At 74.4% G+C, this 56737-nt stretch carries 56 protein-coding genes and 1 riboswitch (2 of these 57 running past the window's edge); of the genes, 23 read left to right on the top strand and 33 right to left on the bottom strand.

All coding sequences use genetic code 11. The features are described from left to right. Both sucB and lpdA read right to left on the bottom strand, forming a co-directional pair. On the bottom strand, positions 1–323 hold the beginning of the coding sequence (gene sucB / locus G1H19_RS05735; RefSeq protein WP_152728655.1) for a 2-oxoglutarate dehydrogenase, E2 component, dihydrolipoamide succinyltransferase. It extends 1525 nt beyond the left edge of the window; the window shows 323 of its 1848 coding nt (coding positions 1–323); the start codon lies at positions 321–323; the stop codon falls past the left edge of the window. Between the two features lie 42 nt (positions 324–365). Continuing rightward, a complete protein-coding gene (gene lpdA / locus G1H19_RS05730; protein ID WP_162392576.1) occupies positions 366–1742 on the bottom strand; it encodes a dihydrolipoyl dehydrogenase in 1377 nt (458 codons plus the stop codon). Positions 1743–1889: 147 nt separating this feature from the next. On the opposite strand from lpdA, the gene G1H19_RS05725 reads away from it, so the two are divergent. Further along, on the top strand, positions 1890–2255 hold the full coding sequence (locus G1H19_RS05725; RefSeq protein ID WP_202925832.1) for an oxidoreductase: 366 nt from the start codon (positions 1890–1892) through the stop codon (positions 2253–2255). A 67-nt stretch (positions 2256–2322) separates the two neighbouring features. Here the strand turns inward: G1H19_RS05725 and G1H19_RS05720 are convergent, their stop codons facing one another. Beyond that, positions 2323–3840 carry a leucyl aminopeptidase gene (locus G1H19_RS05720; RefSeq protein ID WP_162392575.1) on the bottom strand — a complete coding sequence of 506 codons (1518 nt, stop codon included), beginning with the start codon at positions 3838–3840 and terminating at the stop codon, positions 2323–2325. 114 nt (positions 3841–3954) lie between these two features. Between G1H19_RS05720 and gcvT the strand changes: the two genes are divergently transcribed. Continuing rightward, complete coding sequence (gcvT, locus tag G1H19_RS05715) at positions 3955–5076, top strand: glycine cleavage system aminomethyltransferase GcvT (RefSeq protein ID WP_162392574.1); 1122 nt, start codon at positions 3955–3957, stop codon at positions 5074–5076. Between the two features lie 112 nt (positions 5077–5188). On the opposite strand, the gene G1H19_RS05710 is transcribed toward gcvT, so the two are convergent. The 4 genes from G1H19_RS05710 to G1H19_RS05695 form a co-directional block, all read right to left on the bottom strand. Beyond that, positions 5189–6322: a YihY/virulence factor BrkB family protein gene (locus G1H19_RS05710; protein WP_152728658.1), complete on the bottom strand. Its 1134-nt coding sequence runs from the start codon at positions 6320–6322 to the stop codon at positions 5189–5191. A gap of 93 nt (positions 6323–6415) precedes the next feature. Then, the gene (locus G1H19_RS05705) at positions 6416–6691 is read right to left on the bottom strand and encodes a DUF4235 domain-containing protein (RefSeq protein ID WP_162392573.1); all 276 of its coding nucleotides are present in this window, start codon (positions 6689–6691) and stop codon (positions 6416–6418) included. Continuing rightward, positions 6688–7173: a DUF3618 domain-containing protein gene (locus tag G1H19_RS05700; protein ID WP_152728660.1), complete on the bottom strand. Its 486-nt coding sequence runs from the start codon at positions 7171–7173 to the stop codon at positions 6688–6690. Before G1H19_RS05700 ends, G1H19_RS05705 begins: the two co-directional genes overlap by 4 nt. Continuing rightward, positions 7170–7655, bottom strand: coding sequence for a phage holin family protein (locus G1H19_RS05695; protein ID WP_152728662.1), 486 nt, complete (start codon positions 7653–7655; stop codon positions 7170–7172). The genes G1H19_RS05700 and G1H19_RS05695 overlap by 4 nt, the downstream gene beginning before the upstream one ends. A 149-nt stretch (positions 7656–7804) precedes the next feature. On the opposite strand from G1H19_RS05695, the gene G1H19_RS05690 reads away from it, so the two are divergent. Next, positions 7805–8017: a hypothetical protein gene (locus tag G1H19_RS05690; protein WP_152728664.1), complete on the top strand. Its 213-nt coding sequence runs from the start codon at positions 7805–7807 to the stop codon at positions 8015–8017. Positions 8018–8109: 92 nt separating this feature from the next. On the opposite strand, the gene G1H19_RS05685 is transcribed toward G1H19_RS05690, so the two are convergent. Together G1H19_RS05685 and G1H19_RS05680 are read right to left on the bottom strand one after the other, a co-directional pair. After that, entirely contained in the window at positions 8110–9093 is a 984-nt protein-coding gene (locus G1H19_RS05685; protein WP_162392572.1) for an aldo/keto reductase family protein, read from the bottom strand. A 53-nt stretch (positions 9094–9146) separates the two neighbouring features. Then, the gene (locus G1H19_RS05680) at positions 9147–9749 is read right to left on the bottom strand and encodes a DUF3043 domain-containing protein (protein ID WP_235928010.1); all 603 of its coding nucleotides are present in this window, start codon (positions 9747–9749) and stop codon (positions 9147–9149) included. 203 nt (positions 9750–9952) lie between these two features. Here G1H19_RS05680 and G1H19_RS05675 point away from each other — a divergent pair, with 203 nt between their 5' ends. Next, positions 9953–10309 carry a HesB/IscA family protein gene (locus G1H19_RS05675; RefSeq protein ID WP_152728670.1) on the top strand — a complete coding sequence of 119 codons (357 nt, stop codon included), beginning with the start codon at positions 9953–9955 and terminating at the stop codon, positions 10307–10309. Positions 10310–10423: 114 nt separating this feature from the next. Here the strand turns inward: G1H19_RS05675 and G1H19_RS05670 are convergent, their stop codons facing one another. From G1H19_RS05670 to G1H19_RS05655, 4 genes are read right to left on the bottom strand one after another with little or no spacing between them, the layout of a single operon-like run. After that, complete coding sequence (locus G1H19_RS05670; RefSeq protein WP_152728672.1) at positions 10424–10672, bottom strand: YdgH/BhsA/McbA family protein; 249 nt, start codon at positions 10670–10672, stop codon at positions 10424–10426. Positions 10673–10685: 13 nt separating this feature from the next. Continuing rightward, positions 10686–12617 carry an asparagine synthase (glutamine-hydrolyzing) gene (gene asnB, locus G1H19_RS05665; RefSeq protein WP_152728675.1) on the bottom strand — a complete coding sequence of 644 codons (1932 nt, stop codon included), beginning with the start codon at positions 12615–12617 and terminating at the stop codon, positions 10686–10688. A gap of 49 nt (positions 12618–12666) precedes the next feature. Next, entirely contained in the window at positions 12667–13023 is a 357-nt protein-coding gene (locus tag G1H19_RS05660; RefSeq protein ID WP_235928009.1) for a DUF3817 domain-containing protein, read from the bottom strand. Further along, entirely contained in the window at positions 13013–13381 is a 369-nt protein-coding gene (locus G1H19_RS05655; RefSeq protein ID WP_162392571.1) for a metalloprotease, read from the bottom strand. The genes G1H19_RS05660 and G1H19_RS05655 overlap by 11 nt, the downstream gene beginning before the upstream one ends. A gap of 352 nt (positions 13382–13733) precedes the next feature. On the opposite strand from G1H19_RS05655, the gene ctaC reads away from it, so the two are divergent. Next, on the top strand, positions 13734–14615 hold the full coding sequence (gene ctaC, locus G1H19_RS05650; protein ID WP_162392570.1) for an aa3-type cytochrome oxidase subunit II: 882 nt from the start codon (positions 13734–13736) through the stop codon (positions 14613–14615). Positions 14616–14693: 78 nt separating this feature from the next. Continuing rightward, positions 14694–15095 (top strand): cytochrome c oxidase subunit 4, encoded by a 402-nt coding sequence (locus G1H19_RS05645; protein WP_162392569.1) that lies wholly within the window; start codon positions 14694–14696, stop codon positions 15093–15095. 1010 nt (positions 15096–16105) lie between these two features. Here G1H19_RS05645 and qcrB read toward each other — a convergent pair. Genes qcrB through ctaE form a run of 4 tightly spaced genes read right to left on the bottom strand, consistent with a single transcriptional unit; the run spans position 16106 to position 20457 of the window. Further along, positions 16106–17821 carry a cytochrome bc1 complex cytochrome b subunit gene (gene qcrB, locus G1H19_RS05640; RefSeq protein WP_152728677.1) on the bottom strand — a complete coding sequence of 572 codons (1716 nt, stop codon included), beginning with the start codon at positions 17819–17821 and terminating at the stop codon, positions 16106–16108. Then, positions 17821–18936 carry a cytochrome bc1 complex Rieske iron-sulfur subunit gene (qcrA, locus tag G1H19_RS05635; RefSeq protein WP_235928008.1) on the bottom strand — a complete coding sequence of 372 codons (1116 nt, stop codon included), beginning with the start codon at positions 18934–18936 and terminating at the stop codon, positions 17821–17823. Before qcrA ends, qcrB begins: the two co-directional genes overlap by 1 nt. Beyond that, a complete protein-coding gene (gene qcrC, locus G1H19_RS05630) occupies positions 18933–19835 on the bottom strand; it encodes a cytochrome bc1 complex diheme cytochrome c subunit (protein WP_235928007.1) in 903 nt (300 codons plus the stop codon). Before qcrC ends, qcrA begins: the two co-directional genes overlap by 4 nt. Before the next feature lie 7 nt (positions 19836–19842). Then, positions 19843–20457 carry an aa3-type cytochrome oxidase subunit III gene (gene ctaE / locus G1H19_RS05625; RefSeq protein ID WP_235928006.1) on the bottom strand — a complete coding sequence of 205 codons (615 nt, stop codon included), beginning with the start codon at positions 20455–20457 and terminating at the stop codon, positions 19843–19845. A gap of 146 nt (positions 20458–20603) precedes the next feature. Here ctaE and G1H19_RS05620 point away from each other — a divergent pair, with 146 nt between their 5' ends. Both G1H19_RS05620 and trpD read left to right on the top strand, forming a co-directional pair. After that, positions 20604–21032, top strand: a complete 429-nt coding sequence (locus G1H19_RS05620) for a response regulator (RefSeq protein ID WP_235928005.1) — start codon at positions 20604–20606, stop codon at positions 21030–21032. 13 nt (positions 21033–21045) lie between these two features. Next, a complete protein-coding gene (gene trpD, locus G1H19_RS05615; protein ID WP_152728679.1) occupies positions 21046–22122 on the top strand; it encodes an anthranilate phosphoribosyltransferase in 1077 nt (358 codons plus the stop codon). Positions 22123–22201: 79 nt separating this feature from the next. On the opposite strand, the gene G1H19_RS05610 is transcribed toward trpD, so the two are convergent. Both G1H19_RS05610 and G1H19_RS05605 read right to left on the bottom strand, forming a co-directional pair. Next, a complete protein-coding gene (locus G1H19_RS05610; protein ID WP_162392568.1) occupies positions 22202–22480 on the bottom strand; it encodes an Lrp/AsnC family transcriptional regulator in 279 nt (92 codons plus the stop codon). Then, complete coding sequence (locus tag G1H19_RS05605) at positions 22477–24312, bottom strand: DEDD exonuclease domain-containing protein (RefSeq protein WP_162392567.1); 1836 nt, start codon at positions 24310–24312, stop codon at positions 22477–22479. Before G1H19_RS05605 ends, G1H19_RS05610 begins: the two co-directional genes overlap by 4 nt. Positions 24313–24454: 142 nt before the next feature. On the opposite strand from G1H19_RS05605, the gene G1H19_RS05600 reads away from it, so the two are divergent. The 4 genes from G1H19_RS05600 to G1H19_RS05585 all read left to right on the top strand — a co-directional run bounded on the left by G1H19_RS05600 (position 24455) and on the right by G1H19_RS05585 (position 28777). Then, positions 24455–24829, top strand: a complete 375-nt coding sequence (locus tag G1H19_RS05600) for a hypothetical protein (protein WP_152728681.1) — start codon at positions 24455–24457, stop codon at positions 24827–24829. A gap of 205 nt (positions 24830–25034) precedes the next feature. After that, on the top strand, positions 25035–26222 hold the full coding sequence (locus G1H19_RS05595) for a C40 family peptidase (protein WP_235928004.1): 1188 nt from the start codon (positions 25035–25037) through the stop codon (positions 26220–26222). Positions 26223–26348: 126 nt separating this feature from the next. Next, positions 26349–27641, top strand: a complete 1293-nt coding sequence (locus G1H19_RS05590) for a M48 family metalloprotease (protein WP_162392566.1) — start codon at positions 26349–26351, stop codon at positions 27639–27641. Further along, the gene (locus tag G1H19_RS05585) at positions 27638–28777 is read left to right on the top strand and encodes a glycosyltransferase family 4 protein (protein WP_152728683.1); all 1140 of its coding nucleotides are present in this window, start codon (positions 27638–27640) and stop codon (positions 28775–28777) included. Before G1H19_RS05590 ends, G1H19_RS05585 begins: the two co-directional genes overlap by 4 nt. Positions 28778–28817: 40 nt before the next feature. Here G1H19_RS05585 and G1H19_RS05580 read toward each other — a convergent pair whose 3' ends face one another. Then, entirely contained in the window at positions 28818–30551 is a 1734-nt protein-coding gene (locus G1H19_RS05580; protein ID WP_152728684.1) for an AMP-dependent synthetase/ligase, read from the bottom strand. Positions 30552–30822: 271 nt separating this feature from the next. On the opposite strand from G1H19_RS05580, the gene G1H19_RS05575 reads away from it, so the two are divergent. The 4 genes from G1H19_RS05575 to G1H19_RS05560 are packed head-to-tail and all read left to right on the top strand — an operon-like array spanning position 30823 to position 34040. After that, complete coding sequence (locus G1H19_RS05575; RefSeq protein WP_152728686.1) at positions 30823–31254, top strand: SRPBCC family protein; 432 nt, start codon at positions 30823–30825, stop codon at positions 31252–31254. A gap of 7 nt (positions 31255–31261) precedes the next feature. Then, positions 31262–32413, top strand: coding sequence for an ArsA family ATPase (locus G1H19_RS05570; protein WP_162392565.1), 1152 nt, complete (start codon positions 31262–31264; stop codon positions 32411–32413). After that, entirely contained in the window at positions 32410–32961 is a 552-nt protein-coding gene (locus tag G1H19_RS05565; RefSeq protein WP_152728688.1) for a hypothetical protein, read from the top strand. The genes G1H19_RS05570 and G1H19_RS05565 overlap by 4 nt, the downstream gene beginning before the upstream one ends. After that, complete coding sequence (locus G1H19_RS05560; protein WP_162392564.1) at positions 32958–34040, top strand: ROK family glucokinase; 1083 nt, start codon at positions 32958–32960, stop codon at positions 34038–34040. The genes G1H19_RS05565 and G1H19_RS05560 overlap by 4 nt, the downstream gene beginning before the upstream one ends. A 12-nt stretch (positions 34041–34052) precedes the next feature. Here G1H19_RS05560 and G1H19_RS05555 read toward each other — a convergent pair whose 3' ends face one another. Then, a complete protein-coding gene (locus G1H19_RS05555; protein ID WP_152728690.1) occupies positions 34053–35270 on the bottom strand; it encodes an ornithine cyclodeaminase, nickel-pincer nucleotide-dependent in 1218 nt (405 codons plus the stop codon). A gap of 170 nt (positions 35271–35440) precedes the next feature. Continuing rightward, entirely contained in the window at positions 35441–36220 is a 780-nt protein-coding gene (locus G1H19_RS05550; protein ID WP_162392563.1) for a DUF308 domain-containing protein, read from the bottom strand. A gap of 139 nt (positions 36221–36359) precedes the next feature. Between G1H19_RS05550 and G1H19_RS05545 the strand changes: the two genes are divergently transcribed. Both G1H19_RS05545 and G1H19_RS05540 read left to right on the top strand, forming a co-directional pair. Next, positions 36360–37130, top strand: coding sequence for a lysophospholipid acyltransferase family protein (locus G1H19_RS05545; protein ID WP_235928002.1), 771 nt, complete (start codon positions 36360–36362; stop codon positions 37128–37130). A 70-nt stretch (positions 37131–37200) separates the two neighbouring features. Next, the gene (locus G1H19_RS05540) at positions 37201–37695 is read left to right on the top strand and encodes a polyadenylate-specific 3'-exoribonuclease AS (protein WP_235928001.1); all 495 of its coding nucleotides are present in this window, start codon (positions 37201–37203) and stop codon (positions 37693–37695) included. 60 nt (positions 37696–37755) lie between these two features. Here the strand turns inward: G1H19_RS05540 and G1H19_RS05535 are convergent, their stop codons facing one another. Continuing rightward, complete coding sequence (locus tag G1H19_RS05535) at positions 37756–39873, bottom strand: methyl-accepting chemotaxis protein (RefSeq protein WP_162392562.1); 2118 nt, start codon at positions 39871–39873, stop codon at positions 37756–37758. Between the two features lie 196 nt (positions 39874–40069). Between G1H19_RS05535 and G1H19_RS05530 the strand changes: the two genes are divergently transcribed. Further along, the gene (locus tag G1H19_RS05530; RefSeq protein WP_162392561.1) at positions 40070–41407 is read left to right on the top strand and encodes a class II 3-deoxy-7-phosphoheptulonate synthase; all 1338 of its coding nucleotides are present in this window, start codon (positions 40070–40072) and stop codon (positions 41405–41407) included. 122 nt (positions 41408–41529) lie between these two features. After that, the gene (locus tag G1H19_RS05525; protein ID WP_152728694.1) at positions 41530–42543 is read left to right on the top strand and encodes a threonine aldolase family protein; all 1014 of its coding nucleotides are present in this window, start codon (positions 41530–41532) and stop codon (positions 42541–42543) included. Between the two features lie 74 nt (positions 42544–42617). Here G1H19_RS05525 and G1H19_RS05520 read toward each other — a convergent pair whose 3' ends face one another. The 6 genes from G1H19_RS05520 to G1H19_RS05495 all read right to left on the bottom strand — a co-directional run bounded on the left by G1H19_RS05520 (position 42618) and on the right by G1H19_RS05495 (position 49945). Beyond that, positions 42618–43793 (bottom strand): S8 family peptidase, encoded by a 1176-nt coding sequence (locus G1H19_RS05520; protein WP_202925831.1) that lies wholly within the window; start codon positions 43791–43793, stop codon positions 42618–42620. Positions 43794–44009: 216 nt separating this feature from the next. Then, the gene (gene bfr, locus G1H19_RS05515) at positions 44010–44489 is read right to left on the bottom strand and encodes a bacterioferritin (protein ID WP_152728696.1); all 480 of its coding nucleotides are present in this window, start codon (positions 44487–44489) and stop codon (positions 44010–44012) included. 106 nt (positions 44490–44595) lie between these two features. Next, positions 44596–44793, bottom strand: a complete 198-nt coding sequence (locus G1H19_RS05510; RefSeq protein ID WP_162392560.1) for a (2Fe-2S)-binding protein — start codon at positions 44791–44793, stop codon at positions 44596–44598. Between the two features lie 89 nt (positions 44794–44882). Further along, positions 44883–46946 carry a Stk1 family PASTA domain-containing Ser/Thr kinase gene (locus G1H19_RS05505; protein ID WP_162392559.1) on the bottom strand — a complete coding sequence of 688 codons (2064 nt, stop codon included), beginning with the start codon at positions 46944–46946 and terminating at the stop codon, positions 44883–44885. A 151-nt stretch (positions 46947–47097) separates the two neighbouring features. Beyond that, positions 47098–48606, bottom strand: coding sequence for a glycine hydroxymethyltransferase (locus G1H19_RS05500; RefSeq protein WP_235928000.1), 1509 nt, complete (start codon positions 48604–48606; stop codon positions 47098–47100). A 26-nt stretch (positions 48607–48632) separates the two neighbouring features. Beyond that, a riboswitch (ZMP/ZTP riboswitch) is annotated at positions 48633–48716 on the bottom strand. Positions 48717–48766: 50 nt separating this feature from the next. After that, the gene (locus G1H19_RS05495; protein WP_152728698.1) at positions 48767–49945 is read right to left on the bottom strand and encodes an alpha-hydroxy acid oxidase; all 1179 of its coding nucleotides are present in this window, start codon (positions 49943–49945) and stop codon (positions 48767–48769) included. Positions 49946–49958: 13 nt separating this feature from the next. Here G1H19_RS05495 and G1H19_RS05490 point away from each other — a divergent pair, with 13 nt between their 5' ends. Then, positions 49959–50282: an Rv2175c family DNA-binding protein gene (locus tag G1H19_RS05490; protein ID WP_152728700.1), complete on the top strand. Its 324-nt coding sequence runs from the start codon at positions 49959–49961 to the stop codon at positions 50280–50282. A gap of 12 nt (positions 50283–50294) precedes the next feature. Here the strand turns inward: G1H19_RS05490 and G1H19_RS05485 are convergent, their stop codons facing one another. Genes G1H19_RS05485 through G1H19_RS05475 form a run of 3 tightly spaced genes read right to left on the bottom strand, consistent with a single transcriptional unit; the run spans position 50295 to position 53985 of the window. Beyond that, a complete protein-coding gene (locus G1H19_RS05485; protein WP_152728702.1) occupies positions 50295–51254 on the bottom strand; it encodes a phytoene/squalene synthase family protein in 960 nt (319 codons plus the stop codon). After that, a complete protein-coding gene (crtI, locus tag G1H19_RS05480; protein ID WP_174278012.1) occupies positions 51251–52822 on the bottom strand; it encodes a phytoene desaturase family protein in 1572 nt (523 codons plus the stop codon). The genes G1H19_RS05485 and crtI overlap by 4 nt, the downstream gene beginning before the upstream one ends. 38 nt (positions 52823–52860) lie before the next feature. Next, positions 52861–53985, bottom strand: coding sequence for a polyprenyl synthetase family protein (locus G1H19_RS05475; protein ID WP_202925829.1), 1125 nt, complete (start codon positions 53983–53985; stop codon positions 52861–52863). 147 nt (positions 53986–54132) lie between these two features. Between G1H19_RS05475 and metF the strand changes: the two genes are divergently transcribed. Then, positions 54133–55041: a methylenetetrahydrofolate reductase [NAD(P)H] gene (gene metF, locus G1H19_RS05470; RefSeq protein WP_162392558.1), complete on the top strand. Its 909-nt coding sequence runs from the start codon at positions 54133–54135 to the stop codon at positions 55039–55041. 63 nt (positions 55042–55104) lie between these two features. On the opposite strand, the gene G1H19_RS05465 is transcribed toward metF, so the two are convergent. Continuing rightward, the gene (locus G1H19_RS05465; RefSeq protein ID WP_152728706.1) at positions 55105–55719 is read right to left on the bottom strand and encodes a hypothetical protein; all 615 of its coding nucleotides are present in this window, start codon (positions 55717–55719) and stop codon (positions 55105–55107) included. A gap of 194 nt (positions 55720–55913) precedes the next feature. Between G1H19_RS05465 and G1H19_RS05460 the strand changes: the two genes are divergently transcribed. Continuing rightward, on the top strand, positions 55914–56737 hold the 5' portion of the coding sequence (locus tag G1H19_RS05460; protein ID WP_235927999.1) for a LolA-like protein. 304 nt of this gene lie beyond the right edge of the window; the window shows 824 of its 1128 coding nt (coding positions 1–824); its start codon is at positions 55914–55916; its stop codon lies beyond the right edge, outside the window.

Below are 56737 nucleotides of genomic sequence, written 5' to 3'. Positions count from 1 at the left end.
TCGGGCTCCGCTACCGCGGCGGGCTCGGGCTGGACGGCCTCCGGCTCGGCCTGCTGCGCCGGTGCGGGCTCCGCCGGGGCGTCGGAGTCGCCACCGATGACGGCGAGCTCGGCACCGACCTCGACGGTCTCGTCCTCGGCCACCACGATCTTCGACAGGACCCCGGCTGCGGGAGAGGGGATCTCAGTGTCGACCTTGTCGGTCGAGACCTCGAGGAGGGGCTCGTCGACCTCGACCTGGTCACCCTCCTGCTTGAGCCATCGGGTGACCGTGCCCTCGGTGACGCTCTCGCCCAGGGCGGGCATGGTGACGGACGTCGGCATCGAGTGCAGGTCTCCTCAGGTCGTGGGGTGTGGGGGGTCGGGTCAGCCGTGCGAGTGCAGGGGCTTGCCGGCCAGTGCCAGGTGGGCCTCGCCGACCGCCTCGCTCATGGTCGGGTGCGGGTGGATCAGGGAGGCCACCTCGTCGGGCAGGGCCTCCCAGTTGTAGATGAGCTGGGCCTCGGCGATGAGCTCGCCGACGCGGCTGCCGACCATGTGCACGCCGACCACCGGGCCGTCAGTGGCGCGGACCAGCTTGACCGCACCGGCGGTCTTGAGGATCTGGCTCTTGCCGTTGCCCGCGAGGTCGTAGGTGACCACCTGGACCTCGCCGTACTTCTCCTTGGCCTGCGCCTCGGTCAGGCCGACGGAGGCGACCTCGGGCTCGGAGTAGGTGACCCGCGGGACACCGGCGTAGTCGATCGGCACGACCGGGAGCCCGGCCAGCCGCTCGGCCACGAGGATCCCCTCGCCGAACCCGACGTGGGCCAGCTGCAGCGTCGGGATCAGGTCGCCGACGGCGGAGATCGTGGGCACGTTGGTCTGGCAGTACTCGTCGACGAGCACGAAGCCGCGGTCCATCGCGACCCCGGCCTCCTCGTAGCCCAGGCCCTGGCTGACCGGGCCGCGGCCGACGGCGACGAGCACGATCTCGGCCTCGTAGGACCTGCCGTTCTCCAGGTCGACCTTCACGCCGTCCTCGGTGGTGGCCACCTTCGACACCCGGCTGCCCAGCGAGAAGTCGATCTTGCGCTTGCGGTAGGCCCGCTCGAGCAGCTTGGAGGAGGCCTCGTCCTCGGCCGGCACCAGGTGGGGCAGGCCCTCGACGATCGTGACGTCGGCGCCGAAGGACTTCCACACGCTGGCGAACTCGCAGCCGATGACGCCGCCGCCCAGGATGATCACCGAGGCGGGCACCCGCTCCAGCTCGAGTGCCTGGTCGCTGGTGATGACCCGGGTGCCGTCGATCTCGATGCCCGGCAGGCTGCGCGCGTAGGACCCGGTGGCGAGCAGCACGTGCGCGCCCTCGTAGGTCGTGTCGCCGACCTGCACGGCGGTCGGGGAGACGAGCTTGCCCTCACCCTCGACGTAGGTGATCTTGCGGCTCTTGATCAGGCCCTGCAGGCCCTTGTAGAGCTTCGAGGTGACCCCGGACTTGTAGCTGTTGACCCCGGCCATGTCGATGCCGGCCAGGGAGGTCTTGACCCCGAACTGCTCGCCCTCGCGGGCCAGGTCGGCCACCTCGGCACTGTGCAGCAGCGCCTTCGTGGGGATGCAGCCCCGGTGCAGGCAGGTGCCACCCACCTTGTCCCGCTCGATCAGGACGACGGACAGGCCGAGCTCGGCACCGCGCAGAGCAGCGGCGTACCCGCCGGATCCGCCGCCGAGGATGACCAGGTCTGCGGGAGTCGGTGCGCTCACGGGTGCTCCTCTGTGCTGTGCGGTCGCGTCACCCTGACGGGTGTACCGGCCCCCATCCTGCCACCCCCGGGAACGGTGGCGCCCAGTGCACCGTTCCTGTTCCGGACGTCGTGGCGATCGCCACCTCGGCGGTGACTGGAGGACGACATGGGCCTGTTCGACCGCCTGCGAGGACGACGTGGCGGCACCCGGCAGGCCCGCCCGGTCCGCGGCTCGCGCGACCGCCGCGGCACCCTGGACCGGGCGTCGCAGCGCGCCGACCTGACCCATCTCGAGCAGTTCGTGGCCACCCGGGTGGGCGTCGAGGGCTACGTCGAGCCGCGCACCACCGTCACCGAGACGACGATCCTGCTGGTCGCGGCCGACGGCGAGTGGACGAGGCGGCGCATCGACGGCCCCGACGTCGCCCGCAAGCTGTCGAAGGACCTCACCATCCCGGTGTACGACGCCCAGGTGACCGGCTACCCGCAGCGCATGCGCGACTGGAGCGCCCGGCAGCAGCGCAAGCTCTGAGGAAGGGCCACCCTGCCCCCCGCCACGCGCTCCGCACGCGGCGGGACCCTGCAGGGCGGCCGTTCCATCACCTCGCGGTTGCGATGAGGGCCTCGATGGTCGCCAGCAGGGTGCGCACCGGGACCCCGGTGCCGCCCTTGGGCGTGTAGCCCCAGGCCGCGCCGGTGTTGTAGGCCGGCCCGGCGACGTCGATGTGCGCCCAGGGCAGCCCGGCCGGCACGAACTCGGACAGGAAGTGACCGCCGACCAGCATGCCGCCCATCCGGTCGGCGTTGGCGTTGACCAGGTCGGCCACGGGGGAGTCCAGGCCGCGGCGCAGCTCCGGGGGCAGCGGCATCGCCCACATCGGCTCGCCGCTGCGGCGGCTGGCGGCCACGACGGCGTCGCGCAGGTCCTCGCTGCCCATGACGCCGGCGGTGCGGGTGCCCAGCGCGACCAGCTGGGCCCCGGTCAGCGTGGAGGTCTCCAGCAGGTAGTCGGGGGAGTCCTCGGCGGCGCGGACGATCGCGTCGGCGAGCACCACCCGGCCCTCGGCGTCGGTGTTGGTGATCTCCGCCTTCTTGCCGTTGCGGAAGGTGACGACGTCGGCGGGGCGGTAGGCCGTGCCGCTGGGCATGTTCTCCGCGATCGGGACGGTGGCGGTGACGTCCACCGGCAGGCCGAGCTCGGCGACCAGGCAGACGGTGGCGATCACGGCCGCGGCGCCGGCCATGTCGCTCTTCATGTCCTCCATCTTCGCCGCGGGCTTGATCGAGATGCCGCCGGTGTCGAAGGTGATGCCCTTGCCGACCAGGGCGACCGAGGTGCCGGCCTTCTTGCCCTTGTAGGTCAGCCGGAGCAGACGCGGGCCGCGCGAGGAGCCCTGTCCGACGGCCAGGATGCCGCCGTAGCCGCCGGCGGCCAGCGCCTTCTCGTCCAGCACCTCGACCGACAGGCCGGCCTTCTTGCCGGCCGCCGCCCCGCGGGCGGCCAGCTCGGCCGGGTACAGGTCGTTGGGCGGGGTGTTGACCAGGTCGCGCACCAGCGTCACCGCAGCGGCCACCGCGCGGGAGCGGGCGAGCGCGGCGGTCGCGTCCGAGGCGCGCGGCACGACGACGGCGATGCTGCTGGGCGGCAGCGGGCGGTCGTCGGCCAGACCGGACTTGTAGGCGGTGAACTCGTAGGTGCCCAGCAGCGAGCCCTCGGCGACGGCGTGCAGCCGCTCGTCCTCGGGCGCCCCGCCGACCGCGGCGAGCAGCGTGACCAGCGAGGCGCGGCCGGTGAGCGCGCGGCTGGCGGCCCCCGCGGCGCGGCGCACGGCCTCCGGTTCGTAGCCGCCGGTCGGCCCCGGGGCGCCCAGACCGGCCACGGCGACGACCGGGAAGGACGTCTGCCCGAAGGTGGGCAGCTTGGTGACCTCGCCCTCGGCGCCGGTGGCGCCCAGGTCGGCGAGGGCGGCCATCAGTCGTCCACCGAGCAGGCGGTCGACCGCCTCCGAGCCGGGCGTGGGCAGCAGGCCCGCCGGACCCTTGCCCACGCCGAGCACGACGGCGTCGGCGGTGAGCTTCTCGAGCGGGCGGTCGGTGGCGGTGATCGTCGGCGGCACGGCGACGATCCTAGTAAGAGGACCTCGTCCCTCCCCACGACGCGCTCCGCACGCCGCGGGCCCCTGGGACGAGGCCGTTCCAGCACGTCGCCGGGGCGGGCTACGGTCGCGGTCGTGACCGCCCGCACCTCCCCGCTGCACGACCGGCACGTGGCTGCCGGTGCCAAGCTCGCCGACTTCGGGGGCTGGTCGATGCCGATCGAGTACGCCGGGGGCGGGGTGCTGTCCGAGCACACCGCGGTCCGCACCGGCGTCGGGCTGTTCGACGTCTCCCACCTCGGCACGGCCACCGTGCGCGGTCCGGGCGCGGCCGCCTTCGTCGACTCCTGCCTCACCAACGACCTCGGCCGGATCGGCCCCGGGCAGGCGCAGTACACCCTGTGCTGCATCCCCGACGGCGAGGACCGGGCCGGCGGCGTGGTCGACGACCTGATCGTCTACCTGCACGCCGACGACGACGTGCTGCTGGTGCCGAACGCGGCCAACGCCGCCGCGGTGCTGGCCCGGCTGGCCGACGCCGCCCCCGCCGGGGTGACCGTCACCGACCGGCACACCGAGGTCGCCGTCTTCGCGCTGCAGGGCCCGCGGTCGGCCGAGGTGCTGGCCGGGGTGGGGCTGCCGGGCCAGCAGCTGTCCTACATGTCCTTCGCCGAGACCCCGGGCGCCGGCGGCGACGAGGTCACGGTGTGCCGCACCGGCTACACCGGCGAGCACGGCTACGAGCTGCTCGTCGCCGCGGACCGGGCCGGCGCACTGTGGGACGCCGTCCTGGCGGCGGGGGAGCCGGAGCAGATCCGGCCCTGCGGGCTGGGGTCGCGGGACACCCTGCGCACCGAGATGGGCTACCCGCTGCACGGTCACGAGCTGTCGGCCGACATCACGCCCAACCAGGCGCGCAGCGGCTGGGCGGTGGGCTGGCGCAAGCCAGCGTTCTGGGGGCGCGCGGCACTGCTCGCGGAGAAGGAGGCCGGCCCGGCGCGCACCCTGTGGGGCCTGCGCGCGCCCGGCCGGGGCATCCCGCGGCCCGGCATGGCCGTGCTCGACGCGGCCGGCGAGCGGATCGGTGAGGTCACCAGCGGGACCTTTTCCCCGACGCTGCGCACCGGGATCGCGCTCGCTCTGCTGGACCGCACCGCCGGCGTGGGCGACGGGTCCGAGGTCGCCGTCGACGTCCGGGGCAGGCCGCAGCCGGTGCAGGTGGTCAAGCCACCGTTCGTGGAGTCGCACGTCCGCTGACTGACCCGACGCCGGTCCGCCGGGCGCACCGACGTCCGTCCGGGCTCACCAACGCTGGTGAGCCCGGACGGACGGTGATCAGCTGAGCTGATCGATGCTGCAGCCGCGCGGGTCAGGCGCTGCGGTGGGAGTCCTTGGTCGGCGTCGGCGGGTCCGGGAGGGTGTCGGCCACGGCGGCGTCCCGCTCGCCCATCGGCACCGACGGGCCGGTGGTGGTGTCCTCGGCGGTCTGGTGCTCGGCCTCGGCGTTGATCTCCGCGCCGAGCAGCACCAGGTAGCAGGTCAGGTACAGCCACAGCATGAGCACGATGACGCCGGCGATGGCGCCGTAGGTCTTGTCGTAGGAGCCGAAGTTGTCCACGTAGATGCTGAAGCCGAGGCTGACCAGCACCCACACGATCGTGACGCCGACCGAGCCGAGGCTGACCCAGCGCATCCGCGGGTCGTCCCGGTCGGGGGCCAGCCGGTAGAGCACGGCCAGAGCAGCGGCCATCACGCCGAGCAGCAGCACCCAGCGCACCACCTGGGCCAGGACCGTCCCCACCACGCCCAGTGGCAGCGCGTCCAGCACCGCCGGGACGACGGCGACCAGCGAGAACGTGACCAGCACGAACAGGATCGCGCCGAGGGTCAGCCCCAGAGCCAGCGCCTTGCGCTTGACGAAGCCGCGGGTCTCGACCTCGTCGTAGGCCAGGTTGACCGCGGTGATCAGGTTGCCGGTGCCACCGGAGGCGCTCCACAGGGCGGCGAGGATCGAGGCGATCAGCCCGAAGGTGAGCGCGCTGCCGCTCTTGCTGGTCAGGGCCTCGAGCTGACCGCTGATCAGGGACGCGGCGTCGGCCGGCAGCGAGTTCGAGAGGTCCTCGATCTGCCGGGTGACCGTCTCGGGGGAGGCGATGAGGCCGTACAGCGACACGGTGGCGATCAACGTCGGGAAGACGGCCAGGAAGCCGAAGAACGCCACCCCGCCGGCGATGATCGGCATGTTGTCGGCGTTGTTCTCCGCCCATGCCCGCCTGAGGATCTGCTTCCAGCCGCGCCACGGGATCTGCGTGGGCTTCTCCGCGCCCACCCCGGGCAGCTCGTCGTGCCCCGGGGCCCCGTCCGGGACGCCGTGGGTGGGCAGAGCCCGGCCGCTGGTGACCCGCTCCTCGGCGGCCTTGGCGGCAGCCCGCCGGGCCGCCTTCTCCTCGACGCGTTCCTTGATGCGGTCGACCGCGCTCTCGTGCTTCCTGGTCTGGACCATGTCTTCCTCTGCTCTGCGTGCGGTGCTCGACCCGGCCCCGCTGCAGGGCCCCGCGGCGAGCCTGCGAGTCGTGGGGGGCAGCGGGGTCCCTTCTCAGTCCCCGGGCCAGGTGCCGGTCAGCCGGGTGAAGCCCCGGGCGCCGGCCCGGTCGATGGCCGCCTTGGTGGCGGCGAACAGCGCGCCCTGGACGGCGGCGGCGAGCACGACCTCCTTCATCGAGTACTCGCTCTGCATGGCCCCGGGCGCGTCGTCCTCATGGGCGATGCGCTTCCAGACCTGCTTGAACACCGCCCCGGAGACGACGCCGGCGAGGATCCCACCTGCCAGGCCGATCGGGCGGTACGCGAGCTTGGCCCCCGTGCTGCTCACCGCCGCACCGCCCGGGTGGCCTTCCGGCGCGCCTTCCTGGTCGCCTTGGCGGCGGCCTTCGCGGCTTGCGCGCGCTGGGCCTGCAGCTCCTTGCCGGCGCGCCGGGCGGTACGCGCCGCCTTCCGGCGGGTGCGCCGGCCGGCGGCGGCCCGCTCGGCGGGCGTCGTCCGGGCGCGGCGGCGGCGCCACAGCACCAGGCCGACGAGGCCGGCGACCGCGGCGCCGGCACCACCGAGGACCGCCGGCGGGTTCTCCCGGTAGGTCTCCACCGCGGTGTCCCGGGTGCGGGCTACCTGCTCCACGGCCTGCGCCCGGGTCTGCTCGGTGGTGCGGGCGAGGCTCTCCTTGGCCCGCGCCGGGACGTCGAGGCGGTGCGCCAGCTCGTCGACGGTGCGCCCCAGCTGCTCCCGGGTGGCCTCGATGTCGGCCTTGATCGCGTCCGGGTCGGCGGCGTCCGGCGTGGGGTTGCCCGGCTGGCTCATCGGAGGGTGCCGCCCTTCGAGGCGTGGGCCTTCACGGTGGCGAGGTCGGCCTTGACGCTGTCGATCGCCTGGGTCGGGACGGGCGGCGACGCCTGCGCGACGTCCTTCTTGCCGACCAGCGCCAGCACCGCGGCGACGACGAACAGGACGACGGCCACGATCACCGCGGCCAGCCAGTCCGGGACGACGTGCGCCAGGCCCAGCACCGCCGCCGCGACGAGCACGGCGGTGCCGAAGAACGCGAACAGGCCGGCCCCACCGAACAGGCCGGCGCCGACGCCGAGCTTCTTGGCCTTGCCGGTGACCTCGGCCTGGGCGAGCGCCACCTCGTTGCGCACCAGGCGGGTCACCTGGTCGGTGAGGTCGCCCAGCAGCTGGCCGGTGGAGGCGTGCCGGGGGTCGAGGGTGGCGGTGGTGTTGTCCTGCGCGGTGGTGGTCGTGCTGGCGCGGCTGGCGCCGGCGCCCGTGACGGGGCTGCTCATCGGTCCTCCGGGGATCGGTCGCGCGGGACGAGATCCGGTCCTGCCCACCCTCGCCCCGCCGGTAACCACCGGGCACTCCCGGGCGCGTCGTCCGGCCCGCGACCGGCCCCGCCTGGTCAGGGCCGGTCCAGGTCACTAGCGTCGCGGCCATGAGCTGGACGTGGCAGTTGCAGGACGGTGCGGGAGAGACGATCGACCCGGCCACGCTGGGGGTGGAGGTCCCGGAGATCGACAACCAGGGCGACTCGGAGTCCTGGCTGGGGGAGAACTGGCGCGACCTGCTGGCCCGCGGCGTGCAGGCCGTCGTCCTCTACAACGGCGACGACCCGGTCTACGGCCCGATGGGCCTCACCGCCGCGTGACGGGCAGGCCCCCTGGGGCCTGCCCGTCATCCGGCCCCTCTTCAGGGTCCCGCCGCGAGCTTGCGAGTGGTGGGGGGAAGAGGGGTCCTTTCTCAGCCGCGGGCGGTCTTGCCCGCGTCCCGCTCCACGACGTCCCCGAGCACCTCGTCGATCCTGGCCAGCACCTCCGCGGGGAGGGTGACACCGGCGGCCTGCACGTTGTCGTGCACCTGCTCCGGGCGGCTGGCGCCGACGATGGCAGCCGCCACGTTGCGGTTCTGCAGCACCCACGCGATGGCCAGCTGCGCCATGGACAGCCCCAGGTCGCCGGCGATCGGCTTCAGCTGCTGCACGCGGGTGAGGATGTCGTCGGTCAGGAACGGCTTCATCGAGCCGCCGACCTTCTCGTGCCCGCCGCGGCTGTCGGCCGGCGGTGCCTCGCCGGGCAGGTACTTGCCGGTGAGCACACCCTGGGCGATCGGCGACCAGACGATCTGGCTCACCCCGGCCTCCTCGCTGGCGGGGACGACCTCCTCCTCGATCACCCGCCACAGCATCGAGTACTGCGGCTGGTTGCTGATCAGCTGGATGCCCAGCTCCCGGGCGAGCGCCGCGCCGGCGGTGATCTCCTCCGCGCGCCACTCGGACACCCCGACGTACAGCACCTTGCCGGCCCGCACGAGGTCGGCGAAGGCGGTCATCGTCTCCTCCAGCGGCACCGTGCTGTCGTACCGGTGGGCCTGGTAGAGGTCGATGTGGTCGGTCTGCAACCGCTGCAGGGAGGCGTTGCAGCTCTCGGTGACGTGCTTGCGGGACAGGCCGCGGTCGTTGCGACCCGGACCGGTCGGCCAGTAGACCTTGGTGAAGATCTCCAGCCCCTCGCGGCGCTGGCCCTTCAGTGCCCGCCCGAGGACGGACTCGGCCTTGGTGCCCGCGTAGACGTCCGCAGTGTCGAAGGTGGTGATGCCGGCGTCGAGGGCCGCGTGCACGCAGGCGTGCGCGGCGTCCTCCTCGACCTGGCTCCCGTGGGTCAGCCAGTTGCCGTACGCGATCTCGGAGATGGTCAGGCCTGAGCGGCCGAGGCGTCGGTGTTCCACGTCTCCCGACAGTACGAGCGCCCGAACGGGCCGGTGCAGCGGGGCCTGACCTGCTAGATCTCGTCCCCGAGGCCGACCTGGGCCTTGGGGAATCGCCACCTGCGGATCATCGTGGACCGGCTGATGCCGTACCAGACCAGGCTGCCGGGCTTGTCGGTCGCGTTGGGCAGCCGCTCGGCGACCAGCGTCCTGATCCGGCGGCGCAGCAGCACGGAGTCGACGGCCAGCGCGACGAAGAAGAGCAGGGCGACCAGGCTGCTGTAGCTCTTGAACGCCTCGCTGGGCACCACCAGGCTGACGATGAGGAACAGGGCCAGCAGCAGGAAGACGCTGCCGACGTTGCGGCGCGAGTCGACGATGTCGCGGACGAGCTTCTTGGCCGGTCCGCGGTCACGGGCGGGCAGGTCGGCGTCGACGCCGCGCACGGCGCCCCGGCCGCTCGCGCGCTGGGCCGCCTGCTGATCCCGCATCCGCCGGTAGGCCTCCTTGCGCGTGGTCGGCGGCGGGGGCACCGGGCCCTGCCGCCGGCCCTGGGCCTCGGCGCGCTTGGGCGTCGGGCGCCCCTTCCCGGCGGCGACCAGTTGCTGCTCGGTCAGGTCGACTGCGGGGTCGGGTGCTGCGGCGGCGCGCGACCGGCCGGGGAGACGGAACTTCACGCACCGGACTCTACGTCCAGCAGGGGTGGGTTCCCAGCGACTCACCCCCGGTGCGAGGGGGTGACATCCGGTCGTCCGTGCCTGCGAGGGGCCGCGGGCCCGTACAGTGGGAAGCAGCTCCGCCATGGCGGTGTTGCTCCCGGCAGGAACGCTCCGCAGGGGCACCCGACCGCGGGACAGACGATCAGTGTGGAGGACAGGACATGACCGTGCAGGACACGCAGGCCCCCGGCTCGACCGGCGTCATCTTGAGCGACCCGGCCGCCCTGAAGGTCAAGGCCCTGCTCGACCAGGAGGGCCGTGACGACCTGCGGCTGCGGATCGCCGTGCAGCCCGGCGGCTGCTCCGGTCTGCGCTACCAGCTCTTCTTCGACGAGCGGTTCCTCGACGGCGACCAGGTGCACGAGTTCGGCGGTGTCGAGGTGATCGTCGACCGGATGAGCGGTCCGTACCTCGGCGGCGCGACCATCGACTTCGTCGACACCATCGAGAAGCAGGGCTTCACGATCGACAACCCGAACGCCGGCAGCTCCTGCGCGTGCGGGGACTCGTTCTCCTGATCGACCGCCGGGGCTGACCGACCGCCCCGGCAGACCCCCACCACCACGACGGCGCCCGTCCCCTTGCGGGGGCGGGCGCCGTCGCGTCGTCGGGGTGTCGCGTCGTCGTAGGGGTCAGGCGTCCGGCAGGGGGTCGCTCGGGATCGGGATGCCGCCGCCGGGCGTGCTGGGCGGCGGGACGGTCGAGCCGGGCGGCAGCGTCACCGTGCCGGGACCGCTCGGGGCCGTGGGCGCCGGACCGCCGTCGGAGGGCCCGGTCGTGACCGGGGCCGGGGTGGGCTCGCCGTCCGTGCCGGAGCAGCCGGCCAGCCCCAGCCCGCCGACGATCAGCGCGACCGCCAGCCGCCGCCCGGTCCTGGTCACCGTCGCACCGGCCTCAGAGCCGGACGGGGTACACGGTTGCCGGGATCTGCGGGCGGATCCGCTCCTCCACGAAGACGCCGTGCCAGAGCATGAACACCAGGACGGCCCACAGCTTGCGGGACAGGTCGACCGGTGAGCCGGCGGCCGTGTTGGCGCGGTGCGCGTCCAGCATGGCGAGCACCTGGGCCTTGTCCAGCCACTGGTCGGTCTGGCTGTCCTGGACGACGCCGCGTGCCCAGTCGTGCAGTCCGTCGGCCAGCCAGTGCCGCATCGGCACCGGGAACCCGAGCTTGCGCCGCTCCAGCACGTGCGGCGGCACGATCTGCTCGAGGGCGCGGCGCAACGCGTACTTGGTGGTCTCCCGGGTGACCCGCTGGTCGACCGGGATCGTGCCGGCGACCCGGAACACCTCCGGGTCCAGGAACGGCACGCGCAGCTCCAGCGAGTTGGCCATGGTGACCTTGTCCGCCTTGACCAGGATGTCCCCGCGCAGCCAGGTGAACAGGTCCACGTACTGCATGGCGGTGACGTCGTCGTAGCCGGCGGCGCGGGTGCGCTCGTACAGCTCGCGGGTGACGTCGAGGTGGGACAGCGCCGAGTCGTGGTGCCGCAGCAGGCCGAGGTCCTGCTCGCGGAACAGCCGGGCGTTGCCGTAGTAGCGCTGCTCCAGCGGGATGGACCCGCGACGCAGCAGGTCCTTGCCGCGCATCCCGTCGGGCATCCGGGTGGACAGCGCGCCCAGGGCGCGGCGCACCCCACCCGGCATCCGCTCGAACGCGGCCAGCGACAGCGGCTCGCGGTAGATGTTGTACCCGCCGAACAGCTCGTCGGCCCCCTCGCCGGACAGCACGACCTTGACGTGCTTGCGGGCCTCCCGGGCCACGAAGTACAGCGGCACGAGCGCCGGGTCGGCGACCGGGTCGTCGAGGTACCAGACCACCAGCGGCATGGCCTCGGCGAAGTCCTCCGGCGTCACCACCTTGGTGATGTGCCGGACCCCGATCGCGGCCGCGGACTCCGCGGCGACGTCGATCTCGGAGTAGCCCTGCCGCTCGAACCCGACGGTGAAGGTGAGCAGGTCGGGGTTGTACCGCTTGGCGAGCGCGGCGATCGCGGTGGAGTCGATGCCCCCGGACAGGAACGACCCGACCGTGACGTCGGCTCGCATGTGCACCCGGACCGAGTCGTCCAGGGCCGCGGCGATGCGGTCGTACAGCGGCTGGCGCTCCTGCGGCGCGACCGGGCGCACCGGGAAGGTGGGGTGGAAGTACCGGGTCGTGCGCAGCTCGCCGTCGGCGACGGTGAAGCTGGTGCCGCTCTCGATCCGCGTGATGCCGCGGTGCATGGTGGCCGGCTCGGGCACGTACTGCAGGGTCAGGTACTGCTGCAGCGACGCGGCGTCGACCCCGCCGGCGCCCTCGCTGCCGCCGAGCAGCTCCAGCAGCGCCTTCTTCTCCGAGCTGAAGACCAGCCCGCCGTCGGCCAGCCGCGCGGTGAACAGCGGCTTGATGCCGAACGGGTCCCGGGCGCCGAACGCCGTCCGGGTGTGGGTGTCCCAGATGACGAAGGAGAACATCCCGCGCAGCCGGGGGACGACGGCCTCGCCCCACAGGTGGAAGCCGGCGACGATCACCTCGGTGTCGCCCTCGGTGGCGAAGGTGGCGCCGGCGGCCTGCAGCTCGGTGCGCAGCTCCGGGTAGTTGTAGATCTCGCCGTTGAAGATGATCCGGTAGCGGTCCACCGCGTAGGCCAGCGGCTGCGGGCTGCCGTCGACGTCGATGATCGACAACCGGTTGAACGCGAGCACGGCCCGCTCGTCGGACCACACCGCGGTGTCGTCGGGTCCCCGGTGGTGCAGGCAGGTCAGCGCGCGGCCGACGTCGCCCACGACGGGCTCGGTGACCCGGTCGGCGTCGGTGGACAGGTAGGCCAGCAGGCCGCACATGCAGGGGGCTCCAGGGAGGTCGTCGGTGCGGTGGGGCGGAGGGCCCTGATCAGAGGGGCAGGCCGGCGCGCACCTGCGCGGTCACCCGGCGCTCGGCCCAGAAGGACAGGAACGGGACGACGCCGGCGAGCAGGACCAGGACCGTGCCCTTGGCCGTCCACCGTGCGCGCATCGCCAGGTCGAAGGCGGCGACCAGGTAGACGATGTACAGGAACCCGTGCAGCGGCGAGACCACCTTCGACACCTGCGGCACGTCGAAGCCGTACCGCAGCGGGACGGCGACCAGGACGAGCACCAGCAGCATGACGCCGACCACGAGGGCCATCACCCGGTAGCGCTGCAGGGCGGGCTCCACCGACGCGGGGCCGGTGCTCCGGCGGGGGGTCCCGGTCCGGTCAGCGGGCACGGTCGTCGCTCCTGCCGCGCAGCGCGCGCTCGTTGAGCTCGGCGAGGTAGGCGTTGTACGCCTGCATCTCGGGGTCTCCGGTGGTGTCGATCCGGGGCCGCTGGTAGAGCACGACGGCGTTGCCCGGCTCGTCCTCGTCGGGGTCGCGGTTGATCTCCAGCCGCATCATCTTCAGGTAGAACCAGACACCCATGATCCCGTACAGCGGCCACTGCAGGGCGTAGCTCCAGTTGACCGCCCCGCCGCCGTCCTCGGCCTTGGACAGCTGCCAGTACCCGAGGAACAGGGTGGCGACGAACAGGGCGACGACCAGCAGGTGCAGGAGCACCCACTTCGGGGTCAGCAGCCGGGGGAGCACGCTGCCGACTGTAACCGCCGCGCCCCAGGTCGGGGACCGGCTGCCAGCAGGGTCACAGCCGGGTGTCCGGGCCCGGCCGGCGGGCTCGCGCGGGTCGTCGGACGCCGGTGCTGGGTGAGACCTGCGCCACCCCGGCGGGCCGCGGTCGCACTCCTGGCCGCACCACAGGCCCCTGCCAGCGACGACGCAGTCGTGGGCGGCACGGTGTCCCGCCGCCTGGTCGGCGCGGTCGGCTAGTCTCGGGCCGGACTGGACACGGACGGGTGACGGGTCGACCGGGGCACCGGCGCGACCGCCCGCCGGTGCAACCGCGCGGGGTGTTCCCGGGCGGAGGACGAGGAGGCAACGGGCAGTGGCTCGACGCAGCAAGCTCGCGCGGGTCTCCGCGCTCGGTCTCCTGGGTGTCCTGACGCTCAGCGGGTGCGACCTGAACAACTCGTTCTGGCGGTTCGGGTGGCCCGAGGGCATCACCGACGAGGCCGTGCGGATGCGGGACCTGTGGATCGGGTCCTCGATCGCCGCGCTGGTCGTGGGTGCCGGCGTGTGGGCCCTGATCGCCTACGCCGCGATCCGGTACCGCAAGAAGGGCAACGAGCTCCCCAAGCAGACGGCGTACAACCTGCCGCTGGAGATCATCTACACCGCGGTCCCGTGCGTGATCATCGCCGTCCTGTTCTTCTTCACCGTGGTGACGCAGAACCGGGTGCAGCAGCGCAGCGCGGAGCCGGACGAGACGGTCGTGGTCACCGCGTTCAAGTGGAACTGGGAGTTCACCTACTCGGACACGGCCCCGGACTCCCCGGACGGCACCCCGGTGTCGACGGTGGGCACCAGCGACGCCGTCCCGATCCTGGTGCTGCCGGTCGACCGGACCATCCGCTTCGAGGTGCAGTCCGCCGACGTCATCCACTCCTTCTGGGTGCCGGAGTTCCTCTTCAAGCTCGACGTCATCCCGGGCAACGAGAACGGGCGTGACAACGTCTTCGAGGTCACCGTGCGGGAGCAGGGCGCCTACGTCGGCCGCTGCGCCGAGCTGTGCGGCACCTACCACGCCAACATGCAGTTCGAGGTGCGCTCGGTGTCCGGCGAGGACTACGACGCCTACATCGCCGCCCGCGAGGCCGGCCAGACCACCGCTCAGGCGCTGGAGAGCATCGGCCAGCCGGGCAGCTCCACCACCACCGAGCCGCTGACCATGACCCGCGTCGGGGAGTCCGTGGCCGCCGGTGACTGAGTCCAGCAACCACCCCCTGGTCACGGGCGCCCCGCCCTGCCCCCGGATCCCGCCCTGCCTGCCCGTGGAGGAGCAGCCGTGAAGGTCGAAGCCCTGATGTTCAACGTCATCTGCGCGTTCTGCGTGGTGGCGGCGGTCGTGTACGGCGTGTGGTCCCGGGAGCCGATCGGCACGACGGCGCTGGCCCTCTCGGCGGGTCTCACCGGCCTGGTCGGCGGGTTCTTCTGGTTCGTCTCCCGACGCATCGACGCCCGCCCGGAGGACCTGAAGGACGCCGAGATCGCCGACGGCGCCGGTGAGCTGGGGTTCTTCAGCCCGGGCAGCTACTGGCCGTTCGGACTGGCGCTCTCCGCGGGCGTCATGGGCGTGGCCCTGGCGTTCTACTACCCCTGGCTGATCATCCTGGCCGGAGCGGCGCTGCTGATCACCATCGCCGGGCTGCTCTTCGAGTACTACAGCGGCCAGAACGCCGTGCACTGACCAGGTGCAGCCCAGCTGCATCCCGATCGCCAGCAGGGCCCCTCTCCACGGAGAGGGGCCCTGCTGTGGTCGCGGCCGGCTCAGCAGGGCGCGGGACGGCGGGACCCGCGCCGACGTGCTCCGACCTGGCGGACGTGCTCCGACCTGGCGGAGGAGGCGGAGGCGCTCGCGCCTGATCCGGCCCCGCCGGTAGCTCGTCGTCCACCGGTGCCCACGGGGACGGTGCGACGGCTCCTGGTGGAGACGTGCAGCGTCCCGGCCGCGCGCTGACGAGCCCCCGACGTGCTGCAGCCAGGGCGTGCCGCGGCCAGGACGGGGCGCAGCCACGACGGGGGCAGCTGGGGTGGGGCCACAGCCGGGCGGGCTGTGCGGCACGCCGATGACCGCCCGCACGTCCTCGCGAGGGCCCCGGAGCGGCCTGCGCGACACGTCGTGACCGCAGGGCCCGGGCCATGGCTGCGTGCGCATCCTGCTGCGGGGTGCGGGCACGGGCGCGGGCGCGGGGCTCCTCGGGCACGCGCGTGCTGCCTCGTTGCGGCAGGCTGGAGACGGGCCACGGGTCGGCAGCGGGGTGTGGGGGAGGGCCCCCGGTCTGAGGACGGGCGGCCACGTGCCGGTGGGGGCCGCGGAGCCGGCCAGCGATGAGGTGATGCGCGGACCACGTGCGCCTCACTGCGCCTCGCTGCCCCTGGGCTGCCCTGTGGCCCTCTCCGACGCAGGGAGAGGTGCCGAGGAGGGCGCCGTCGCTGCGGCCACGGCCCCCGGGTGGGCGTCGCCGTCGTCCCCAGGCGCCGCATGGCCTCGGCGTCGTCCACGGCCCCCTCGTGGGCGTTGCCTCGTCCGTGACGGCGGATGGGCGGCGCGCCGTCCGGTGCTCCGGCACCATGTCGGGTCGCCCAGCCAGCGGGCCCCGGCGCCCCCGTCGGCGCGCGCGGCGCAGGCACCCGAGACGCGGAGAGGCCCCGTACGGCGGTGCCGTACGGGGCCTCTGCGGTGCTGGGTGCGCTGAGTCAGTCGCGCGGTTCCTGCGGGCGTCCACCCTCGCTGGGGCGACCACCCTCGGACGGGCGACCACCGTCGCTCGGCCGGCCGGAGCCGGTGAGCTCGGGCTGGTCCGCGCCCTCGGTCAGAGCGCGACCGCGAGCGTCCTCGAGAGCCACCTGGGACGGCTCCTCCAGGGGGGAGAAGAAGCCCTTGACCGCACGCCGGGCGCCACCCACCTGGTTCATCCGCTTCGGCACCGGAGCGCCGCCGTAGGCCAGCTGGCCGTGGCCGTGCTCGTCGACCGGGCCGAGCGGCTGGTGCACCTCGATGAACTCACCGCTGGGCAGGCGCCGGATGACACCGGTCTCGATGCCGTGCTCCAGCACCTCACGGTCGTGGCGCTGCAGGCCCAGACAGATCCGGTAGGTGAGCACGTAGGCGACGGGCGGCACCACGATGCAGCCGATGCGGCCGATCCAGGTCATGGCGTTCAGGCTGATGTCGAACTTGTCGGCGATCAGGTCGTTGCCGCCGGAGATCAGCAGCACGATGTAGAACGACAGGGCCATCGCGCCCAGCGAGGTGCGCACCGGCACGTCGCGGGGGCGCTGGAGCAGGTGGTGGGACGCCGTGTCGCCGGTGAGCCGGCGCTCGATGACCGGGTAGAGGGCGAGCACCGCGAACATCGCGCCTGCCGCCACCAGCGTCGGCCAGAAGATCGCCGGGATGTTGTAGTCACCCGGGAGCTCGATGTCCCAGGCCGGCATGAGCCGGCTGGAGCCGTCGAGGAAGCCGATGTACCAGTCGGGCTGCGAGCCGGCCGACACCTGCGCCGGGTTGTACGGCCCGAACAGCCAGATCGGGTTGATCTGCACCAGGCCGCCCAGGGCGGCGAGCAGGCCGAACACGATGAAGAACAGGGCACCGCCCTTGGCCGCGAAGGCCGGGAAGAGCCGGCTGCCCACCACGTTGTGCTCGGTCCGGCCGGGGCCGGGGAACTGGGTGTGCTTCTGCTTCACCAGGATGAGCAGGTGCGCGGCGATCAGCGCCAGGATGATCGCCGGGACGATCAGCACGTGCAGGATGTAGAGCCGGCCGATGATGAACTCGCCCGGGTAGTCCCCGTTGAACACCGCGAAGTACACCCAGGTGCCGATCACCGGGATGGCCAGCATGATCGCGCTCGCGATCCGCAGGCCGGTGCCGGAGAGCAGGTCGTCGGGCAGCGAGTAGCCGGCGAAGCCCTCGACGAGGCCGAGGATCAGCAGCACCACGCCGATGTACCAGTTGGTCTCCCGCGGGCGGCGGAACGCGCCGGTGAAGAAGATGCGCAGCAGGTGCACCACGATCGAGGCCATGAACAGCAGGGCGGCCCAGTGGTGGATCTGCCGCAGGATCAGGCCACCGCGGACGTCGAAGGAGATGCCGAGCGTCGACTCGTACGCCGCGGACATCTCCACACCGCGCAGCGGGGCGTAGGCGCCCTCGTAGACGACCTCCCTCATGGAGGCGTCGTAGAAGAACGTCAGGTAGGTCCCAGACAGCAGGAGTACGACGAACGAGTACAGGGCGATCTCACCGAGGAGGAACGACCAGTGGTCCGGGAAGACCTTGTTGAGCGTGCGGCGCAGGGGGCCGGCGACGATGAGGCGGTCGTCGACCTGGTAGGCCGCCCGGGCGGCCAGGCTCTTCGGGGGAGCCGGACGGGCCGGCGATGACTGTGGCGCCGTGGAAGTGGCCATCAGATCCGCTCTCGGTTCCAGTAGGTGGGTCCTACCGGCTCAATGTAGTCGCTGCGCGCCACGAAGTAGCCCTCGTCGTCGAGCCCGATGGGCAGCTGCGGCAGGGAGCGCGCCGCCGGGCCGAAGATCGGCTTGGCGCCCTGGGTGACGTCGAACTGGGACTGGTGGCAGGGGCACAGGATGCGGCTGGTCTCCTGCTCGTACAGGGAGACCGGGCAGCCGGCGTGCGTGCAGATCTTCGAGTAGGCGACGTAGTCCCCGTAGCCGAAGTCCTCCTGCCCCTGCTTCGGCACGTTCTCCGCCATCTGCTCGGGGCGCAGGCGGATCAGCATGGTGGCGGCGTCGGACTGGAAGTCGCCGCCGGGCACGGCCGGGAAGACCGTCTCCAGGGAACCGGGGGTCTGGTCGCCGGGACGGATCGGTGTGCCGTCGTCGCGGACCAGGCGCACGCCGGTGTTCCAGGACGTCGTCCCGAGGGGGTTGCCGGTGTTCGGGTTCTTGATGAGGCCACCGAGCGGGGCGATGATCATGACCCCGACGCCGGCACCCATCAGGCCCAGCACGCCGCCCAGCAGCTTGCGCCGCGGCAGGCCGCTGGCCTCCAGGCCGCCCATCAGGGTGGCGCCGGTGGTGACCCGGTCGAAGTTCGACCCGTCGTGCTTGTCCTGGACCGCGGTCTCGTGCGGCAGCAGCTTCTTGACGTAGAGCACCAGACCGATGCCCACCAGCAGCAGCGCACCGCCCATGGTGGCGCCCAGCAGCGGCGTGAAGTAGGCGCTCCAGCCGTCGTCGGAGGACACCCACGCCCAGTCGGGCAGGAACCAGCCGGAGCCGGCGTAGACGACCAGGAACAGCAGCGAGAGCAGGCCGGCCAGCAGGAACGTGATGGTGACCTGGCGGACCGCGGCCTTCTCCACCTTCGAGCCGGGCGGCGGGGCGGGCTCGGTGTGCAGGATCTCGACGCCGTCGAGCCGGGCGCCGAGGCGGTCCAGCTCCTCCCGGGTCATCCGCTGCAGGCGCTCCGGCGGGTACTCGTCGTCCGGTCCGCCGTGGAGCGGGCCGGGCTCGTCGGCACCGCCCTGCGAGCCGGGTCGGTCGTGGTCTGTCGTGGTCACGCCTTGGTCCCCATCCAGAAGACGCCGAAGAGCAGGGCGCCGATGCCGACGGTCCAGATGACCAGGCCCTCGGAGACGGGGCCGGCCCGTCCGATGCCGGCGCCACCCGGGTCGGCCTGGGCCCCCATGGTCTGCACGTAGTTGACGATCGCGCGCTTCTGCTCGGGGGTGATCTGGTTGTCCCCGAAGACCGGCATGTTCTCCGGTCCGCTGAGCATCGCGGTGTAGATCTCCAGGTCGTTGGCGTCGTGCAGGCTCGGGGCGGCCTTGCCCGAGGACAGCGCGCCACCCTGGCCGGTGAAGTTGTGGCACTGGGAGCAGTTCAGCCGGAAGAGCTCGCCGCCCTCGGCCACGTCACCGGCGCGCAGGTCGCCGCTGGGCAGCGTGGGACCGCCGCCGTTGGCCTGCACGTAGGCCATCAGCTGGTCGATCTCCTCGTCGGTGAAGACGGCGGGCTTCTGGGCCGCCTGCGCCTCCTGGCGCACCAGCGGCATGCGCCCGGTGTGCACCTGGAAGTAGACGGCGGCCTCGCCGACACCGATCAGGGACGGGCCGCGGTTCTCCACGCCCTCCAGGTTGCTGCCGTGGCAGGTGATGCAGCTGTTCTCGTACAGCGCCTGGCCCTCGACGACGGCGGACGCCTGGATGTCGGAGTCCTCGTCGGCGGCGTTGGCCGGGGCGAGCGCGGAGTACCCGACGCCGGTGAGGACCAGGGCGGCCATCAGGCCGGCCACGTTGGTCATCCGGCGGCGCTGCTTGGAGCGGCGACGACCGCGGGCGGCCTCGGCGGGGGAGAGGCCGTCGGCCGGTGAGGAGGTGCGCCGGTCGAGGCGGGCGCGGAGACGACCGCGGAACCCGGCGTCGAGCGGGGAGTCGGACTGCGAGTGCGGAGAGGACACCGGATCCCTACTGGATGAGGTAGATCGTGACGAAGAGCCCGACCCAGACGACGTCGACGAAGTGCCAGTAGTAGGAGACCACGATCGCCGAGGTCGCCTGGGCTGGCGTGAAACGGCCCATGGTGGACCGGATGAGCACGAAGACGAAGGCGATGAGCCCGCCGATGACGTGCAGTGCGTGGAACCCGGTGGTCAGGAAGAACACCGAGCCGAAGGTGGAGCTGGCGATCGTCGTGTCGTGCTCGACGACGAGGGTGCGGTACTCCCAGGCCTGGCCGAGCACGAAGACGAGCCCCATGATCGTCGTGATGGCGAACCAGCGACGCAGGCCGAAGACGTTGCCGTTCTCCGCCGCGAAGACGCCCAGCTGGCAGGTGACCGACGAGGCGACCAGGATCAGCGTGAAGACCAGGGCGTACGGGACGTCGAGCTCGCTGGGGGGTGGCGGCCACTCGCCCTCCACCCGGGCGCGGGCGGTGAAGTACATGGCGAACAGGCCGGCGAAGAACATCAGCTCGCTCGAGAGCCAGACGATCGTGCCGACACTGACCATGTTCGGTCGGGTCAGGGAGTGCACCCGGGACGTGTCGAAGGTGCTGCTCATCGGGGGAGCCGTTGTCACGCGGCCATTATGTGCACGGTCTGGGGTCACTTACGACCTCGGGTGCGCAACGCGCCGGGTGAGGGATCACACCGCTCGGCGCGCCGGTGCGTGACCCGGTCGCCGCACTGCCGGTGTCACCCGGTCGGGGCACTAGGCTCGCCGGTGTGATCGACGTCGCCGGACCCGCCACCGTGCTGGTCTTCAGCCACCGCGCCGAGGTCCGCTCGGCCCTGCGCACCGCCATCGGCCAGCAGCCGGCCGCGGACGTCGGGCCCCTCCACTGGGTGGAGTGCAGCAGCGGTGACGAGGTCGTGGCCGCCGTCGACGCCGGTGGCGTCGACCTCTGCCTGCTGGACGGCGAGGGCCAGCCGACCGGCGGCATGGGGATCAGCCGCCAGCTCAAGCACGAGATCACCGACTGCCCGGCGATCTGCGTGGTCATCGCCCGGCAGGCCGACCGGTGGCTGGCGCACTGGTCGATGGCGGACGGGACGCTGGCCCACCCGGTCGACCCGCTGGTCGCCCCCGAGGTCGTCGCCGGCCTGCTGCGTGACCGGGCCTCCGCCGGGCGCCGGCCGGCCCCGCGGCGCTGACCTGCCCGCGCCGATGAGCCTCCCGCCCCCGCCCGAGGGCACCGCTGCGCCCACGTGGCCGCGGCTGCTGTCCCGGCTGCTCGACGGGCACGACCTGACCGCCGCCGACACGTCCTGGGCGATGCGCGAGGTGATGACCGGTGAGGCCACCCCGGCCCAGGTGGCCGCCTTCGCCGTCGCCCTGCGCGCGAAGGGGGAGTCGCCGGACGAGGTGGCCGGCATGGCCGCGGCGATGCTCGACCAGGCCACCCCCGTCCCGCTGTCGATGGACTGCGTGGACATCGTGGGTACCGGTGGGGACGGCGCGCACACCGTCAACATCTCTACCATGGCCGCGATCGTGACCGCGGCGGCCGGGGTGCCGGTGGCCAAGCACGGCAACCGGGCGGCGTCGTCGACCAGCGGTGCGGCCGACGTGCTGGAGGCGCTGGGCGTGGTGATCGACCTGCCGGCGGCCGGGGTGTCCCGGTGCGTGGAGGAGGCGGGCATCGGCTTCTTCTTCGCCCCGGTGTTCCACCCGGGCATGCGGCACACCGCCGTGCCCCGCCGGGAGATGGGCATCCGCACCGTCTTCAACTTCCTCGGCCCGCTCACGAACCCGGCCCGCCCGGTCGCGGCCGCCGTCGGGTGCGCGGACGCGCGGATGGCCCCGGTGCTGGCCGCGGTGCTCGCCGGGCGGGGCGGCCGGGCACTGGTCTTCCGGGGCGACGACGGGCTGGACGAGCTGACCACCGCCACCACGTCCTCGGTGTGGGTGGTCCGGGACGGCGAGGTCGTGGCCGAGCGGCTGGACCCGGGTGCACTGGGGCTGCCGGCCTCGGGGCTGGACGCGCTGCGCGGCGGGGACGCCGCCGCCAACGCCGACGTGGTGCGCCGGCTGGTGGCCGGGGAGCGTGGCCCGGTGCGGGACGCGGTGCTGCTGAACGCGGCGGCGGCTCTCGCCGCCGCCGACCCGCACGCCACCCGGCTGCACGACGCACTGCGCGCCGGGCTCGCCCGCGCCGGCGCAGCCGTGGACGACGGTCGCGCCTCCGCCCTGCTGGACCGCTGGACCGCCGTCAGCCGCGCTGCCCGCGACACCCCCCACTGACGACGCCCCCCTGACGACGCCCGTCGGCCCCCGCGCAGGGGCCCGCCGCGAGCGTGCGAGTGGTGGGGGGCGAGGGGCCTCAGTCCATGCCGATGGAGAAGGCCGCTTCCAGGTCGTGGCGGGAGTAGGTGCGGAAGGCGATGTGGGTGGCGGTGTCGAGCACCCCGGGCACCTTGTTGATCCGGCCGGCCACGACCTCGGCGATCTCCGGGAACTCGCGGACCCGGACCAGGGCGACGAGGTCGACGTCGCCGGCGACGGAGTAGACCTCGCTCACCCCGGGCAGGCCGGCGACGGTCTCGGCGACCTCGCCGATCGAGTCGGTGGCCGCGTCGATCATGACGATGGCGGTGATCACAGGGCGATGCTAGCCGCGCGCCGACCCCGGGTCGGGCCGGACGCCGGGTGCCGCGCGCCGGTGCCGGCCACCCGCTCGGGGCGGGCCCGGGTGCCGAGCGAGCGCCCGTCGGCGAAGGGGTCGGTGGAGACACGGCCGGCCTCCACGCGGGCCAGGAACGCCGCCAGCCGCCCGATGCCCGGAGCCCGGCTGGCGAGCGTGCCCTCGACGTCGACCAGCCGGGTGCCGGGCTCCTCCATCCAGCGCAGCACCAGCTCGGTCTCGTCGACCGAGGCCGCCAGCTCGCCGGCCGGACCCGCGGGGGTCTCCGCGGTGGCCAGCAGGCCGGCCAGGTGGGCCCGCACCGGGACGCCGCGGGCAGCGACCGAGGCGGCCACCAGCCGGCCGCGGCGCACCACCGCCAGCTCCCAGCCGCCGGCGCCGTCGGGCCGGGCGAGCGCCATCTCGGGCACCCGGGCCAGGTTCTCCAGGCGCTGGCGCCGGCGCACCGCGCGCAGCAGCACCGCCACCCGGTCACGGAGCACCGCGGCGTCCTCGTAGCGGGCCTCGCCGGCCAGCCGGTCGACCCGGGCCAGCAGCGGTGCGACCAGCGCGTGCGGGTCGGAGTCGACGGCGGCGCGGAACACCTCGGCGACGGTCGCGTACTCCTCCTTGCTCTGTGCTCCGGTGCACGGCGCCCCGCAGCGGCCCATGTCGGCCAGGGCGCACGCCGAGCCGAGCACGGTGAGCGAGAGCCGCGGGGTGCACTGGCGCAGCGGCAGCGCCTCGTGCACCGCGGCGACCGCGGCCTCGGCCGCCCGGCGGTCCGGGAACGGGCCCAGGAAGACCCCGGCTCCGGGCCGGACCCGCCGCACGACCGACAGGCGGGGGAAGTGCTCGTTGGTCAGCCGGACCCACAGTGCCCGCTCGGGGAAGCGCGAGCGCCGGTTGTACCGCGGCTTGTGCTCGGCGATCAGCCGCAGCTCGCGCACCGCGGCCTCCAGCCCGTGGGCGCAGGGCAGCGCCTCGACGCGCTCGGCGAGCGCCACCATCTCGGTCATCCGGCGGCGCTGCTCCCCGGCGGAGAAGTAGCTGCGCACCCGGGTGCGCAGGTCGGTGGAGGTGCCCACGTACAGCGGCTCGTCCCGCGGCCCCCGGAACACGTAGACCCCCGGGCCCTCGGGCACCCCGGCGGCGAGGTGCCGCTTCTGCCGGCGGCGCGGGTCGACCTGCCGGTTGATCCCGGTGAGCTCCTCCAGGCAGGAGACGCCCAGCGGGCCGAGCCGCTCGAGGAGCCCGTGCAGGACGTCGACGGTGGCCCGGGCGTCGTCCAGGGCGCGGTGGGTGGGGGAGGTGGTGGCCGAGAAGTAGGGCGCCAGGGTGGACAGCTTGCAGTTGGGCACCTCGTCGCGGGTGAGCAGCCGGCGGGCGAGCACCGCGGTGTCCACCGAGGCGCAGGCCGGCCAGAGCAGGCCCGACTCCGCGCAGGCGGCCTTGAGGAAGCCGAGGTCGAACGGGGCGTTGTGGGCCACCAGCACCGCACCCCGGGCGAACTCCAGGAAGGCGGGCAGCACCGCGGCGATGCGGGGCGCGCTGGCCACCATGGTGGAGGTGATGCCGGTCAGCACGCTGATGTAGGGCGGGATCTCCTGCCCGGGGTCGACCAGGGTCTGGAACTCGCCGACCACCACGCCACCGCGGACCTTGACCGCGCCGATCTCGGTGATGGCGCAGTCCTTCGGTGAGCCGCCGGTGGTCTCCAGGTCGACGACCACGAACGTGACCTCGGACAGCGGCGTCCCGACGTCGTCGATCGTGATCTGCTGGTGACGGGGAGTGGTGGAGGCGGGCACGGGCGGGACGGTAGGTCAGGGGTCCGACAGCCGTGCGCCGGTGTCCCGTGGCCGCACCGGGCGGGTGCCCCGCGACCCGGGATTGTCGGTGGCCGCTCCTAGCGTCGCCGGCGTCCGGACCACCGCCACGAGGGGACCCCCGATGCTCATCGACTGCGACACCTGCACCGTCCGCGGGGACGGGTGCGCCGACTGCGTCGTCACCGTGCTGCTGGGGGCGCCGCCCGGCTGGCGGGGCACCGACCCCCTGGTCGTCCCGCTCCGGCGGCGGGCCGCGGACGGCCTCGACACGCTGCACTCACGTGACGACGCTCCGGAGTCGGTAAACCCAAACAGTGATCTGGCTCACATTGACACCGCGGCGGACGGCGCTCGCGCGGTCGTCGACCTGGACGAGGTGGAGCGCCGGGCCGTCGGGGCCTTGGCAGACTTCGGACTGGTTCCGCCGCTCCGTCACCAGGATGCGTCCGGACCTGGTCACACGCGTCACCAGATCCGGGACCGGCACGTGAGTTGACGAATCACACGAGCGGAATTCAGCAGGTCTCGCCCGAGGCCCCGGCGAGTGCGCGCAGTGGGAGCGGGTCGCCGCCGGATCTAGCGTGAGCGTCGTCCGACCGGGTGTCCGTCACTCGTCGAGCGACACCGGCCGGACGCCGCCATGCACCCGGGACGCACCAGCGCCCGGCGGGCGGTCCGATGCAGGAACGGAGACGCCGACCGTGCCGACGCCCCAGCTCCTCTCCAGGCTCCGTCTGGGCGCGTCGCCGTCCCCGGCCGTCCCCGCCCGTCGCGCCCGGCGGGCTCGGCGGCTGACCAGCACGCTGGTCCTCACCGCCAGTGCCGCGCTCGTCGCCGGCCTGTTCCCGGGCAGCGCCACGGCCGCCCCGGCGTCCTCCGCGGAGGCCGCCGAACTCGTCGCCGCGGCGAGCCGCGAGCTCGAGGTGGTCACCGAGCAGGTCAACGAGGCCACGGTCACCCTCGAGCAGCAGGACGCCGCCGCGGTCGCGGCCGCCCAGGCCGCACTCGACGCGCAGGCCCGGGTGGACGCCGTCGAGGGCCAGCTGCGGCAGGTGGCCCGCAGCGCCTACACCGGCGACAGCCTGGCCCGCTTCTCCGCCCTGATGACCAGTGACTCACCCGACCAGTTCATCGCCCAGGTCAGCACGCTGGACGTCATCGCCGCGCACACCAGTGACATCGTCGACGCGGCCGCCCTCGCCGCGACCGCGGCCGAGCAGACCCGGGCCGACGCCGACGCCGCCGCGGCCGCCGCGGCGCAGACCCTGCAGCAGGTGACCGGGCAGCGCGACGCCCTGCAGTCCCGGATCACCGGGTACCAGGCGGACTTCCTGGCGCTGTCGGCCGCCGAGCAGGCCGAGGTGGCGCGCCGGGTGGCCGGTCAGCAGCTCGAGGCGCCGGACGTCGTCGTCGCCCGCCCCGCCGGCGAGGGGAGCGACGGAGAGGACGATCGGGACGACGCCGCCGAGGACACCGGGTCCGCCGGCGCCGAGGCCCCGCGGGACGACGCGGCGAGCGGGGACACGGTCGTGGCCGGCGGCGACCTGCAGGCGGTCCTCGACACGGCCCTGGCCCAGCGCGGCGACCCGTACGTGTGGGGCGCCGAGGGGCCCAGCAGCTTCGACTGCTCCGGGCTGGTGCTGTACGCCTACGCCGCCGCCGGCATCTCTGTGCCGCACTCCAGCCGGATGCAGTCCACGATGGGCACGGCGGTGTCCCGCGCGGCCCTGCAGCCGGGCGACCTGGTGTTCTTCTACAGCCCGGTCAGCCACGTCGGCATCTACGTGGGCAACGGGAAGATGGTGCACGCGCCCACGTTCGGGTCGCCGGTGCAGATCGGCAGCGTCGACATGGGCGGCTACGTCGGTGCCCGGCGGCTGATCGGCTGACCTCGGTCCCTCCAGCACGACCGGCTCCACCGGCACGGGCCCCACGTGCTCGGCCCCGCTGCAGGGACCCCGTGCGAGCTTGCGAGTGCTGGGGGCAGCGGGGTCCGTCTCCTAGGATCGGTGCCCGTGAGCGCCCGCCGTGTTGCGCTGCTCGTGGCGCTGGTCCTCGGGGCCGCGCTGGCGGCGGTCCTGCTGCTCACCACCCCCGGGCAGCTGCTCCCGGTCCCGGCCGGCGGCGCCACGCCGGTCGACGCGGCCGCCGACTTCTCCGCCGCGCAGATCCAGCGGGGCGACGACTTCGCCGCCGCGATCCGGCCGGCGTCCCTGGTCTCGCTGCTGCTGGGGCTGGCGGTCTCGGCCCTGCTGGGGCTGACCCGGCTCGGTGGCCGCCTGGTGCGCGCCGTGGCCCCCGCCCGCACCTCTGACCCCACCGGCGCGGCACCGCGCGGCGGCTGGGTGTGGCAGGTGCTGCTCGGCACGGTCGCCGTGGTCGTCCTGGGCCGGCTGGCCACGTTGCCGGTCGGCGTGTGGGCCGAGGTGGTGCGGCGCCGCTACGGGTTGTCCACCCGCTCCTGGGGGCTCTGGCTCCGGGACGTGGCCACCTCCACCGCCATCACCGCCGTCGTGACGGCCCTGGCGCTGGTGGCGCTGGTGGCGCTGGTGCGGCGGGCCCCGCGCACGTGGTGGGCCTGGGCCGGCGCGGGTGCCGCCGGGCTCGTGGTGGTGGGCTCCTTCCTCTACCCGGTGCTGGTCGAACCCGCGTTCAACGACTTCACCTCCATGCCGGCCGGGCAGCTGCGCACCGACCTGCTGGAGCTGGCGGAGGAGAGCGGGACGCCGGTGCAGGACGTGCTCGTCGCCGACGCCTCCCGCCGCACGACGGCGCTGAACGCCTACGTGTCCGGCTTCGGCTCCACCCGCCGGATCGTGGTCTACGACACCCTGCTGGAGCAGGTCTCCGTCGCCGAGGTCGAGTCGGTGGTCGCGCACGAGCTCGGCCACGTGGCCGCCGACGACGTGCTGACCGGCACCGCCGAGGGCGCCCTGGGTGCCGCGGCGGCCATGGCGGGGCTGGGCTGGCTGCTGTCCTGGACGCCGCTGCTGCGCCGGGTGGGGGCCGACGGTCCGGGGGACCCCCGGGTGGTGCCGCTGCTGCTGTTCCTGGTCGCCGCCGCCACGCTGGTGTCCACCCCGGTGCAGAACGGGGTGTCCCGGCAGGTGGAGGCGCGCGCCGACCTGCACGCGCTGGACCTCACCCGGGACCCGGATGCGTTCATCGGCCTGCAGCGTCAGCTCGCGACGGCCAACCTCGCCGACCTGGACCCGCCGGCCGCCTGGCAGTGGTTCTTCGGCTCGCACCCGACCTCGGCCCAGCGGATCGCCTTCGCCCGGGACTGGCAGCGGGACCGGCAGGGATGAGCCGGTCCACCCTGGTCGTCACCAACGACTTCCCGCCGCGGCAGGGCGGCATCCAGACCTTCGTCGCGGCGCTGCTGGCCACCCGCCCGCCGGACTCGCTGGTCGTGCTGGCCTCCGACCACCCGGGCGCGGCCGCCCACGACGCCGGGCTGCCCTACCCCGTGGTGCGCGCGCCCACCGGCATGCTGCTGCCCACCCGGGGCGCCGTCCGCGCGGCGACCGGGCTGGTGCGCGCCCACGGGTGCGACCGGGTGCTGTTCGGTGCCGCGGCCCCGCTCGGCTGGATGGCGCCGGCGCTGCGCGAGGCCGGCGTCCGGCACCTCGTGGGCGCCACGCACGGGCACGAGACCGGCTGGGTGGCGCTGCCCGGTGCGCGCGCCGCGATGCGTCGGATCGCCTCCGGGCTGGACGTGGTCACCTACATCAGCGAGTACACCCACGGCCGGCTGGCCCCCGCGCTGGCCGGGTGCACCGAGCTCACCCAGCTGTCCCCGGGCGTCGACGTCGCCGCCTTCACCCCGGACGCCGACGGCGCCGCCGTCCGCGCCCGGTACGCGCTGGGAGACGCCCCGGTGGTGGTCTGCGTGTCCCGGCTGGTGCCCCGCAAGGGCCAGGACCTGTTGGTGGCGGCCTGGCCCCGCGTGCTGGCCCGGCACCCGGACGCCCGGTTGCTGCTGGTCGGCAGCGGTCCCGCCGAGCGCCCGCTGCGCCGGGCGGTGCGGTCCGCGGGCCTGGCGGGTTCGGTGGTGTTCACCGGCGGGGTGCCAGCGGACCAGCTGCCGGCGCACTACGCGGCCGGCGACGTGTTCGCCATGCCGTGCCGCACCCGGCGAGGTGGCCTGGACGTCGAGGGTCTCGGCATGGTGTACCTGGAGGCAGCCGCCTGCGGGCTGCCGGTGCTGGCCGGCACGTCCGGCGGGGCACCGGAGACCGTGCAGGAGGGCGTGACCGGTCATGTGGTCGACCCCCGGTCGGCGACCGGCCTGGCGCGGGTGCTCGGTGACCTGCTGGCCGACCCGGCGCGGGCGCGCGCGATGGGCGCGGCCGGCCGGCAGTGGGTGGAACGGCGCTGGTCCTGGTCGAGGATCAGCGCGACCTTCGACCAGGTGCTGGACGGCGGAGGGGCCGGGGCGTGAGCCCCGGCCCCTCCGCCGTCCGCGTGCGGCCGGTGGGTCGTCAGCGCGCGTAGAGGTGCTCCACCTCGTCGGCGTACTCCTTCATGACCACCTGGCGCTTGAGCTTGAGGCTCGGTGTCAGGGTGCCGTTGGCCTCGGTGAAGTCCACTCCCAGCACCCGGAACTTCTTGATCGCCTCGGCCTGGCTGACCGCCTTGTTGGCCTCGGTGACCGCGCTCTGGATCTCGGCGAGCAGGACAGGGTCCTCGCGCAACTGGTCGGGCGTCGTGCTGTCCGGCCGGTCCTGGCTCTTGAGCCAGGCGGGCAGGGCCTCCACGTCCAGGGTGACCAGGGCGCCGATGAAGGGGCGCTGGTCGCCCACGACGATGCACTGGCTGACCAGCTTGTGGGCACGGAGGCGGTCCTCCAGCACGGCCGGGGCGACGTTCTTGCCACCCGCCGTCACCAGGATCTCCTTCTTGCGCCCGGTGATCTTCAGGAAGCCCTCGCTGTCCAGCTCACCGATGTCACCGGTGTGGAACCAGCCGTCGCCGTCGATCGCCTCGGCGGTGGCCTGCTCGTTCTTCCAGTAGCCGCGCATGACGATGCCGCCGCGCAGCAGCACCTCGCCGTCCTCGGCGATGGCGGCGGAGACGCCCGGCAGCGGGCGCCCGACGGTGCCGATGCGCAGCGCGGCCTCGTAGTTGACCGCCGCCGCCGCGGTGGTCTCGGTCAAGCCGTAGCCCTCGAAGACCGTGACCCCGACTCCCCGGAAGAAGTGCCCGAGTCGCTCGCCCAGCGGTGCGCCGCCGGAGATGGCGCCCTCGCACCGGCCGCCCAGGGCCTGGCGCAGCTTGCTGTAGACGAGCCGGTCGAACAGCGCGTGCTGCAGCTTCAGGCCGAGGCCGGCGCCACCGGTGTCCTGGGCGCGCGACCAGGCGATGGCGACCGCGGCGGCCTTGTCGAAGATCTTCCCCTTGCCGCCATCGTCGGCCTTCTGCTTGGCGCCGTTGTAGACCTTCTCGAAGACGCGGGGCACGGCCAGCACGAAGGTGGGCTTGAAGGCGGCCAGGTCCTCGAGCAGGTTCGACACGTCGGGCGTGTGCCCGATGACCGTGCGGGTGCGGATCGCCCCGACCTGCAGCACCCGGGCCAGCACGTGCGCCAGCGGGATGAACAGCAGCAGCGAGCCCTGCTTGTTCATAAAGCGGTCGAGCAGGGTGATGCCGTTGTCGATCTCCAGCAGGAAGTTGCCGTGGGTCAGCTCGCAGCCCTTGGGCCGGCCGGTGGTGCCGCTGGTGTAGATCAGCGTCGCCAGGGTGTCCGCGTGCAGGGTGGCCCGGCGGGCGGCGAGCTCGCTGTCGGGCACGTCGGCGCCGGCGACGGACAGCGTGCCCACGGCGTCCTGGTCCAGCGTCCAGACCGAGCCCAGCTCCGGGACGCCCTCGCGCAGCGACTCGACCATCGCCGCGTGCTCGGGGGTCTCCACGATGATCGCCCGGGCTCCGGAGTCGGACAGGATCCAGGCCACCTGGTCGGCACTGGAGGTCTCGTACACCGGGACGACGACGGCGCCGGCGGTCCAGATGGCGAAGTCGCACACCGTCCACTCGTAGCGGGTCTTCGCCAGCAGGCAGACCCGGTCGCCGGCCTGGACGCCGCCGGCGACGAGGCCCTTGGCGACCGCGCGCACCTGGGCGCCGAACTCGGCGTACGTCACGTCCTCCCAGCGGCCGGAGCGCTGGATGCGCAGGCCGACCTTGTCGGGGTGCTCGGTGGCATTGGCCGTCACCATGTCGGGAAGGGCATCGTCGGGCCCCACGGTGGCCGTGGGGGGAACGCTGAGCTCGCGCACGCCGGTCCTCTCTCACCCGCTGCCGCCGGAGGCATCGTCGCCTCGCGGTCAGCGGCCCGGGCATTCGGTAGCGCCCCAATCTAGTGGTTCGTGCTACTCAGCAGTAGGCCCCTCGTCACGATGACGTCCGGGGGGCCCGCAGCCCCCCGGAGGAGGTGCCCGCGCTCCCCGGACCTCCGGTCCCCGACCGGACACCGACTACCCTGCGGCCATGGCCGACCAGTCCACCCAGTCGATCGTCGTGGACGCCCCGGCGTCCCAGGTGATGGCCGTGATCTCCGACTTCCCCGCCTACCCGCAGTGGGTCTCCGCCGCGAAGGTCGTCGAGGTGCTCGAGGCCGGCCCGGACGGGCGCGCCGCCCAGGTGCACTTCGTGCTGGACGCCGGTGCGGTCAAGGACGACTACGTGCTCGACTACACCTGGGACGGCGACCGCTCCGTGTCCTGGACCCTGGTGCGTGGCCAGATGCAGAAGCGGCAGGAGGGCTCCTACACCCTCGTCGAGCGCGGCGGCAGCACCGAGGTGACGTACACGATCACCATCGACCTCTCCATCCCGATGCTGGGGATGATCAAGCGCAAGGCGGAGAAGGTCATCCTGGACACCGCGCTCAAGGAGCTCAAGAAGCGCGTCGAGGCCTGAGGCGGGCGTGCGCACCGTCCTCCTCACCGGTCCCGGCGGCTCCGGGGCCAGCACCGTCGCGCTCGCCACCGCCCAGCAGCTGCGTGCCGGCGGCGCCACCGTCCGGTTCGTCACCGCCGGCCGGCCCGTCCCGGCAGCCCTCGGCGAGGGCCTGTCGGTGACCCCGGTGTCGGGTCAGCAGGCGTTCGAGGACCTGTGGGGTCCGCTGGCGCAGACCCTGGCCGGCTGGCTGCCCGGGTTCGCGGTGCCGCCGTCCAGCTCGGTGGTGGCACCGCCGGGGTCCGGCGAGCTGGCCCTGCTCGCGGCCGTCGCCGCCGCCCGGGACACCACCGACGTGCTGGTCGTGGACGCCGGCCCGCTGCCGCAGGCCCTCACCTTGCTGGCGCTGCCGGCGTCGCTGCGCTGGTGGCTGGCCCAGGTCGCGCCCACCCGGGTGCGGGTCCTGGGCGCGGTGCGCTCGGCCGCCGTCCGGGCCGGCGCCGCGCGCCGCGGGCCGGTCGACGACGTGCTGGCCGCGCTGCCGGTGGTCGAGCGGCTGCTGGACGGCCTCACCCTCGACGACCCCGCGCGGACGTCGGTGCACGTGGTGCTGCGGCCGGAGCACGCGGCACTGGCCGAGGTGACCTCCGCGGCGACCGACCTCGCCCTCGGCGGTCAGCGGCTGGCCTCGGTGACGGTCAACCGGGTGCTGCCGGCCGGCCCGGGGGAGTGGTGGGCCGCCCGCGCTGCCCAGCAGGAGGACGTGCTGCGCGGGGCAGGCGGCATCGGGGTGCCCGTCCACCGGGTGGCCGAGGCGCCGCACGCGCCGGTCGACCTGGCCGGTCTGCGCGCGCTGGACGCCGCACTCCCGCCCACCGAGGCGCCGGACGCCGTCCGGCCGGTCCCGGTGCGGGTGGACGGCGGGTGGCAGCTGGCACTCGCGCTGCCGCACGCCGCGCGCGGCGAGGTGGAGCTGACCCGCTGGGCCGACGACCTCGTGGTCGACGTGGGCGGCCGCCGGCGGTCGTTCCCGCTGGACTCGCTGCTGCGCCGCTGCGTCGTCGCCGGCGGCCGGCTGGTCGAGCCGGGCACCCCGGCCGCCACCCTGGAGGTGCTGTTCCACCCGGACGCCGAGCTGTGGCCCGCCGGACTGCTGAGACGTGAAGGGACGCCCGCATGAGCGCCGCACCCCCCGACTGGGCCGAGTCCTGGCGGCAGCTCGGCACCGGCATGAACGGGTGGCTGGCCGCGCTGCCGGCCGTCGCCCAGGCCGCCGCCGACGCGGTCGCCACCGGGACGGCGGCCGGGGCACGCGCCGCGGGCACCGGGACCCCGGCGGAGGGGGCCACCGCGACGAGCGCGGCAGGAGCCTCGACCTCGCCCCCGACCGGGCAGGCCGGGTGCGACGCGCGTCAGGCTGCGACCGGTGCGCCCGCGGGGCCGCCGCACACGGACTCGTGCCGCGGCTGCCCGGTGTGCGCCGTGCTCGCGGTGCTGCGCGGTGAGCGCCCCGAGGTCACCGACGCGCTGGCCGACGCCCTGACCGCGGCAGCAGCCGCCCTGCGCGCGCTGGCCGACCCGCCCGGCCGGCCGGCGGACGGGCCCGGGCCGGTGACGGACCCGGCGGCCGGGCCCACGGACGCGCACCCGCCGGCCGCTCCCGGCGCCGGTGGGCCGGCAGCCCGCGAGCCGCGCCCGACCACGGTGCAGCGCATCGAGGTGGCGTGAGCGCCGCTGCCGGCCCCCCGGAGCCGCAGGGCGCCGGCGCGACGTCGCTGCCGGCGCTGGGCATCGACATCGGCGGCACCAAGGTCGGGGGCGGGGTCGTGGCGCCGGACGGCACGATCACCGACACCGCCCGGCGGGCGACCCCGGGCACGAGCGTCAGCGCCATCGAGAACGCCATCGTCTCCGTCGTGGACGAGCTGGCCGAGCGGCACGGCGGCCCGCTGGTCGGCGTCGGCATCGGCGCGGCCGGCTGGTTCGACCGCACCGGGGACACGGTGCTGTTCAGCCCGCACCTGGCCTGGCGCAACCAGACCCTGCGCCAGGACCTGCGCGACCGGCTGCAGCGCCCGGTCTGGGTGGGCAACGACGCGGACGCCGCGGCCTGGGCGGAGTACCGCTACGGCGCCGCCCGCGGGGCCGACCTGGCGCTCATGATCACCCTCGGCACCGGCATCGGCGGCGGCATCGTGATGGACGGACGGCTCCAGCGCGGTGCCCACGGGGTGGCCGGCGAGTGGGGCCACATGCGCGTGGTGCCCGGTGGGCGGCTGTGCGCCTGCGGCAACCGCGGCTGCTGGGAGCAGTACGCCAGCGGCACCGCCCTGGGGCAGACCGCCCGCGAGGTCGCCCGCTCCTCACCGGCGGCCGCGATGCTCCTGCTGGACCGGGTCGGTGGCGACGCCGACCGGCTGACCGGCGAGCACGTGGCCCAGGCCGCCGCCGAGGGCGACCCGCTGGCGCTGGAGCTGCTCGGCGACGTCGGTTCCTGGCTGGGGCAGGGGATCGCCGACCTGGCCGCGGTGCTCGACCCGTCGGTGGTGGTCATCGGCGGCGGCGTGAGCGTGCTCGGCGAGATGGTCCTCGGCCCTGCCCGGGCCCGGCTGGAGCGGGCCCTGCCCGGCCGTGGCTTCCGGCCCGGGCCCACCGTCGTCGCCGCCCAGCTCGGTGCCCAGGCCGGGCTGGTCGGTGCCGCCGACCTGGTGCGCCGGGCCGAGGCGGAGCGGGGACTGCCCTCCCCGGCTCCGCTGGCGCGCACCGGCTGGGCCCCGGAGGGGCGGTCCGGCGTCGACCCGGTCTGAGGCCGGGGCGGCTCACTCCGGGGCGAGCTCGCGGGCCAGCTGCTCGAGGAACAGGCCGATGTCGGTGACGATGCCCATCGCCTGGGCGCTGCCCCGGTCGGCCAGCTTGGTCACCGTGGCCGGGTTGATGTCCACGCACACCAGCGGGATGGACGCCGGCAGCAGGTTCCCGGTGGCGATCGAGTGCAGCATCGTGGCCACCATGATCGCGAACCCGACGTCGTGCAGCTCGGCGCGCATCGCGCGCTGACCGTCGATGACGTCGGTGATCACGTCGGGCAGCGGTCCGTCGTCGCGCACCGACCCGACCAGCACGAACGGCTTCCGTGCCTGCACCATCGCGTGCATGACGCCGCCGGTGAGGACGCCGGACTCCACCGCGGCGGCGATCGACCCCGCCGACCGGATGGTGTTGATCGCCCGGATGTGGTGCTCGTGCCCGTGCGGCACGCCGGAGCCCTTGGCCAGGTCGACGCCCAGCGACGTGCCGTACAGCGAGGACTCGATGTCGTGCGTGGCCAGGGCGTTGCCGGCGAACAGCACGTCGACGTAGCCGGCCCGCACCAGCCGGACCATCGCCGGGGACGCCCCGGTGTGCACCACGGCGGGGCCGCCGACCCACAGCACCCGGCCACCGGCCGCCTTCACCTCGCGCATCCGCTCGGCGATCTGGCGCACCAGCAGCGCCTGCGGCTTCTCGCTCGACACCGCCGAGTTCATGAAGCCGAACTCGTCCTCCTCCCCGCGCGCCGGCTGCGGGGGCAGCTCGACCCGCACCCCGTGGGCGCCGCAGACGACGGCCTGGCCGGCGCGCACGTCGCTGACCGGCACGGTGCGCACCGCGCCGTCGGTCACGACCAGCCCGCAGTCCATCTCCGGCTGCTGCACCCGCAGCCACTCCCGTTCCAGCCGGACGAAGGTGTCCAGGTTGGTGGTGGAGTAGAAGTCGTCGGGGAACACACCGTCGCGGGGCGCGGGGCGCGTGGTGGCGGTGCCGGGGTCGACCGGGTTGGCCCCGTGCACCTGCAGGCGCATGAGGATCCGGTCGAGCAGCTCGGGGTCGTCCGCGCTGACCTCGATCAGGGCGCGGGACTCGTCGCCGTGCTCGCGGCCGAGGTCCAGCGAGGCGATGCGGTAGTCGCCGCCGTACTCGAGGGTGTCGTCCAGGACCCGGGCGAGCATCCCGGTGTCCATCAGGTGACCGGTCAGGGTGACGGTGGTGTGGCGCATGTGCACATGGTCGCGCCCCGCGCTCGGACCGTCACCAACGGCCCCAGGCGACCACCGAGGCCACCACCCGCGACGCCCGTCCCCTCCGAGCTCGCCCGTGCTGCGGAGCGGGCACCGACCTCGATCAGCGGGCAGCGCGCGGGCGCCGGCCCGGCCGGCGAGGGTGGGGGTCAGACGACGGCGCCGTCGTCGTCGTCCTCGTCGCGGTCGCGCATCCGGGACACCAGCACGGTCACGCCACCGACCAGCGCCAGGACGCCGAGCAGGATCCCGGCGTCGCCGGACACCCGGAGCAGGCCCGGCGCGAAGACGAGCAGCACGCCCAGGGCGATGAGCAGGCAGGCGTACAGCGAGGCGGGCGCCGGGGCCGACAGCGGGGGCGGGGGCGGCGGCTCGAAGTGCTCCTCCGGCGGCGCGGCCCACTCCAGCGGGCGCAGCTCCTCGGCGGCGTCGCGGGCCGGCTCGCGCGCGGGTTCGCGGTGGGCCGGGGCGGCCGGGCGGGGCGGGGACCCCACCGCGTCGGCGGCCGGCTCGCCGCGGGCCACGTCGGGCTCGCCGTGCTCGACCGGGGTGCGCCCGTGCTCGGCCTCGTAGCCGGCGACGATCCGCGCCCACTCCGCCTCGTGGTCCAGCCCGGCGTCCAGGGCCGGCGCCGGCGGTGCTGTGGGGGCGTCGGCGTGGTCGTCGGCGTGCTGCTCCACCACCTGCCGGGCGAGCGAGCGCTGCGACCGGTCGACGAACAGCCGGTCCGAGGGCGGGCTGGGCAGGAACACGGTGCGGGTGTACTCGTCGACGTGCGCCGACGGGTCGAGGTAGGCGGCGATGCCCTCCTCGCGCAGCACGTCGAGCAGGTGCTCGCCGACCCGCGGGTCGACGTCGCGCAGCGGAGACCACAGGGCGGCGTCCAGGCCGTTGTCCCGGCGTCCCCGGGCCCGGCGGGGTGAGCTCACGTGGACGGGCCGGGGGTGGTGGCGGGCTGGTGCACGGAGCGCTCCTCGCGGGGCCGGTGCTGGACCGGGCGGACGTGGTCGGGAGCCCGATTATCCTCCGGCCCCGAGGTTCCCTAGTCTGTCAGTCGCTGAGGGAGGCGTGTTGCTCTACTGGTTGGTCAAGTTCGTCCTGCTCGGTCCGCTCGTCCGTGTCACCTGCCGTCCTGAGGTGCACGGGCTCGAGAACATCCCGACGCGTGGTGGGGCCGTGCTGGCCAGCAACCACCTCTCCGCCGCCGACTGGATCTTCCTGCCGCTGATGGTGCGGCGGCGGGTCATCTTCCTGGCCAAGGCGGAGTACTTCCGCGGCTCCGGGGTCAAGGGGTGGCTGCAGCGGCTCTTCTTCTCCGGCACCGGCCAGGTGCCCATCGACCGCACCAGCGCCTCCGCGGCCGAGAACGCGCTCAGCACCGGCACCCGGATCCTGTCGGCGGGCAGCCTGCTGGGCATCTACCCCGAGGGCACCCGGTCGCCGGACGCACGGCTCTACCGCGGCAAGACCGGGGTGGCGCGGATGGCGCTGGAGAGCGGCGTCCCGGTCATCCCGGTGGCCATGGTGCACACCGAGAAGGTGCAGCCGCTGGGCAAGCGGCTGCCGCGCATCCACAAGGTCGAGGTGCGCATCGGCAAGCCCCTGGACTTCTCCCGCTACGCGGGCCTGTCCGGTGACCGCTTCGTGGAGCGGTCGATCACCGACGAGATCATGTACGAGATCATGACGCTGTCCGGCCAGGAGTACGTGGACCTGTACGGCGCCAAGGTCAAGGCCGCGATGGACGCCACCGGCAACACGGCCGTCGAGGCGGTCGCGCAGATGCGCCCGCCGGCCCGCGAGTCGGCCGACCGGGTGCCCACCACCCTCGCCGGCTGACCCCGGCCGGCCGGGCCCCCACCCGGCCCGCCGGTCGTCCGGCGGGCTGGGTGCCACGGCAGCACCTACGGTGATCGACGTGCGGCGCTACTTCTACGACACCGAGTTCATCGAGGACGGCACGACCATCGACCTGGTGTCGATCGGCGTCGTCGACGAGACGGGGCGGGAGTTCTACGCCGTCTCCACCCAGTTCGACCCGGACCGGGCGATCCCGTGGGTGCGCCGCAACGTGCTGGACAAGCTGCCCCCACCGGCGGACCGGGCATGGCGCACGCGCGAGCGGATCCGCGACGACCTGCTCTCCTTCCTCACCGCACCCGGGGAGGAGGTGCAGATGTGGGCGTGGATCGCCGCCTACGACCACGTCGCGCTGTGCCAGCTCTGGGGGGCGATGACCGCGCTGCCCCGCAGCGTGCCCCGATTCACCCGCGAGCTGAAGCAGCACTGGGAGGACGCCGGTTCCCCACCGCTGCCGCCCAAGTCGCCCGACGCCCACGACGCCCTGGTCGACGCCCGGCACGGCCTGGCCGTCTGGCGCGCGGTCGAGGCCGCCCGCGGCTGAGGCAGCACCCGCTGCTCCCCACCACGGGCAGGCCGTGACGGGGAGCAGCGGGGACGGACGCTAGACCGAGAAGACGCCGAGCAGCCGGGTCAGCTCGCCGGACAGGTGGTCCAGCTCGCCGGCGGCGGCGCGGGCACGGCCGACGTCCTGGGCGCTGCGCTCGGCGTCGGCACTGACGTCGGTCAGCGTGCCGTTGACGGCGGTGGCCCCGTCGGCGACCGAGGTGATGTTGCGGGTGAGCTCGGCCGTGGTCGCGGTCTGCTCCTCCACGGCGCCGGCGATGGTGATCTGGTGGCCGTTGATGTCCCGGACCACCTCGCTGATCTGCTCCATCGCGCTGACCGCCGCACCGGTCTGCTCCTGGATGCCCTGCACCCGCTCGGCGATCTCCTCGCTGGCCCGGGCTGCCTGCTGGGCCAGCTCCTTGACCTCGTTGGCGACCACGGCGAAGCCCTTGCCGGCGTCGCCGGCGCGGGCGGCCTCGATGGTCGCGTTCAGCGCCAGCAGGTTGGTCTGCTCGGCGACGCCGGCGATCACCCGGATGACGTCGCCGATCTCCGCCGACCGGGCGCCGAGGGCGGCGATGGTGCCCTGGGTCCGCTCGGCGAGCTCGGCCCCCTGCTGGCCGACCCGGGCGGCGTCGCTGGCGCTGCGGGAGATCTCGTGGATGGAGGCGCCCATCTGCTGGGCACCGGCGGCTGCGGAGCTGACACCGCTGCTGATGTCCGCCGCCGCGCGCTGCGCGCCGATCGCCCGGTCCCGGCTCTGCCCGGCCCGCTCGCGCAGGTCCTCGGCGATCGCGGTGACGCCGGCTGCCGAGGCGGCGAGGCCCTGGGCGCAGCTGCCGATGTCGCGCACCGTGCCGGCGACCTTGTCCACGAACCGGTTGAAGGTGCCGGCCAGGTCGCCGAACTCGTCGGCGCGGGAGTCGTCCATGCGCTGGGTGAGGTCGCCCTCGCCGTCGGCGATCTCGGCCATCCGCCGGCGCAGCCGCTCCAGCGGGCGGGTCAGCCCGATGCCGAGCAGCCAGGCGCCGAGGAGGCCCAGGGCCAGCAGCACGACCGCCGAGACGACCAGGGCGGTGATCAGCGAGCGCTGGCCGGCCGACAGCGCCTCGACCGGGGCGGCGAAGTCGCTGTCCTGCGCGTCGACCGCGATCACCCAGTCCCACGGCGCGTAGTAGGTGACCTTCACGGTGTGCCCGCCGGTCTCGGCGTCGGTGTACCGCACGGTCGCCTGCTCGCCGGGCTGCAGGTCCACGGCGGCGTCGACGACCTGCTCCACCCACCGGGTGCCGTCGGCATCGGTGGCCTCCAGGGCCGACTCGCCCTCCGGCACGACCTCGGTGCCGATCAGGGCCGTCCCGCGGCGGGTGCCGGCGCCGCCGAAGACCGACACCGAGCCGTTCTCACCGACCGAGGTCTGCAGCAGGCTCTCCCGCAGTGCCGGCAGGTTCTCCTGCTTCACCCCGGCGTAGAGCATGCCGATCACCGTGCCCGCGGCGTCCCGCAGCGGGGTGTAGGCCGACACGTACCAGGAGTCGACGACGAAGGCGTTGCCCTTGTAGGTGGTGCCGCCGAGCACGGTGGAGACCACCGCGTTGGGTGAGCCGTCGGCGTTGACGTGCGGGATGAAGGTGCCGATGGCGCGGGAACCGCTGGCCGCGACCACGTTGGTGGCCACCCGCAGCATGTCCCCGGCTTCGTTGACCCGCTGGAAGACCGTCGCGGTGCCGCCGACCAGCTGCTGGACCTGGTCCACCACCGGCGTGGGCACCGCGACGTCGGCGTTCTTGCCGATCCAGCGGCCGCCGACGAGCACCTGGGGCAACGTCACCGGGGTCACCTCGGAGGTGAACTGGTTCTTGGCGTCCCATGCCACCGTGGGACCGCGCGGCGGAGCCACGCTCATCCCGCCGGCCTGCCCGAGCACGTAGGACGCGACCGCGATGCCCTGGTCCAGGGTGACGGCGGTCGAGGCGCCCTGCGTGGAGACCACGTCGTAGACGCCGGTGGCGGTGCGGCTGAGGTCCTCGTCGACCAGGGCGCGCACGTTCTCCCGCGTCTGGTCGTTGAGCCGGTCGCTCTGCCAGACGCTCACCGCGACGCCGGCCGACGCCGTCAGCGCGACGCTCGCCACCGTCGCCGCGACGACCTTCTGCCTGATTCCCCAACGCACGGTGGTCCCCCTTCGTGGTGTGGCACTTGCACACCACAGGAGTCTTCGGCCGCTGCGCGGCAGAGCTGACCTGAGATCGGCCCCCACGAGCACCGTCGCCCCACCCGTCACTCCGGCCCCATGGCGTCCGTGGCCGCGGCGGCGGCAGGGGCAGGGCCTCGGCCGCCCCGTGTCCGGGCCGCCGTACTCTCGGGGGGTGAGCCTGACCGAGCCTGCCGAGCTGCTCCCCGGACTCGACCGGTGGCGTGACCTGCCTGCCGCCCAGCAGCCGGAGTGGCCCGACCGTGGCGCGCTGGACGCGGTGCTGTCCACGCTGTCCACCGTGCCGCCGATCGTCGCCCCGGCGGAGGTGGACACCCTGCGGGCCCAGCTGGCCGACGTCGCCGCGGGCCGGGCGTTCCTGCTGCAGGGCGGCGACTGCGCCGAGACGTTCGACCTGAACACCGAGCCGCACCTGCAGGCCACCACCCGCACGCTGCTGCAGATGGCCGTGGTGCTCACCTACGGCGCCAGCGTGCCGGTGATCAAGGTCGGCCGGGTCGCCGGCCAGTACGCCAAGCCGCGCAGCTCGAACATCGACGCCCTGGGCCTGCCGTCCTACCGGGGCGACATGGTCAACTCGCTGAACCCGGTGCTGGAGGAGCGGATCCCCGACCCCGGCCGGCTGGTGCGCGCCTACGCCAACTCCGCCGCCGCGATGAACATGATCCGGGCCTACGCCCGCGGCGGGCTGGCCGACCTGCACGCCGTGCACGACTGGAACCGCGACTTCGTGGCCACCTCGCCGGCCGGTGTCCGCTACGAGGTCATCGCCCGCGAGATCGACCGGGCGCTGGGCTTCATGAAGGCCTGCGGCGTGGACGACGCCGCGCTGCGCAGCGTGGAGCTCTACAACAGCCACGAGGCGCTGATCCTGGACTACGAGCGCGCGCTGATGCGGGTGCACGACGGCCGGCCCTACGCGCTCAGCGCGCACTTCGTCTGGGTCGGGGAGCGCACCCGGCAGATGGACGGCGCGCACATCGAGTTCGCCTCCAGGCTGGCCAACCCGGTGGGGGTCAAGATCGGCCCCACGACGACGCCGGAGCAGGCCACCGAGCTGGTCGAGCGGCTGGACCCCGAGGGCCTGCCGGGCAAGCTGACCCTGATCAGCCGGATGGGCAACGGCAGGATCCGCGACGTGCTGCCGGCGATCGTGGAGAAGGTCACCGCCAGCGGGCACCAGGTCGTGTGGCAGTGCGACCCGATGCACGGCAACACCCACGAGTCGCCCAGCGGCTACAAGACGCGGCACTTCGACCGCGTCGTCGACGAGGTGCTCGGGTTCTTCGACGTGCACCGCGGGCTGGGCACCTGGCCAGGCGGCATCCACGTCGAGCTCACCGGTGAGGACGTCACCGAGTGCCTCGGCGGTGCCCAGGAGATCAGCGACGACGACCTGGCCGGCCGGTACGAGACGGCCTGCGACCCGCGGCTCAACACCGGGCAGAGTCTGGAGCTGGCCTTCCTCGTCGCCGAGATGCTCCGGGGCTGAGGACCCGCTGCCCCGCACCACATCCGAAGGACCCCGTCCCCCTCATCCCTCGCACGCTCGGGACGAGCCTCTGGACGGGGCCTGAGCGGGCCCCGGCAGCCGGGGCCGGAAGGCACGGCGGAATGACGTACTCCCTGGTCGACCTGCGCAGCGACACCGTCACCCGGCCGACCGACGGCATGCGACGGGCGATGGCCGAGGCGGAGGTCGGGGACGACGTCTACGGCGAGGACGCCTGCGTCAACGCCCTGGAGGAGCGGGTCGCCGACCTGTTCGGCCACGAGGCGGCGCTGTTCGTGCCCTCGGGCACCATGGGCAACCAGATCGGGATGCGGCTGGTGTGCGAACCGGGCCAGGAGGTGCTCGGTGACGCCGAGGCCCACGTGGTCACCTACGAGATGGGCGCCGCAGCCGCGGTGTTCGGCCTGTCCACCCGCACCGTGGTCTCCGCCGGCTGCCGGCTGGACGCCGCGCAGCTGATCGAGCAGGTGCGCCCTCGGGGCGACTGGCACCTGACCGCCACCGCGGCGATCGCGGTGGAGAACACGCACAACCGCGGCGGGGGCCTGGTGCAGCCGCTGGACCAGCTGCAGCAGCTGTGGGACTGGTCCCGCGGGGCAGGGGTCGCAGTGCACCTGGACGGCGCCCGGGTGTGGAACGCCGCCGTCGCCTCCGGGGTGCCGCTGTCCACCTACGGGCGGCTGGCCGACACCGCCTCGGTGTGCCTGTCCAAGGGCCTGGGCGCGCCGGTCGGCTCGGTGCTGGTCGCCGGGGCCGAGCGCATCGCCGCGGCCCGGCTCTGGCGCAAGCGGCTGGGCGGCGGCATGCGGCAGGCCGGTGTGCTGGCCGCCGCCGGGCTGCACGCCCTGGACCACCACCTCGACCGGCTCGCCGACGACCACGCCCGGGCACGCACCCTGGCCGAGCGGCTCGGCGCGGACCCGTCGCGGGTGGAGACCAACATGGTCGTCCTGGAGGACGTCGCCGCCCCGGTGGTCGCCGAGGCCGCGCGCGCCCAGGGCGTGCTGGTGGGCCAGGTCGGCCCGCGGCGCATCCGGTTGGTCACCCACCTGGACGTCGACGACGCCGCCGTCGACCGGGCGGCCACCGTGCTGGGCGACCTGCTGCGCCGCTGAGCGCCCCGTCACCGACGGCCGACGGCCCCGCCCCCGCGCTGCCGGGGACGGGGCCGTCGGGTCGGGCGGGTGCCTCAGTAGGCGCTGAACAGCAGGTCGTTCTCCGCCGTCCGGGTCGTCGGCACGGCGCCCTGCGTGGCGCCGCTCTTGATTGCCGCGCTGACGGTCGCCGGGGTGGCCCCGGGGTTGCCCTGCAGGTAGAGCGCCGCGACGCCGGCCACGTGCGGGGTCGCCATCGACGTCCCGCTGATGGTGTTGGTGGCCGTGGTGCTGGTGTACCAGTCGCTGGTGATGCCGACGCCGGGTGCGAACAGGTCGACGCAGCTGCCGTAGTTGCTGAAGCTGGCCGGGGCGTCGGTGCGGTCGGTGGCGCCGGTGGTGAGCGCCGCCGGCACGCGCGCCGGGGAGGAGGTGCAGGCGTCCAGCGGACGGCCCCGGGCGTCGCCGTTGCCCGCGGCCACGGCGTAGGTGACGCCGTCCCGGATGGAGTTGGCCACGGCCGTGTCCAGGGCGCTGCTGGTGCCGCCGCCGAGGCTCATGTTGGCGACCGCGGGCCGGCCGGCCTGGTGGTCGGCGGTGACCCAGTCGACGCCGGCGATCACCCCGGAGGTGCTGCCGCTGCCGGAGCAGTTGAGCACCCGCACGGCCACCAGGCTGACCTGCTTGGCCACGCCGTACGTGCTGCCGCCGACGGTGCCGGCGACGTGCGTGCCGTGGCCGTTGCAGTCGTCGGCCGTGCCGCCGTCGATCTGGTCGACGCCGCTGCGCACCCGGCCGGTGAAGTCGGTGTGGCCGAGCGCGATGCCGGTGTCGATGACGTAGGCGGTCACCCCGGCGCCGGTCGCGGTGTAGGTGTAGCTGCTGGACAGCGGCAGTGCGCGCTGGTCGGTGCGGTCCAGGCCCCAGGTGGCGCCGGACTGCGTGGTCGTGGTCTGCACGGCGACGTCGGGCTCGACCGAGACCACCCCGGGCAGGGTGCTCAGCCGGTCGGCCAGCGGCTGGGGCAGCGTGACGGCGAAGCCGCTGAGCGCGGCGGTGTAGACGTGCTCGACGTCGCCCCCCATCCCGGCGGCGAGCCCGGCCACGTCGGAGGGGACGCTGCCCGGCGCGAGCACCACGATGTAGGAGCCGAGCGCCCCCTGGCCCGGGGCGGCGGGCACGGCGGAGGCCGCGGTCGTACCGAGTCCGGCGGTGACCAGCAGGGCGGCAGCGGCGACCGCGGTGGTCCGGAGCAGGTGTCGAGCGTGCACGGGCGTTCCCCTCGTCCGGGCGGAGAGCCGGTCGTGCGGGCAGGTGTGCCGCACAGCGTGGGCTCAGGTGGACCTAGTGAACACGGCTAACTAGCAGAAGATAAGGCTTGTGTGTTGCTGTCAACGGGGGTAACGGCCGTCGTCCCGGGTGTGCCGCACCGACGTCGACGGCCCCGCCCCCCCGAAGGGGGACGGGGCCGTCGACGGGTGCGCCGCTCAGGCGGTGGGGTGCTCGATCTGGCCGGCGAGGTACAGCGGCTCGCCGAGGTTCCCGATCAGCGACAGCTGGGTCTCCAGGTAGTCGATGTGGTGCTCCTCGTCGGCGAGGATCTCCTCGAACAGCCGCTTGCTGGTGTGGTCACCCACCGCCGCGCAGTGGGCGATGGCCGGGCGGAGCCGGTCCACGACCTCGATCTCGATGGCCATGTCGGCCTCGAACTGCTCGGTGATGGTCTGGCCGATGCGCAGCGACAGCAGCTTCTGGTAGTTCGGCAGGCCCTCGAGGAAGAGGATGCGGTCGGTGAGCTTCTCCGCGTGGGTCATCTCCTCGATCGACTCCGCGCGCGTGTGCGCCGCCAGCTTCGTGTAGCCCCAGTTCTCCTGCATCTTCGCGTGCAGGAAGTACTGGTTGATCGCCGTGAGCTCGCTGGTGAGCTGCTCGTTGAGCATCTCGATGACGCGGGCGTCACCCTGCATGTCGTTCCTCCGTCGTCCGCGTGTGACCTGCCCGGTCGGGCGGGCTCGGGGGGAGGGTAGCGAGCGCTCCTGGCCGGCAGGCCGGGTCGCGGCCGGACGCCCGGGCTCAGGCTGCGTGTGCGGGCAGCTCCAGGCCGTGCAGCGGGTGCGCCGCGCGCAGCCGGTCGCAGATCCGGTCCAGGCAGCCGCCGCAGCCGGTGCCCGCGGCGCACGCGTCGCCGACCTCGTCCTCGGTGCGGGCACCGCCGGCGATCACGTCGGCGAGCTCGGTCTCGGTCACGGCGTGACAGATGCAGGCGTACACGGGACTCCCGAGACGTCGTGTCGTGCTGGGGGCAGAGTGTGCTGAGGCACTCCTAAGTTAGCTCAGCCTTCCCTACTTGCCAACCGCGGTCAGCCGAAGGTGGCGAGCAGGGAGACCTCGGTGCCCGGGTCGACCCGTTCCCCGGCCCCCGGGGACTGCCGCACCACGCGGTCGCCGAGGAAGGAGGTCACGCTGGTCCGCAGCCCGGCCGCCTCCAGCATCGCCCGGGCGTCGTCCTCGTCCTCGCCGACGACGTCGGGCACGACGACCTGCACCGGCCCCTGGGAGACCGTCACGGTGACGGTGCTGCCGTAGGGCGCGGCCTCGCCGGGCGCGGGGCTCACCGCCATGACCTGCCCCGGCTCGACGTCGTTGCTGCGCGCGCTGGCCCGCTCGACCTCGAAGTCCAGGCCCTCCAGCGTCTCCTGCACCGCGTCCGGGTCGCCGCCCACCAGGTCGGGGACCTGCACCGTCGCCGGCCCGTCGGACACGGTGGCGGTCACGGTGGTCCCGCGTTCCATCTCGGTGCCCGGCGCCGGGACGACGTCGATCACCGCCTCCGCCGGGACGGCGTCGCTGCGGCCGCGGGTGGTGCGGAGCTCCAGGTCGCCGTCCAGGGCGTCGACCGCGGCCTCCAGCTCGGCGACCGGGCGGCCGATCAGCGCGCCGTCGACGACGAAGCGCTCGGGACCCTTGGAGACCACGACGGTGACGTCGCCGCCGATGACCAGCCGGCCGTCGTCGGGCTCGGCGCGGATGACCACGCCCTCCGGCGCGGTGTCGCTGTACTCGGCGTCGGCCAGCACCGGGTCCAGGTCGTTCTGCTGGATCATGCCGATGGCCCGGTCCTGGGGCTGGCCCACGATGGAGGGCACGTCGCGCCAGCGGCCGGAGCCCAGCCACCAGCCGATCGCGCCGATGGTGACGGCCAGCAGCAGGATGATCGCGACGGCGAGCCGGGCGCGCCGGCGCCGCACGTGCTGCGGTACCCCGGGCCGCACCGGGACGCGGGTGGCCCCCACCGCGGGCCGCGCGCCGACCTGCGAGGTGGGGCCGGGCCCCATCCCGGGCAGCATCGAGGTGCGCCCGGCCCGGTCGGCGCGCGGGCCGAGCACCTCGGTGCGCGGGTTGCCGGGGGCGCTGGGGTGCCCGGACCGGGGCTGCTGGGGCCGGGACTGCTGGGGCCGGGACCAGCCGGACGCCGACGGCTGCCCGGGGCGGGCGCCGGCGGGCCGGTTGGTGGGGCGCAGCGTGTGCGGGTTGGCGGTGGCGCGGCCGGTGGGCACCGGTACCCGGGCCAGCTGCAGCTCCTTGCGCAGCCGGCCGAGCTCGGCCAGCAGCGCCCCGGCGTCCAGCGGGCGGACGCCGGGGTCGCGGCGGGTGGCCCGGGCGACCAGCTCGTCGACCTGCCACGGGATGCCGGGCACCTCGGCCGAGGGCAGCGGCACGTCGTGGTGCACGTGCTGGTAGGCCACCGCCAGCGGGGTGTCCCCGGCGTAGGGCGGGTGGCCGGTGAGCAGCTCGTAGAAGACGATCCCGGCGGCGTAGACGTCGCTGCGGCCGTCGGCCCGGCCGCGCTCCAGCTGCTCGGGGGAGAGGTAGGCGACCGTGCCGATGAGCACGCCGCCGGTGTGGCTGGTGTGCCCGGTCCCGGCGACGGCGCGGGCCAGGCCGAAGTCGGCCACCTTCACCTGGCCCTCGGTGGAGATGAGCACGTTCTCCGGCTTGATGTCGCGGTGCACGATGCCCGCCCGGTGGGCGGCGGTGAGCCCGGCGAGCATCGGCTCCAGCACCGCGAACGCCTCGGCCACGGTGAGCCGGCCGCGGGCCTGGAGCAGGTCGCGCAGGGTGCGGCCGCGGACCAGCTCCATGACCAGGTAGACCAGGCCCTGGTCGCTGCCCTGGTCGCTGACCGACACCACGTTGACGTGGCTGAGCATGGCCGCGGCCCGGGCCTCGCGGGTGAACCGGTCGACGAAAGCAGGGTCGTGCGCCAGGTGCTCGACCATCACCTTGACCGCGACGATCCGGTCCAGCCGCAGGTCGGTGGCGGAGTAGACCGTCGACATGCCGCCGCGGGCCAGCCGCTCCTCGAGGCGGTAGCGCCCCTCGAGGACGATCCCGACCACGGGGTCGGTCACGGCGGTGTCCACGGCGGCGAGTCTAGGAGCGGATCCGGCGATCCGGGGCCCACCACGCGGGCGGGACCGCACCCGCCCGAGTTCCCGGTCACACCGGCCCCGGCGGCCCCCGTGCAGGGTCCCGTCGCGAGCGTGCGAGGGGTGGGGGGCACGGGGGTCTTGGTCAGCCGAGGTCCAGGCCCGGGTAGAGCGGGTGCCGTTCGAGCATCTCGGCGGCGGCCGCGCGCGAGCGGTCGGCCAGGCCGTCCTCGACCCGGTACTTCGCCTTGGAGGTGCCGCCGCTGGCCGCCGGCAGCGGCGTCGTCCCGGACAGGACGTCGACGATCAACTCGGCCGTCCGGTCGAACTCCGCCGCGCCGAAGCCGCGGGTGGTGAGCGCGGGGGTGCCCAGCCGGATGCCGGAGGTGTACCAGGCGCCGTTCGGGTCGGCCGGGACGGCGTTGCGGTTGGTGACGATGCCGGCCTCCAGCAGCGCCGACTCGGCCTGCCGGCCGGTGAGCCCGTACCCGCTGACGTCGATGAGCACCAGGTGGTTGTCGGTGCCGCCGGTGACCAGCGACGCCCCCCGCCGGGTGAGGCCCTCGGCCAGGGTGACGGCGTTGTCCGCGACGGCCTGCGCGTAGCCGGCGAAGGTGGGCTGGCGGGCCTCGGCGAAGGCGACGGCCTTGGCGGCCATCACGTGCGGCAGCGGGCCGCCGAGCACCATCGGGCAGCCGCGGTCGACCGCCTCGGCGAACTCGGGCTGGGCCAGCACCAGGCCACCGCGCGGGCCGCGCAGCGACTTGTGCGTGGTGCTGGTGACCACGTGGGCGTGCGGCACCGGGTCGAAGTCGCCGGTGAGCACCTTGCCGGCGACCAGCCCGGCGAAGTGCGCCATGTCCACGACCAGGGTGGCGCCCACCTCGTCGGCGATCTCCCGCATCGCGGCGAAGTCGACCCGACGCGGGTAGGCCGAGTAGCCGGCCATCATGATCAGCGGCCGGACCTCGCGGGCGGTGGCCCGGACGGCGGCGTAGTCGAGCAGGCCGGTGGCCGGGTCGGTGCCGTAGGAGCTCTGCTCGAACATCTTGCCGCTGATGTTCGGCCGGAAGCCGTGGGTGAGGTGCCCGCCGGCGTCCAGCGACATGCCGAGCATCTTCTGGTCGCCCAGCTCGCGGCGCAGCGTCGCCCAGTCGGCGTCGGTGAGGTCGTTGACGTGCTTGGCACCGGCGGCGGCCAGGGCGGGGGACTCCACCCGCTGGGCCAGCACGGCCCAGAACGCGACCAGGTTGGCGTCGATGCCGGAGTGCGGCTGCACGTAGGCGTACTCGGCGCCGAACAGCTCCCGGGCGTGCTCGGCGGCCAGCGCCTCGACGGTGTCCACGTTCTGGCAGGCGGCGTAGAACCGGTGCCCGACGGTGCCCTCGGCGTACTTGTCGCTGAACCAGTTGCCCATGGTGAGCAGCACGGCGGGGCTCGCGTAGTTCTCGCTGGCGATCAGCTTCAGCGACGCCCGCTGGTCGGCGAGCTCCTGGGTGATCGCGTCGGCGACCCGCGGCTCGACGGCGGAGATGACCTCGAGCGCGCTGCGGTAGGCGGTCGACGCGGCGTCACCGTCGAAGGCGGCGCGGTGGCCGGGGGTGGCGGCGACGTCCGGGAGCAGAGCGGCGGGGGGCTGTTCGGTGGTGGTCACGGGGCCTCCGGGGAGATGACGACAGGACTTCTCGCCCAGGCGCACGGCGGTGGACTGCGGGCCGCTCCCCGGTGGTGGTCCACCTCGATGCGCCAGTCACGGCCCCGTGCCGATGGTAACCGCGCTGCCCGTGGGCGACGCTCTCGGTCGTCCCGCCGGCTCACCGCACCCGGACGACGGTGTCGCGGGGCACCGACCGCACGCCGGAGACGCCGCAGAGGGTGAGCGTCGAGGCCAGCTCCGCGGTGAGCCCGTCGAGTACCGCGGTCACGCCCGCGGCGCCGCCGGTGGCCAGGCCCCAGATGGTGGGCCGGCCGACGAAGACCGCCGTCGCGCCCAGGGCCAGGGCGACGGCGACGTCGCTGCCGTGCCGGATGCCGCCGTCGACGTACACCTCGACGTCGTCGCCGACCGCGTCGACCACCTCGGGCAGGGCGTGCGCGCTGGCGACCGCCGGGTCGGCCTGCCGCCCGCCGTGCGTGGACACCCACACCGCCGAGGCGCCGGCCTGCACGCACAGCGCCGCGTCGTCCCCGCGCAGCACGCCCTTGACCACCACCGGCAGCCCGGAGACGTCGGCGAACCGGGAGACGTCGTCGAAGGTCCAGGACGGGCTCTGGATCGCGGCGAGGCCGGGCGCCGGTCCGTGGACCGGCGGGTGGTTGGCCATCCGCAGGTGTGCGTGCGCGGACGTGTCGGCGCCGACGTCACGCAGCCGCCGGCCCAGCACCGGCAGGTCCACGGTCAGCACCAGGGCGCGGTAGCCCGCCTGCGCAGCCCGCCGGGCCAGGTCGTCGGTGTACGCGGGGGAGTGCAGCCGGTACAGCTGGAACCACTTCGGCGAGCCGGGCTGCACCGCGGCGACCGCGGCCTGGGAGTGGTTGGCCGACGTGGACACGGTCATCAGCGCACCGGCCGCGGCGGCGCCGGCGGCGGTGCCGAGCTCGCCGTCCGGGTGCGCCATGCCCTGGTAGGCCCAGGGGGCGACGCCGATCGGGGTGCGCACGTCGCTGCCGAGCAGCGTGGTGCCCAGGCCCCGCGACCCGGGCTCCAGCGCGGTGACCCCGCGCAGCACCCGGGGCCGCAGCCGCCAGCTGCCCCAGGCGGCCGGTGCCTCGCGCAGCGTCGTCTCGGTCTCCGCGCCGCCGGCGTAGTACCCGTACGCGGCCGGGGTGAGCAGGCCGCGGGCGCGCTCCTCCAGGTCGACCAGCGAGAGGACCCCCGCGCCGCCCTCGCTCGACGCGGCACCCAGCAGGGGGGCCGGGGCGGCCCCGGTGGCGGCCGGGGCGCCCCCGGCGCCGTCGGTCGGGTGCTCGTCGTTGCTCTGCTCGGTCGCCATAGGCTGGGAGCCTATGGACACCTACACCCCGGCCGAGGTGGCCTCGCTGCTCGGCGTCTCACCGAACAAGGTCCGGCAGCTGCTGCGCGAGTACCGGCTGATGGCGATCCCGGGCAGCGGCAACGGCAAGATCCCGGTCGACTTCATCCAGGACGGCGCGGTGCTCAAGCACCTGCCCGGCCTGCTCACCGTGCTCAAGGACGCCGGCTTCCGCGACGAGGAGGCCTTCGACTGGCTGTTCCGGGAGGACGACAGCCTGCCGGGCACCCCGGTGCAGGCGCTGCGCGACGGCCGGCACACCGAGGTCACCCGCCGGGCGCAGGCGCTGGCCTTCTGAGCCGCGCCCGCGCTACCGGCGCGACGGGGAGGTGACCCGCAGCCGGGCGCGGGCCAGCTGCGCGCCGGTCAGCCGGCGGGCGAACACGGCCACCCGGCGCGGCCTGGACACCCGCACCCGGCGCTCCAGCACGCGGTAGTCGGCGCGCTCGATCTCGGTGAGGATGCCGCCGTACAGGTCGGTCGCGGCGCGCACGCAGTCCCGCGACTCCGGGGCCAGCATCGGCGTGCCGGGCGCGGCGTCGTCGTAGCGCCGCCGGACGACGTCCACCATCTCCTGCATCATCGCCCGGAACCGCTGGTCGTGGCGCTTCTCGGCCAGCTGCTCCCGGGTCACCCCGTGCGCGGCCATGACGTCGGCCGGGATGTAGACCCGGCCGCGGTCGACGTCCTCGGCGACGTCGCGCAGGAAGTTGGTCAGCTGGAACGCCTCGCCCAGCGCGATCGCGTGCGGGGCGGCCTCCTCCCGGGTCACGCCCGGGGCGGTGCCGAGCACGGGCAGCACCTGCAGCCCGATCACCGACGCCGAGCCCCACATGTAGCGGTCCAGCGCGGCCATGTCGGCGTAGCCGGTGACGTCCAGGTCGCTGGTCATGGCCGCCAGGAAGTCGACCACGTGCTCCAGCGGGATCCGGTACCGGCGGACGGTGTGCACCATCGCCAGCCGCACCGGGTCGTCGGACCAGCCGGCCTCGATCTCGGTCAGGGCGGCCCGGGACCACTCCGCCAGCTCGGCCTCCGGCTCCCGGCCGGGCAGGTCGGCGCCGACGTCGACGATGTCGTCGGCGGTGCGGGCGGCGGCGTAGAGCGCGTGCACCGCGGGCCGGCGGTCGGGGGTGAGCAGCCGGGTGGCCAGGTGGTAGCTCTTGCCGTGCTCGGCGTTGATCGCCGCGCAGTGCGCGTAGGCGGCGTCCAGCGCCGCCTGCTGCTCGGCGCGGGTGGCCGGCGGGGTGGGCACGGTCGGTGCGGTCATCGCCCGACCGGCCCGGTGATCCGCTCGGCGGCCAGCCGGCCGCTGATCACCACCATCGGGACGCCGACGCCGGGCTGCACCGAGGAGCCGGCCAGCACGACGTTCTCCGGCCCGCCCGGGGGCAGGGTGCGCGGCCGGAACGGCCCGGTCTGGCCGAAGGTGTGCGCCAGCGCGAACGGGGTGCCGGCCGCCATGCCCTGCGCCGCCCAGTCCAGCGGGGTGAGCAGCTCCTCGACCTCGATCGACCCGGTGAGCCCGGTCCAGCCCCGGGCCTCCATGGCGGCGAGCACCTCGTCGCGGTAGCGGGGGCCCAGCGTCGTCCAGTCCAGGTCGGGGTTGCCACCGCTGCGCCGGTCCAGGTTGGGCGTCGGCGCCACGATGCTGAGCACCTGGCCGCGCCCGTCGGGCACCAGCGAACGGTCGGTGCGCGAGGGCATGCTGATCAGCAGGCTGGGGTCGGACATCGGCCGCCCGTCCCGGGTCAGCTCGTCGAACACCTGCCGCCAGGTCGAGCCGAAGCTGATCGTGTGGTGCGCCTGGCCGGGCAGCTCGTCGGTCACCCCCACGTGCACCGCGACGCAGGACGGCGAGTACGTGGGCCGCAGCCGGCGGCGCCGGCCGGGCACCAGCCGGTCGGGCTGGTCGACGGTGACCACGACGGCGTCGGCCGGCAGCCGCTCGCCGCCGGCCAGCAGCACGCCGGTGGCCCGGCCGCCGCGCAGGTCCAGCTCGATGACCGGGGTGTCGTAGCGGAACACCACCCCGGCGGCGGCAGCGGCGTCGGCCATCGCCTGCGGCACGGCGTGGATGCCGCCCATCGGGTGCCAGACGCCGGCGCCGATGTCGAGCTGGGCGATCACCGCGTAGGCGGCGACGGCCCGGAACGGGGACACCCCGGCGTACAGCGCCTGGAAGCTGAACAGCCGGCGCAGCCGCTCGTCGGTCAGGTGCCGGTCGACGTGCCGGGCCAGGGTGCGGAAGCCACCGAGCCGGGCCAGGGTGACCACCTCGGGCCCGAGCAGGTCCAGCGGGGAGTCGAAGTTGCGGTCGATGAAGACCGGCAGCTGCAGCCGGTACAGCTCGGCGATGTGCTCCAGGTAGCGGCGCAGCTCGACGGCGGCGTCCGGCCCGCAGGTGGCCGCCACCTCCGCGGCGAAGGCGTCCGGGTCGGCGTGCACGTCCAGGTGGCTGCCGTCGGCGTACTGCGCGCGGTAGGTGGTCTCCAGCGGGACCATCGTGACCCGGTCGCTCAGCTGCTCACCGACGCAGGCCAGCGCCTCGTCGACCAGCTCCGGCGCGGTGAACACCGAGGGCCCGGTGTCCAGGGCGTAGCCCTGGCGCTCGACCCGGCCGGCGCGTCCGCCGGGGCCGGGGCCGGCCTCCACGACGGTGACCTCGCGGCCGGCGCCGCGCAGCCGCAGGGCGGCCGACAACCCGGCCAGCCCCGCCCCGACGACGACGACGCGGTCGGTGCGGCCGGGCACGGTGCGCAGCCGGCGGCCCAGGAACGGGCGCGGTCGGCGCGGTGCGGGGGAGGGGACGCCTGCGCTGGGCGTCCCGGGGACCATGCCGGGGGAGCTGGGGGTGGTGATGTCCGGTCTCCGGTTCAGGCGTTGCGGGAGGTCGCTGCGACGGCGAGGCCGTCCAGGGCGGTGCGGGCGTCCTCGGCGATGGCGGCGTCGCCGATCGCCTGCCGGGCGCGGGCGGTCTGGTCGGCGATCCGCTGCTCGACCTGGTCACGGGCGCCGGTGCTCACGATCAGCGCGCGCACCGCGTCCAGGTCGGCGGGCGTGGCTGCCGGGTTGCCCAGGCCCCGGGCGAGCAGGGCGCGGCCGGCGGCGTCGGTGCGCTCCTCGGCCAGGGAGATGAGCAGGGTCTGCTTGCCCTCGCGCAGGTCGTCGTCGGCGGACTTGCCGGTGACCGCCGGGTCGCCGAACACGCCGAGCACGTCGTCGCGCAGCTGGAACGCCTCGCCGAGCGGCAGGCCGATCCCGGAGTACGTGTCCGCTGCCTGCTCGCCGGCGCCGGCGAGGGCGGCGCCGAGCTGGAGCGGGCGCTGCACCGTGTAGCCGGCGCTCTTGTAGCGGGCCACGGTGAGCGCGCCCTGCGGGCCGGGCAGGCCGCCGGCGGCGCGCAGCAGGTCCAGGTACTGCCCGGCGGTGACCTCGGTGCGCATCCGGTCCCAGACCGGGCGGGCACGGATGAGCGCCTCGGTGGAGATGCCCGAGCGGCGCAGCAGCTCGTCGGACCAGACCAGCGCGAGGTCGCCGACCAGGATGGCCGCGCCGACGCCGAACGCGGCGCCGTCGCCGTCCAGGGAGGCGGCACCGTGCCGGGTGGCGAAGCCCAGGTGGGTGGCCGGGCGCCCGCGCCGGGTGCTGGCGGCGTCCATCACGTCGTCGTGCACCAGGGCGCTGGCGTGCACGAGCTCCAGGGCGGCGACGGCCCGCAGCACGGCGTCGTCGTCCTCGCCGTCCGGGCCGGTGAGCCCGCGCCAGCCCCAGTAGGCGAAGGCCGGGCGCAGTCGCTTGCCACCGCCGGCCAGCGCGGTGACCTCGTCGACGACCGGCAGCAGGCTGTCGTCCATCCCGGCCAGCGTGCTGCGCTGCTCGGCGAGGAACCCCGACAGGGCCTCGCCGACCACGGCCCGCAGCCGGTCGAGGTCGGCCGGCAGGCGCGCTGGGGCAGCGGCCTCCGGAGAGAGGTCTCGCTGCTGGGTCCCGGCGGTCACGCACCCGAGTATGCCCAGCGCGCGCCCGCAGAGCCCGTCCGGGTGACAGGAGGCTGATGCTGTCCGCCCGGTCCCGGGCCCGCCCGCCGCCGGTGTCCGCTGCGCGTCCCGGGGGTCGTGAGCGACCGGCGACTACCGTGTGGCCCCGTGGCACAGACCGTTCGTGAGCTGCTCGTCCCCGGCGTCCCGTCGTGGTCCTTCGAGTTCTTCCCGCCGAAGAACGCCGAGTCCGAGGCCCAGCTGTGGACGGCGCTGCGCGAGCTGGAGCGGCTGCGGCCGTCGTTCGTCTCCATGACCTACGGCGCCGGGGGCTCCACCCGGGAGGGCACCGTGTCGGTGACCGAGCGGATCGCCGCGGAGACGACGATGCTCCCGCTGGCCCACCTCACCGCCGTCGACCACAGCATCGCCGAGCTGCGGCACGTGGTCAGCCGGCTGGCCGCTGCCGGGGTGCGCAACCTGCTGGCGCTGCGCGGGGACCCGCCCGGCTCGGACCCGCAGGCCGACTGGGTCGCCCACCCCGACGGCCTGCACTACGCCGCGGAGCTGGTGGAGCTGATCAAGGGGATCGGTGACTTCTGCGTCGGCGTGGCCGCCTTCCCCGAGCTGCACCCGCGGTCGGTCGACGCGGACACCGACGTCGACATGTTCGTGGCCAAGTGCCGGGCCGGCGCCGACTTCGCCATCACCCAGATGTTCTTCCGGGTGGAGGACTACCTGCGGCTGCGCGACCGGGTGGCCGCCCGCGGCTGCGACGTGCCGGTGATCGCCGGCGTCATGCCGGTGACCAACGCCCGGTCGATCTCCCGGATCGTGCAGCTGTCCGGACAGGCGTTCCCGCAGGACCTCGCCGACCGCTTCGCCGCCGCCGACGGCGACCGCCCGGAGGACAAGGCGGCGGTGCGCGCCCTGGGCGTGGAGGTGGCCACGACGATGTGCGAGCGGCTGCTGGACGAGGGCGTGCCCGGCATCCACTTCATCACCATGAACCGCTCCACCGCGACGCGCGAGGTCTACACCAACCTGACCAGCCGCGTCCCCCTCGCCACCGCCTGACCCAGCTCCGCGGCCGGCACGCGGGCACGGGAGACGCGTCACGTGTGGTGAGGCGTCCCGGGGTCAGCGTCCGGTGAGCAGGGCGTCGGCCTGCCGGGCCGCCCGGCGCAGGCCCTCGTGCTCGGCGGCGTAGCCCCCGACCACGCCGACCACCGGCAGCACGGCCAGCGCCCGGTGCCGCAGCCTGCCCTTCGGGCGCCGGTCGAGCTCGTCGTCGATGCGGCCGAGCAGCCGGGCGACCCGCCAGAGCGTGCGGGCGGCGCCGCGCTCGCCCCGGGCCCCGAGCGCCTCGTCGGCGTACACGCCGGCGGCGCGCTGCAGCAGTGGCGTCACGGTCGCCGGGGGCAGGTCGCGGTCCAGCAGCACCCGGGCCAGCAGGCTGATCCGCTCCTCCGGGGCCGTGACGCCGTGCTCGCCGGCCACCCCGGTGACCACCACCGCCTGCACGGCCGAGCCGACGGTGTTCTGCAGCGGCAGCAGGTCGGCCAGCTTGCCGGCGAAGCGCGGCGCGGCCGACACCCCGGCGGCGACCCGGCTCACCTGCTCGGCCCACCACGCCGCCCGCTCCGGCGCCGGGAGCTCCGGCGGCCGGCCGAGGCGGCGCACCAGGGGGGCGCAGAGCTGGTCGACCCGGCGCAGGACGTCCACGACGACCGCGTCGCTGATCGGGGGTGCCATGCCGGCACGCTACTGAGCACGATCACGGGTCCGCAGTCCGAGCGGCTCGCACGGCTGCGTGCGCCTCTCGTACCGGGCACCCCGGGCGCTGGTCGGGAGGGTGCACCGCCCGGGTGACGGGCGGGCCACCTGTGGGTGTCGTGTGCAGGTGGCCGATCCGTCGGGCAGGTGGCGCACGGGTCGTACGGTGAGTCGTGCCCCTGCTCCGCCCGCGCTCGGCGCTCCGCTGGTCGCTGGTGGGCCTGCTCGTCCTGCTGCTCGCGGCCCTGCCCTCGCTGGTCGGACGGCTCCCGGCGGCGGACGCCGACCGCAGCGCGGCCGACCTCCGGGCGGCCGTCCTCGCCTCCGGTGACGTGGCGTTCTCCGGGTACGCGCAGAGCGCCGGCGGGCTGACCCTGCCGCTGACCGACACCTTCACCGGCATCGCCGACCTGTTCAGCGACCGGGCCACGATGCGCACCTGGTACCGCTCGGCGCAGGACTGGCGCACCGACGTGGTGACCGCGACCGGGGAGACCGGCACGCACCGCGACGCCACCGGGACCTGGACCTGGCAGTACGAGGACGACGAGGCCACCCGAGCCCGGGTGTTCCCGCTGTCGCTGCCGATCGCGCCCGACCTGCTGCCCAGCGACCTGGGCCGCCGGCTGCTCTCCCAGGCGGCCGACGACGAGCTGACCCGCACCGGTGCCGAACGGATCGCCGGCCGGGACGCCCTCGGCCTGCGGCTGGTACCGGCGGATGTCGCGTCCTCGGTGTCCCACGTCGACCTCTGGGTGGACGCGGCGACCGGCGTGACGCTGCGGGTGGAGGTCTTCGGCGGCGACGCCTCCGCGGTGGGCGTCGTCACCGGCGAGCCGGCCCTGTCCACGGGCTTCCTGGACGTCGACTTCACCGAGCCCGCGGCGTCGGTGACCGCCTTCACGCCGCCGCCCGGCGCCGACGTCGAGACCGACGAGGGCCTGCCCGTTCTCGACGGCGGCCGGACGCCGGACCAGTCGCCGCTGCCCGCCGAGCT

This window comes from Goekera deserti, assembly GCF_010685995.1.
Classification (GTDB): Bacteria; Actinomycetota; Actinomycetes; order Mycobacteriales; family Geodermatophilaceae; genus Goekera; species Goekera deserti.
The sequence above is the reverse complement of the archived record's forward strand: the minus strand, read 5'-3'. Positions and strand labels throughout refer to the sequence as shown.

Bases quoted from the DNA above. Each gene is read 5' to 3' on its own strand.
- G1H19_RS05725 (WP_202925832.1), top strand. From the start codon at position 1,890: ATGGGCCTGTTCGACCGCCTGCGAGGACGACGTGGCGGCACCCGGCAG.
- G1H19_RS05710 (WP_152728658.1), bottom strand. From the start codon at position 6,322: ATGGTCCAGACCAGGAAGCACGAGAGCGCGGTCGACCGCATCAAGGAA.
- G1H19_RS05700 (WP_152728660.1), bottom strand. From the start codon at position 7,173: ATGAGCCAGCCGGGCAACCCCACGCCGGACGCCGCCGACCCGGACGCG.
- G1H19_RS05695 (WP_152728662.1), bottom strand. From the start codon at position 7,655: ATGAGCAGCCCCGTCACGGGCGCCGGCGCCAGCCGCGCCAGCACGACC.
- G1H19_RS05690 (WP_152728664.1), top strand. From the start codon at position 7,805: ATGAGCTGGACGTGGCAGTTGCAGGACGGTGCGGGAGAGACGATCGAC.
- G1H19_RS05675 (WP_152728670.1), top strand. From the start codon at position 9,953: ATGACCGTGCAGGACACGCAGGCCCCCGGCTCGACCGGCGTCATCTTG.
- asnB (WP_152728675.1), bottom strand. From the start codon at position 12,617: ATGTGCGGCCTGCTGGCCTACCTGTCCACCGACGCCGACCGGGTCACC.
- qcrB (WP_152728677.1), bottom strand. From the start codon at position 17,821: ATGGCCACTTCCACGGCGCCACAGTCATCGCCGGCCCGTCCGGCTCCC.
- trpD (WP_152728679.1), top strand. From the start codon at position 21,046: ATGAGCCTCCCGCCCCCGCCCGAGGGCACCGCTGCGCCCACGTGGCCG.
- G1H19_RS05600 (WP_152728681.1), top strand. From the start codon at position 24,455: ATGCTCATCGACTGCGACACCTGCACCGTCCGCGGGGACGGGTGCGCC.
- G1H19_RS05585 (WP_152728683.1), top strand. From the start codon at position 27,638: ATGAGCCGGTCCACCCTGGTCGTCACCAACGACTTCCCGCCGCGGCAG.
- G1H19_RS05580 (WP_152728684.1), bottom strand. From the start codon at position 30,551: ATGGTGACGGCCAATGCCACCGAGCACCCCGACAAGGTCGGCCTGCGC.
- G1H19_RS05575 (WP_152728686.1), top strand. From the start codon at position 30,823: ATGGCCGACCAGTCCACCCAGTCGATCGTCGTGGACGCCCCGGCGTCC.
- G1H19_RS05565 (WP_152728688.1), top strand. From the start codon at position 32,410: ATGAGCGCCGCACCCCCCGACTGGGCCGAGTCCTGGCGGCAGCTCGGC.
- G1H19_RS05555 (WP_152728690.1), bottom strand. From the start codon at position 35,270: ATGCGCCACACCACCGTCACCCTGACCGGTCACCTGATGGACACCGGG.
- G1H19_RS05525 (WP_152728694.1), top strand. From the start codon at position 41,530: ATGACGTACTCCCTGGTCGACCTGCGCAGCGACACCGTCACCCGGCCG.
- bfr (WP_152728696.1), bottom strand. From the start codon at position 44,489: ATGCAGGGTGACGCCCGCGTCATCGAGATGCTCAACGAGCAGCTCACC.
- G1H19_RS05495 (WP_152728698.1), bottom strand. From the start codon at position 49,945: ATGGCGACCGAGCAGAGCAACGACGAGCACCCGACCGACGGCGCCGGG.
- G1H19_RS05490 (WP_152728700.1), top strand. From the start codon at position 49,959: ATGGACACCTACACCCCGGCCGAGGTGGCCTCGCTGCTCGGCGTCTCA.
- G1H19_RS05485 (WP_152728702.1), bottom strand. From the start codon at position 51,254: ATGACCGCACCGACCGTGCCCACCCCGCCGGCCACCCGCGCCGAGCAG.
- crtI (WP_174278012.1), bottom strand. From the start codon at position 52,822: ATGGTCCCCGGGACGCCCAGCGCAGGCGTCCCCTCCCCCGCACCGCGC.
- G1H19_RS05465 (WP_152728706.1), bottom strand. From the start codon at position 55,719: ATGGCACCCCCGATCAGCGACGCGGTCGTCGTGGACGTCCTGCGCCGG.